Annotated in this window: 51 protein-coding genes, 1 tRNA gene, 1 riboswitch and 2 other annotated features (1 of these 55 running past the window's edge); of the genes, 49 read left to right on the top strand and 3 right to left on the bottom strand. The window is 37.9% G+C overall.

The genetic code is table 11. The features are described 5' to 3' along the window. The 10 genes from BUB87_RS00840 to BUB87_RS00795 form a co-directional block, all read left to right on the top strand. On the top strand, window positions 1-260 hold the final stretch of the coding sequence (locus BUB87_RS00840) for a biotin/lipoyl attachment domain-containing protein (RefSeq protein ID WP_073341186.1). 838 nt of this gene lie to the left of the window's left edge; the window shows 260 of its 1,098 coding nt (coding positions 839-1,098); its start codon lies beyond the left edge, outside the window; its stop codon occupies window positions 258-260. 22 nt (window positions 261-282) lie between these two features. Continuing rightward, window positions 283-948, top strand: a complete 666-nt coding sequence (locus BUB87_RS00835; RefSeq protein WP_234945919.1) for a YggS family pyridoxal phosphate-dependent enzyme — start codon at window positions 283-285, stop codon at window positions 946-948. Continuing rightward, the gene (locus BUB87_RS00830; RefSeq protein ID WP_073341290.1) at window positions 944-1,345 is read left to right on the top strand and encodes a cell division protein SepF; all 402 of its coding nucleotides are present in this window, start codon (window positions 944-946) and stop codon (window positions 1,343-1,345) included. The genes BUB87_RS00835 and BUB87_RS00830 overlap by 5 nt, the downstream gene beginning before the upstream one ends. Before the next feature lie 39 nt (window positions 1,346-1,384). After that, complete coding sequence (locus BUB87_RS00825; protein WP_073341184.1) at window positions 1,385-1,669, top strand: YggT family protein; 285 nt, start codon at window positions 1,385-1,387, stop codon at window positions 1,667-1,669. Window positions 1,670-1,696: 27 nt separating this feature from the next. Then, window positions 1,697-2,434 carry a YlmH family RNA-binding protein gene (locus tag BUB87_RS00820; RefSeq protein WP_084110737.1) on the top strand — a complete coding sequence of 246 codons (738 nt, stop codon included), beginning with the start codon at window positions 1,697-1,699 and terminating at the stop codon, window positions 2,432-2,434. Between the two features lie 17 nt (window positions 2,435-2,451). After that, entirely contained in the window at window positions 2,452-2,973 is a 522-nt protein-coding gene (locus BUB87_RS00815; protein WP_073341183.1) for a DivIVA domain-containing protein, read from the top strand. Between the two features lie 2 nt (window positions 2,974-2,975). After that, window positions 2,976-3,183 (top strand) — a binding site (T-box leader). Between the two features lie 55 nt (window positions 3,184-3,238). Continuing rightward, window positions 3,239-5,998 (top strand): isoleucine--tRNA ligase, encoded by a 2,760-nt coding sequence (ileS, locus tag BUB87_RS00810; protein ID WP_073341288.1) that lies wholly within the window; start codon window positions 3,239-3,241, stop codon window positions 5,996-5,998. Between the two features lie 15 nt (window positions 5,999-6,013). Then, window positions 6,014-6,709, top strand: coding sequence for a 5'-methylthioadenosine/adenosylhomocysteine nucleosidase (locus tag BUB87_RS00805; RefSeq protein ID WP_073341182.1), 696 nt, complete (start codon window positions 6,014-6,016; stop codon window positions 6,707-6,709). 18 nt (window positions 6,710-6,727) lie between these two features. Continuing rightward, window positions 6,728-7,015: a DUF5665 domain-containing protein gene (locus BUB87_RS00800; RefSeq protein ID WP_234945913.1), complete on the top strand. Its 288-nt coding sequence runs from the start codon at window positions 6,728-6,730 to the stop codon at window positions 7,013-7,015. 110 nt (window positions 7,016-7,125) lie between these two features. Beyond that, complete coding sequence (locus tag BUB87_RS00795) at window positions 7,126-7,812, top strand: TraR/DksA C4-type zinc finger protein (protein WP_073341181.1); 687 nt, start codon at window positions 7,126-7,128, stop codon at window positions 7,810-7,812. Window positions 7,813-7,815: 3 nt separating this feature from the next. On the opposite strand, the gene BUB87_RS00790 is transcribed toward BUB87_RS00795, so the two are convergent. Further along, window positions 7,816-9,069: an MFS transporter gene (locus BUB87_RS00790; RefSeq protein ID WP_073341180.1), complete on the bottom strand. Its 1,254-nt coding sequence runs from the start codon at window positions 9,067-9,069 to the stop codon at window positions 7,816-7,818. A gap of 315 nt (window positions 9,070-9,384) precedes the next feature. On the opposite strand from BUB87_RS00790, the gene BUB87_RS00785 reads away from it, so the two are divergent. The 27 genes from BUB87_RS00785 (at window position 9,385) to BUB87_RS00655 (ending at window position 42,331) form a co-directional block, all read left to right on the top strand. After that, window positions 9,385-10,314: a carbohydrate ABC transporter permease gene (locus BUB87_RS00785; RefSeq protein ID WP_234945912.1), complete on the top strand. Its 930-nt coding sequence runs from the start codon at window positions 9,385-9,387 to the stop codon at window positions 10,312-10,314. Window positions 10,315-10,347: 33 nt separating this feature from the next. Further along, window positions 10,348-11,739 (top strand): ABC transporter substrate-binding protein, encoded by a 1,392-nt coding sequence (locus BUB87_RS00780; protein ID WP_073341179.1) that lies wholly within the window; start codon window positions 10,348-10,350, stop codon window positions 11,737-11,739. Window positions 11,740-11,813: 74 nt separating this feature from the next. Further along, window positions 11,814-12,671, top strand: coding sequence for a carbohydrate ABC transporter permease (locus BUB87_RS00775; RefSeq protein ID WP_234945911.1), 858 nt, complete (start codon window positions 11,814-11,816; stop codon window positions 12,669-12,671). A gap of 83 nt (window positions 12,672-12,754) precedes the next feature. Continuing rightward, on the top strand, window positions 12,755-13,813 hold the full coding sequence (locus BUB87_RS00770; protein ID WP_073341178.1) for a uroporphyrinogen decarboxylase family protein: 1,059 nt from the start codon (window positions 12,755-12,757) through the stop codon (window positions 13,811-13,813). Between the two features lie 32 nt (window positions 13,814-13,845). After that, complete coding sequence (locus BUB87_RS00765; RefSeq protein ID WP_073341177.1) at window positions 13,846-15,924, top strand: Sip1-related alpha-galactosidase; 2,079 nt, start codon at window positions 13,846-13,848, stop codon at window positions 15,922-15,924. 122 nt (window positions 15,925-16,046) lie between these two features. Then, on the top strand, window positions 16,047-18,407 hold the full coding sequence (locus BUB87_RS00760) for an ATP-dependent DNA helicase (RefSeq protein WP_073341176.1): 2,361 nt from the start codon (window positions 16,047-16,049) through the stop codon (window positions 18,405-18,407). A 143-nt stretch (window positions 18,408-18,550) separates the two neighbouring features. Then, window positions 18,551-18,799, top strand: coding sequence for a nucleotidyltransferase domain-containing protein (locus BUB87_RS00755; protein ID WP_084110751.1), 249 nt, complete (start codon window positions 18,551-18,553; stop codon window positions 18,797-18,799). After that, entirely contained in the window at window positions 18,792-20,192 is a 1,401-nt protein-coding gene (locus tag BUB87_RS00750; RefSeq protein ID WP_073341174.1) for a polysaccharide deacetylase family protein, read from the top strand. The genes BUB87_RS00755 and BUB87_RS00750 overlap by 8 nt, the downstream gene beginning before the upstream one ends. Before the next feature lie 144 nt (window positions 20,193-20,336). Continuing rightward, window positions 20,337-21,227 carry a helix-turn-helix domain-containing protein gene (locus BUB87_RS00745; RefSeq protein WP_073341173.1) on the top strand — a complete coding sequence of 297 codons (891 nt, stop codon included), beginning with the start codon at window positions 20,337-20,339 and terminating at the stop codon, window positions 21,225-21,227. Window positions 21,228-21,326: 99 nt separating this feature from the next. Then, complete coding sequence (locus BUB87_RS00740) at window positions 21,327-24,464, top strand: alpha-mannosidase (protein ID WP_073341172.1); 3,138 nt, start codon at window positions 21,327-21,329, stop codon at window positions 24,462-24,464. 125 nt (window positions 24,465-24,589) lie between these two features. Further along, complete coding sequence (locus tag BUB87_RS00735) at window positions 24,590-25,381, top strand: sugar phosphate isomerase/epimerase family protein (protein ID WP_073341171.1); 792 nt, start codon at window positions 24,590-24,592, stop codon at window positions 25,379-25,381. 80 nt (window positions 25,382-25,461) lie between these two features. After that, the gene (locus BUB87_RS00730; RefSeq protein ID WP_073341170.1) at window positions 25,462-26,715 is read left to right on the top strand and encodes an MFS transporter; all 1,254 of its coding nucleotides are present in this window, start codon (window positions 25,462-25,464) and stop codon (window positions 26,713-26,715) included. 73 nt (window positions 26,716-26,788) lie between these two features. Beyond that, complete coding sequence (locus BUB87_RS00725) at window positions 26,789-27,643, top strand: hypothetical protein (protein ID WP_073341169.1); 855 nt, start codon at window positions 26,789-26,791, stop codon at window positions 27,641-27,643. 142 nt (window positions 27,644-27,785) lie between these two features. Beyond that, on the top strand, window positions 27,786-28,913 hold the full coding sequence (locus BUB87_RS00720; protein WP_073341168.1) for a Gfo/Idh/MocA family protein: 1,128 nt from the start codon (window positions 27,786-27,788) through the stop codon (window positions 28,911-28,913). Between the two features lie 38 nt (window positions 28,914-28,951). Further along, entirely contained in the window at window positions 28,952-29,509 is a 558-nt protein-coding gene (locus BUB87_RS00715; protein WP_073341167.1) for a GNAT family N-acetyltransferase, read from the top strand. A 74-nt stretch (window positions 29,510-29,583) separates the two neighbouring features. Then, window positions 29,584-31,065, top strand: coding sequence for an L-fucose/L-arabinose isomerase family protein (locus BUB87_RS00710; protein WP_073341166.1), 1,482 nt, complete (start codon window positions 29,584-29,586; stop codon window positions 31,063-31,065). A 106-nt stretch (window positions 31,066-31,171) separates the two neighbouring features. Beyond that, window positions 31,172-31,253: transfer RNA gene (locus BUB87_RS00705), tRNA-Leu, on the top strand. Window positions 31,254-31,505: 252 nt separating this feature from the next. Then, complete coding sequence (gene tig, locus BUB87_RS00700; protein ID WP_073341165.1) at window positions 31,506-32,825, top strand: trigger factor; 1,320 nt, start codon at window positions 31,506-31,508, stop codon at window positions 32,823-32,825. Next, entirely contained in the window at window positions 32,825-33,409 is a 585-nt protein-coding gene (clpP, locus tag BUB87_RS00695) for an ATP-dependent Clp endopeptidase proteolytic subunit ClpP (protein ID WP_073341164.1), read from the top strand. Before tig ends, clpP begins: the two co-directional genes overlap by 1 nt. 23 nt (window positions 33,410-33,432) lie before the next feature. After that, the gene (gene clpX / locus BUB87_RS00690; RefSeq protein ID WP_073341163.1) at window positions 33,433-34,707 is read left to right on the top strand and encodes an ATP-dependent protease ATP-binding subunit ClpX; all 1,275 of its coding nucleotides are present in this window, start codon (window positions 33,433-33,435) and stop codon (window positions 34,705-34,707) included. A 49-nt stretch (window positions 34,708-34,756) separates the two neighbouring features. Continuing rightward, window positions 34,757-36,436 carry an ATP-dependent protease LonB gene (gene lonB / locus BUB87_RS00685; protein ID WP_234945910.1) on the top strand — a complete coding sequence of 560 codons (1,680 nt, stop codon included), beginning with the start codon at window positions 34,757-34,759 and terminating at the stop codon, window positions 36,434-36,436. A 90-nt stretch (window positions 36,437-36,526) separates the two neighbouring features. Beyond that, a complete protein-coding gene (gene lon, locus BUB87_RS00680) occupies window positions 36,527-38,839 on the top strand; it encodes an endopeptidase La (protein ID WP_407641812.1) in 2,313 nt (770 codons plus the stop codon). 77 nt (window positions 38,840-38,916) lie between these two features. Then, entirely contained in the window at window positions 38,917-39,126 is a 210-nt protein-coding gene (locus BUB87_RS00675) for a helix-turn-helix domain-containing protein (RefSeq protein WP_073341160.1), read from the top strand. Window positions 39,127-39,241: 115 nt separating this feature from the next. After that, window positions 39,242-40,240, top strand: a complete 999-nt coding sequence (locus tag BUB87_RS00670) for an ABC transporter substrate-binding protein (RefSeq protein ID WP_073341159.1) — start codon at window positions 39,242-39,244, stop codon at window positions 40,238-40,240. Between the two features lie 68 nt (window positions 40,241-40,308). Next, on the top strand, window positions 40,309-41,055 hold the full coding sequence (locus BUB87_RS00665) for an ABC transporter ATP-binding protein (RefSeq protein WP_073341158.1): 747 nt from the start codon (window positions 40,309-40,311) through the stop codon (window positions 41,053-41,055). Next, a complete protein-coding gene (locus BUB87_RS00660; protein WP_407641809.1) occupies window positions 41,042-41,854 on the top strand; it encodes an ABC transporter permease in 813 nt (270 codons plus the stop codon). The genes BUB87_RS00665 and BUB87_RS00660 overlap by 14 nt, the downstream gene beginning before the upstream one ends. A gap of 117 nt (window positions 41,855-41,971) precedes the next feature. Beyond that, window positions 41,972-42,331 (top strand): NifB/NifX family molybdenum-iron cluster-binding protein, encoded by a 360-nt coding sequence (locus BUB87_RS00655; RefSeq protein ID WP_073341156.1) that lies wholly within the window; start codon window positions 41,972-41,974, stop codon window positions 42,329-42,331. Between the two features lie 46 nt (window positions 42,332-42,377). Here the strand turns inward: BUB87_RS00655 and BUB87_RS00650 are convergent, their stop codons facing one another. Next, window positions 42,378-42,710: a carbohydrate-binding protein gene (locus BUB87_RS00650; protein WP_073341155.1), complete on the bottom strand. Its 333-nt coding sequence runs from the start codon at window positions 42,708-42,710 to the stop codon at window positions 42,378-42,380. A 95-nt stretch (window positions 42,711-42,805) separates the two neighbouring features. Beyond that, a complete protein-coding gene (locus BUB87_RS00645; RefSeq protein ID WP_073341154.1) occupies window positions 42,806-43,663 on the bottom strand; it encodes a DMT family transporter in 858 nt (285 codons plus the stop codon). Window positions 43,664-43,856: 193 nt separating this feature from the next. Continuing rightward, window positions 43,857-43,917: riboswitch (Fluoride riboswitch) on the top strand. A gap of 54 nt (window positions 43,918-43,971) precedes the next feature. Here BUB87_RS00645 and BUB87_RS00640 point away from each other — a divergent pair. The 12 genes from BUB87_RS00640 (at window position 43,972) to BUB87_RS00585 (ending at window position 57,593) form a co-directional block, all read left to right on the top strand. Continuing rightward, window positions 43,972-44,595 carry a DUF6062 family protein gene (locus tag BUB87_RS00640; RefSeq protein WP_073341153.1) on the top strand — a complete coding sequence of 208 codons (624 nt, stop codon included), beginning with the start codon at window positions 43,972-43,974 and terminating at the stop codon, window positions 44,593-44,595. 42 nt (window positions 44,596-44,637) lie between these two features. Next, window positions 44,638-45,825, top strand: coding sequence for an MFS transporter (locus BUB87_RS00635; protein ID WP_073341152.1), 1,188 nt, complete (start codon window positions 44,638-44,640; stop codon window positions 45,823-45,825). Between the two features lie 173 nt (window positions 45,826-45,998). After that, complete coding sequence (locus BUB87_RS00630; protein WP_073341151.1) at window positions 45,999-46,478, top strand: ribonuclease H-like YkuK family protein; 480 nt, start codon at window positions 45,999-46,001, stop codon at window positions 46,476-46,478. Beyond that, on the top strand, window positions 46,478-46,996 hold the full coding sequence (locus BUB87_RS00625; RefSeq protein ID WP_073341284.1) for a CDP-alcohol phosphatidyltransferase family protein: 519 nt from the start codon (window positions 46,478-46,480) through the stop codon (window positions 46,994-46,996). Before BUB87_RS00630 ends, BUB87_RS00625 begins: the two co-directional genes overlap by 1 nt. A 60-nt stretch (window positions 46,997-47,056) precedes the next feature. Beyond that, window positions 47,057-47,953, top strand: a complete 897-nt coding sequence (gene gnd / locus BUB87_RS00620) for a phosphogluconate dehydrogenase (NAD(+)-dependent, decarboxylating) (protein WP_073341150.1) — start codon at window positions 47,057-47,059, stop codon at window positions 47,951-47,953. 37 nt (window positions 47,954-47,990) lie between these two features. Then, the gene (gene zwf / locus BUB87_RS00615; RefSeq protein WP_073341149.1) at window positions 47,991-49,475 is read left to right on the top strand and encodes a glucose-6-phosphate dehydrogenase; all 1,485 of its coding nucleotides are present in this window, start codon (window positions 47,991-47,993) and stop codon (window positions 49,473-49,475) included. A 167-nt stretch (window positions 49,476-49,642) separates the two neighbouring features. Then, window positions 49,643-51,286 carry a hydroxylamine reductase gene (gene hcp / locus BUB87_RS00610; protein ID WP_073341148.1) on the top strand — a complete coding sequence of 548 codons (1,644 nt, stop codon included), beginning with the start codon at window positions 49,643-49,645 and terminating at the stop codon, window positions 51,284-51,286. 137 nt (window positions 51,287-51,423) lie between these two features. Then, window positions 51,424-52,137 (top strand): class I SAM-dependent methyltransferase, encoded by a 714-nt coding sequence (locus tag BUB87_RS00605; RefSeq protein ID WP_073341147.1) that lies wholly within the window; start codon window positions 51,424-51,426, stop codon window positions 52,135-52,137. 59 nt (window positions 52,138-52,196) lie between these two features. Next, window positions 52,197-52,775 (top strand): Uma2 family endonuclease, encoded by a 579-nt coding sequence (locus BUB87_RS00600; protein ID WP_073341146.1) that lies wholly within the window; start codon window positions 52,197-52,199, stop codon window positions 52,773-52,775. 79 nt (window positions 52,776-52,854) lie between these two features. Next, window positions 52,855-53,037 (top strand) — a binding site (T-box leader). A gap of 92 nt (window positions 53,038-53,129) precedes the next feature. Next, window positions 53,130-55,754, top strand: coding sequence for a valine--tRNA ligase (locus tag BUB87_RS00595; protein ID WP_073341145.1), 2,625 nt, complete (start codon window positions 53,130-53,132; stop codon window positions 55,752-55,754). Then, window positions 55,751-56,302 (top strand): GNAT family N-acetyltransferase, encoded by a 552-nt coding sequence (locus tag BUB87_RS00590; RefSeq protein ID WP_073341144.1) that lies wholly within the window; start codon window positions 55,751-55,753, stop codon window positions 56,300-56,302. The genes BUB87_RS00595 and BUB87_RS00590 overlap by 4 nt, the downstream gene beginning before the upstream one ends. 4 nt (window positions 56,303-56,306) lie before the next feature. Further along, entirely contained in the window at window positions 56,307-57,593 is a 1,287-nt protein-coding gene (locus BUB87_RS00585) for a bifunctional folylpolyglutamate synthase/dihydrofolate synthase (protein ID WP_073341143.1), read from the top strand. The last annotated feature ends 78 nt before the right edge of the window (window positions 57,594-57,671 follow it).

Below are 57,671 nucleotides of genomic sequence, written 5' to 3'. Positions count from 1 at the left end.
ATAAAAAATCTACTGAGAGGGTAAAAATTATTTTAAATGATGCTGAGGGCCTGAAGATTCCCGAATCGGCCCTTACAGAAAAAGAAGGGAAAATTGGCGTTTATGTACTGAGGGAGAAACCGGTGTTTTGCCCTGTAAAAGTTATAGCATCATATGGAGGATATGCTATAATAGAAAATCAAGAAGGTAACAATGCTCTTAAGGCTTATGATAAGGTAATTATTTACCGGCGAGGTGAAAATAGTGAGCATAAAAGATAACATAGAGCTAATAAGGCACCGTATCGCTGATGCATGTAAAAGGGTTGGAAGAAATCCTTCTGATATTATTTTAATGGCTGTGACTAAAACTATTTCACCGGATAAGATAAAAGAAGCAATAGCAGAAGGTATTGAAGTGATTGGAGAAAATAGGGTTCAAGAAATAGTGCAAAAATACGATGCCATAGGCGATAAGGTGAAATGGCATATGATAGGTCATTTACAGGTAAATAAAGTTAAATACATAATCGACAAGGTAGAACTTATTCATTCGCTCGACTCTGTAAAGCTTGCCCAGGAGATAAACAAAAGAGCAAAATCTATAGGTAAAAAGCAAAACGTACTTATAGAAATTAATATAGCTGGTGAAGAGACCAAATTTGGGATAAGGCCTGGTGAGCTAAAAAAATTTATAAAGGAATTAGAAATATTTGATAATTTGTGTGTACAGGGTTTGATGACTGTTGCGCCTATTGTTTCAGAGCCAGAAGAAGCAAGGCCTTATTTTAAACATATGAGACAACTTTATGATGAGCTGAAAGAAATGAAGTCGCCTATTGTAGATGCACGATACCTTTCTATGGGAATGACGGCTGATTATGTCGTAGCTATAGAAGAGGGATCTAATATAGTGAGGATTGGTACAGGTATATTCGGGCCGAGAAATTATAACAAAGAGGAGGATTAATGTGAATGTGATTGAAAAAATAATGTCGTACCTTGGCCTGGAAGAAAGTGAAGATGATGAAGAGCGCAGTGAAGACTATGAAAACAAAAATTATGAGCCATTTGTAAAGCAAAAACCTAAGGTAGTAAATATACATTCCAATTCACATATTAAAGTGATTATATCCAGGCCGGTTAGTTACGATGAAGTAACTATGATATGCGATGAGCTGAAAGCGCGCAAGCCTGTGATTGTAAACCTGCAGGATATGAAGCCAGATGAAGCGGAAAGGGTTTTGGATTTCCTGGCGGGAGCTGTTTATGCTCTCGAAGGTGTGGTAAAGAAGATTTCAAGCGGTATATTTTTGGTGGTGCCTAGTAATGTTGATATAGAAAATATTTTAGCAGGCGATAATTAAGAGCATATTTTAAAATATAGCGAGAATGGAGGAGACAGCTTGTTTAATTGGGTATTATATCAGACGGTGTCCATTTTTTTTGAAGTGCTAAATTGGGCTATTATTATAAGGGTATTGCTGTCATGGGTAAGGGTTGATTATCGCAATCCTGTTGTAAGGTTTATATACAACTTTACAGAACCGATATTAGCACCATTTAGAAATATGTTTATGCGCTCATCGATAGGTCATGGCATGATGGTGGACTTTTCACCGGTTATAGCGCTTTTAGTTATACAGTATATAGTAAGACCTATTGTAATGCATTTATTGTTATTAATTTAAACTAATAAAGTAAGGAGTTATGTTGATGTGGATGAGACTAGGTTTTTAGATATGATCAACTGGGTAAAGAAAAGGAAGCAGGAGAAGTCTACGGATTTTCTTGAGCCGCCTGTTCTGGCAAAGTTGATTAAAATGGTGGAAAAAGAAAGGGATGTACAGTTTTTATCCTCAGGAGGATATGAAGGAGCTGAAAGACAATTAGTGGTGCTATACCCGGATTTTTTGTCAGAAGATGAGATAGATGTTCCAATCGGTGCAATAGAAATTACGGCAGATTTCAAAAAAGAAAATATAACTCATAGGGATGTATTGGGTTCAATTATGGCTCTTGGTATAAAACGAGAGAAAGTTGGTGATATTTTAATTAATGATAATAGATGTCAAGCAATAATCAGAAAGGATATAATAAGTTATGTTACACATAATTTAACAAGGGTAGGAAAGGTAAACGTACATACAACAGAGATTGATATTAACGAGATTATGCCTGTTGAGAAAAAGATGAAGGAAATTGAAGCGGTGGTAGCTTCATTAAGATTGGATAGCATAGCAAGTGTAGCTTTTTCTACCTCCAGGACTAAGATGCAGGATTTTATAAAATCGGGTTTTGTCAGAGTAAATTGGGTGGAAGTATCGGATCCTGCTTATATAGTAAAAGAAGGAGATACCCTCTCGTTTAGAGGTCATGGAAGGGCTATTTTTGATAGCATAAAAGGAACCACGAAAAAGGATAGGATAGCTGTATCAATAAAAAAATACATATAGCCAGGGGGGATATGAGCATGTTAACACCTATGGATATTCACAACAAAGAATTTCGAAGGGCTTTTAGAGGTTACAATGAATTAGAGGTCAATGAATTTTTAGATGAAGTGATAGAAGACTATGAAAAGCTGTATAAAGAAAATTTGGAGTTAAAAGACCGTATAGGTCTTTTAAATGATAAACTTCAAAATTACATTGGGCTGGAGCAGACTTTGAATAATACACTGGTGATGGCTCAAAAAACTGCTGATGAAATGACTGCTAATGCAAAAGAAAAGGCAGAAAATATCATAAGAGAAGCTGAAGAGACAGCCAGAAGGATCATCGAAAAAGCCAATCAGGAAGTTATCGAGATCAAAAAGGAGTATGAAAATATAAAGAAACAGATGTTAGAGTTTAAATTAAAGTTTAAAACATTGTTAGAAGCGGAACTCAGGGTATTGACAGACGAGATGATTTTTGATAAAAGTAATAATAAAGAGAAATTCGATGATATAGAGGTTTCTAGGAGCAGTGATAGGACCGATACAATAGAATAGAGTCAAAGGCTATGAAAGAGAGAGTACACAATATTCGTGTCTTAAGAGAAATGGCGGCAGGTGCGAGCCATGACAGAATATTGTGGAAAATCACTCTGGAGCTGAGGGCTGAAATAGTAGTAAGCCTTTCCGGTTTTTGTACCGTTAAAGTTTATGAGTGATCATTCTTATGATAAAATGGGTGGTACCGCGGAGACTTTCGCCCCAGATGGCGAAAGTTTTTTTATATCCTATATATAATAATAAACGAGAAAGGAGAAGGTGGATGGACTATAACAAGACGTTAAATCTTCCAATGACAGATTTTCCGATGAAAGCTAATTTATCAAAAAAAGAACCGGAAATATTAAAGTATTGGGAAGAAATACATATCTATGAAAAGACGTTAAATAGGAGAGAGGGCGCTGACAAATTTATACTTCATGATGGCCCACCATATGCCAACGGCGATATACACCTGGGCCATACTTTAAACAAGGTGCTAAAAGATATTGTAGTTAAGTATATGACTATGAAGGGGTATGCTGCACCCTATGTACCAGGATGGGATACCCATGGTTTGCCAATTGAGCAGCAAGCAATAAAGAAATTGGGAATAAAAAGGCATGAGACATCTCCTGTTGAATTCAGGAAACTCTGTAGGGATTATGCTCTGAGTCAGGTAGAAAAGCAAAAAGAACAGTTTAAGAGATTGGGTATAAGGGGAGATTGGGAGCATCCTTATCTAACTTTGGATCCGCATTTTGAGGCAGAACAGATAAGAATATTTGGCGAGATGGCTAAAAAAGGGTATATATATAAGGGTTTAAAGCCTGTATACTGGTGTCCAACCTGTGAGACCGCATTGGCTGAAGCTGAAATAGAATACGCTGACCATAAATCTGATGCGATTTACGTAAAGTTTAGAGTTACCGATGATAAGGGACTATTTAAACCCTATGTCGAGAATTTAGACGATGTGTATTTTGTCATATGGACTACAACTACCTGGACCTTACCTGCAAATCTGGCCATATGTTTAAATCCTGAATTCGAATATTCATTAGTTAAATTTGGCGAAGAAGTTTATGTTCTGGCCCACGATATGATAGATATGGTAGTAAAAGATGCAGAGCTGCCACAGGAATATGAGATACTGGCCAATTTTAAAGGTAGAGATCTGGAAGGTATACAGACAAGACATCCCTTGATAGAGAGAAATTCAGTTATAATCTTAGGCGATCATGTTACTAACGATGCAGGTACAGGTTGTGTTCATACAGCTCCGGGACATGGCGAAGAAGACTTTATAGTGGGGATGAAATACGGCCTTGAAGTATTGAACCCTGTTGATGATAGAGGATACTTTACAGAAAAAGCTGGTAAATACGAAGGACTATACTATGAAAAAGCAAACAGTGTTATTCAAGAAGACCTGAAAAAAGTAAATGCCCTCCTGTTTAAAAATACCCTTAAACATTCATATCCTCATTGCTGGAGATGTAAAAACCCCATAATATTCAGGGCGACAGAACAGTGGTTTGCCTCTATAGATGGCTTTAGAGATGAGGCTTTGAAAGCTATAGACAGCGTAAGGTGGATACCTCAATGGGGTCAGGAGCGTATATCCAATATGATAAAAGATAGGCACGATTGGTGTATATCCAGGCAGAGGATCTGGGGTATTCCTATACCTATATTTTACTGTAAACAATGTGGAAAAGCCATCATAAATGATCGTACAATAGAAGCAGTAGCAAAATTGTTTGAAAAAAGAGGATCTGATGCCTGGTTTGAGATGGAGGCCAGTGAAATTCTGCCTGGAGATGTAAAATGCGAATGTGGCTCCAGAGATTTCAGAAAAGAGACAGATATCATGGATGTATGGTTTGATTCAGGGTCTAGCCACAGAGCTGTGCTTGAACATACTCCAGGACTCAGATGGCCTGCAGATCTATATTTGGAGGGAAGTGATCAGCACAGAGGATGGTTCCAGTCATCCCTTTTGACATCTGTAGCTACCAGGGGTATAGCACCATATAGGAGCGTATTGACTCATGGATTTGTGGTGGACGGGCAAGGGCGAAAAATGTCTAAATCTCTTGGCAATGGTATAGACCCCATGGAGGTTATAGAAAAATACGGCGCTGATGTGTTGAGGCTGTGGACGGTATCTGCTGATTATACCTCAGATATGAGAATATCTGAAAATATACTAAAACAGATGACAGAGGTTTATAGAAAAATAAGAAATACTGCCAGATTCATTTTGGGAAATTTATTTGATTTTAGATATGAGGAAAACAAGGTAGATTATGAAAATATGTATGAAATAGATAGATGGGCTCTTTTAAGGGTAAACAAGCTGGTAGAAAAAGTGACGGGGTTTTACGATAATTATGAGTTTTACTCTATATTCCATGCTATCCACAATTTTTGTGTTGTTGACATGAGTAATTTTTACCTTGATATAATTAAAGATCGATTGTATACCTATAAGCCAGATTCCACAGGTAGGCGTTCCGCTCAAACAGCGATATATATCATCCTGGATAAGCTCGTTAAAATGATCGCACCTATATTGACATTTACAGCAGAAGAGATATGGAAGTTTATGAGAGAAATAGGCCCGGATAAATATGAGAGTGTTCAGATGTGTGATTGGCCTGTCTATGAAGACAGATATAATGATGAAGAGCTGGAGAAAAGGTGGAACTTTTTGATATCGTTCAGGGACGAGGTTACGAAAGCATTGGAAGAGGCCAGAGTCAATAAAGTTATAGGTCATTCTTTAAACGCCCAGGTGGATATATATCCCGACGAAAGTGAATACGAATTGCTAAAGCGGTATGAAGATCAGTTATCAACAATATTTATCGTGTCAAAAGTGGTATTGCATCAGCCAATGGAAGGCACTGATAGAAAAGTGGTGGTTTCTACTGCCCCTGGAGAGAAATGTGAACGGTGTTGGATGTACAGCGAGACGGTAGGACAGAATCCAGAACATCCGACCATATGTGCACGCTGTGTAGAAAACATAAGTTGAAAGGGGTGACCGAAAATGATAGGAATTATTGGTGCTATGAGCATTGAAGTGCAGTTATTAATAGACCGCATGACAGATGTAAAAGAGATTAAAAAGGCCAGAATGGTTTTTTATAGCGGGAAACTGGAAGGAAAGGATGTAGCTGTGGTGAAATGCGGCGTTGGCAAGGTCAACGCCGCGGTATGTACCCAGGTTTTAATAGATGAATTTGATACGAAAGCAGTTATTAATACAGGAGTTGCAGGTGGGCTTTTACCTGAGTTAGAGGCGGGAGATGTGGTGGTATCCAGCGAGCTTATTGAACACGATATGGATGTGACAGCATTGGGTTATCGTCTGGGCCAGATTCCTGATATGGATGAAAGCGTCTTTAAAGCTGACAAGGGCTTGATAGACCTGGCAGTAAAATCCAGTAAAGAAGTTTTGAAAGACAAAAAAGTACTTGTTGGCCCTATAGTGTCAGGGGATCAGTTTATAAACAGTTCGGAGAAGGTAAATTTTTTAAAACGCGCATTTAATGGCTATGCCGTTGAAATGGAAGGCGCAGCGATTGCCCATTGTGCTTATTTAAATGCAGTACCTTTTGTGATTATAAGGGGTATTTCGGATAAGGCTGATGAAGAATCAAATATATCTTTTGAGGAATTTACGGATATGGCAGCCCATAATTCCAGTGAAATTGTGTGTAGGATGTTAAGATACTGGGAATAATATGTATAGGTGGGATATGTGAATAACGAAGAGCTTGCTAAATTTATAGAAAAAAAGCTTGATGACATGGGTATCGTGATGGAAAAATTAAAGCTTGTGGATTACATGGAATTGCTTCAGAGTCCGTGGCGACTTTTCTGGCTTAATTTCATAGGCGGAGTTTATAGGGGTCTTGGCATGGCAGTGGGTTTTACAATCCTGGGGGCTATCGTGATATATTTTTTACAAAAGTTAGTAACACTCAACATACCTGTAATAGGAAATGTGATAGCTCAGATTGTAAAAATAGTACAACAGAACTTATAAGTTCTTGCATGCTGCGCAGGGATTTTGTGTCCCTGCTTTTTTGTTTTTCGTATCCTGTTAAAGTATAAATATGAAGATTATAAGGCAATATAAAGCTGAGGTGATATAAGTTGGATATAGAATATTTTAAACACAAGCTTCTGGAATTAAAAGAGGACACTGAAAATAGATTAAAACACATGGATATTTATGACATAAACAAAGGACAGAGGGATGCTATTGAAGAACTTTCGCTATATGATAATCACCCTGGTGATATAGGTACGGAGACCTATGAGCAAGAAAAAAATTACGCGCTGGTAGCTCATGAAAAGCACATATTGAAAGAAATAAACGATGCTCTTGAAAGAATAGATAAAGGAAGTTATGGTATATGCAGACATTGTGGAAAACCTATTGAAGAGGAAAGACTTGATGCTCTACCTTATGCATCCTTATGTATAGAGTGCGAAAAACAAAATGAGGTTCATCTTCATGAGTTAGATTTATCAGGAAGACCCGTTGAAGAGGATGCCATTTCCCCTGGTTATGGATTTAACGATCGCTCTGTAAAAAGAGATACAGAGTTTGATGCAGAAGATTCATGGCAGGCTGTTGCCAGGTATTCTATACCTGACAGCGATCCTAGCTTTGGCACCGGGGACTATATTGGGGTACTGGATGATGAAGAAACGGGCATTGTGGAATCAGTGGAGCAAATAAGCAATGAAGAATACAGGGCTACTTTTTCTCCTGGCGAGAAGAAAGACAATGAGATGCGGAACCCTGCTGATATTATAGATGATGGGGGTGAATAAAGATTATTTTTTATCCCTGCTAATTTTTTCTCTTTTATAACGGAGGTAGAATATATATGTTCCTATAAATCTAAAAATACCTATAAAATTCATAGCGAAATAAATATTTGTAATTTTGTACAGCCATTCACCGATAATAGGTGAAGCAAACCCCGAGATACCCATCAACGTATTGTAATAGGCGATATACATGGTTTTGGATTTATCAGGCACTACTTCCAATAGGTTGTTAAATAGAGTTAAAGTCAAAGCAGCACCAAATATGCCTATAAATGCGTTAATTATCGTCAAAGTAATGAGTGAGTGAGCAGTTACAAAAAGTATAGGGTTTATAGCTATACCGGCAGCTGCTATTATAAGCACAAAGCTATTTCCATATTTTGATATAATCCTATTCCACATGGTAAATGAAAGTACGGATGTAATAGCTCCTGCAACATTTATTATAGCTAACCACAATTCATTGGCGTGAAGAAAGTCCACCTGATAGAAGAAAAACAGCGGCCAGCCCATTTGCCATGAGACATAATATATAAATGACGTAATGGTATATATTAAAAAACGCTTATTGGATTTTATATCTGCCCATTTAGGTAAGGTTGGTTTTTCAGCATTATCAGGTTTTGATGGAGGAGAATCGATTTTTGATAAAAAATGTATCTCCATCATCAAAAATAAAAAAGCCAGTATGCTGAAAGCCTGGTAGACGTAAATCCTCTGAGTATCCGTTTTTGGTAGGTTTGTGAGGATTTGGCCTGCCAGCAATGTCGTTATAAGACCTATTAATGTGGCGTATTTATTCCTTATGGCGAAGGCATAATTTCGCACTTTTCCTTTAAATACGTCTGAGAAAAATGACTGCCATGATGTATTAAATATGGAGCTGGGAACGCTCATAAGGCCTATCAATATGACGTAAATCCATGACTTTACGTTACTATCTATAAATGGGACCAGCGATATAAGTACGTAAAACAAACTGGTCATAAAGACCAACTTTATGGTAATCGATTTTTTTGATCTTGCTGACTCAATAAAGTAAGCACCCGGTATCAATACGAATATGCTGGCTAAAGCCGGCAGTGAATTTATAAGGGCTATCTGAAAATCGCTGGCTCCCAAATGTTTGCCAAACATCTGAACAAAAGGCTGAAAGATGTTAAAGGCAGCAATGGCAGCGACGCCATCTAATGCTATATAAAATACATTTTTGTGTTTGAACTGCATTTTTAATGGTTTAAAATTTCTTTTAAGCATAAGTACACCCCTTTATTAATATTATATTATTGATTTTATTATTTAGCAATTTAAATCTTTTTTGCGAAAAGTGGAGCAATTTCGAGAATAGGCGAGTAATTTTAAGAGAGAACGAGATATTTCCAAAAAAAAAAAAATATGGTTTATTTCGGCAATATTTGAGCTAAAATGGCATTTGAGAAAGTTGGCAAATGGTTATATATTAAAAGAGTAAATAAACTTAGACTAGAGAAAGGAAGTGATGCAAAATAAAAAGCGATTTCATAGGAAATGGGACATGAAGATTATTAATTGAATTAATAAGGGGGGTGATGTGTGGTGGTGAACGTTCAAAGATTACCGTACAGGAGGTTGAGATTTTCGAAGGAAACCAGGAGAAATTTAAAGGCGGGTCTATTATTTATTTCTCCGTGGTTGCTGGGCTTTATTATGTTTACGCTGTATCCGGTTATAGCTTCTTTTTACTACAGTTTTACAAGCTATGACGTTTTAACGCCTCCAAAATGGGTGGGTTTTTCTAATTACGCGCAGCTGTTTACAAAGGACAACCTTTTCTGGAAGTCACTTTATAATACGTTTTATTATACAATCTTTTCAGTACCTCTGAGCATGGTATTTGGGATAGCACTTGCAGCTCTGCTTAATATGAAAGTAAAAGGAATGGCGGTATATAGGACCATATACTATCTACCCACGATTGTCCCGGTTGTAGCTTCATCTGTGCTGTGGATGTGGATGTTAGATCCACAGATAGGGATAATTAATGGTATTCTTCAATCCCTAGGTATTCCGGGCCCAGGATGGTTGATAGACCCTAAGTGGTCCAAACCTGCCTTGATAATGATGAGCTTGTGGGGTGTGGGAGGCTCAATGCTCATATACCTTGCAGGCATGCAAGATGTACCGCAGGAGCTTTATGAATCCGTAGAAATCGATGGGGGTGTATGGTGGCACAAATTCAGATACATAACGTTACCAATGATAAGCCCTGTGATTTTCTTTAACCTTATAATGGGCATGATTGGAGCATTTCAGTATTTTACCCAGGCGTATGTTATGACACAGGGTGGACCTATGGATTCCACATTGTTTTACTCGTTGTATCTGTTCAACAACGCTTTCAGATATATGCACATGGGATATGCTTCAGCTCTTGCATGGATTTTGTTCGTTATAATATTGATTGCCACGTTAATTGTATTCAATAGTTCAGCTAGATGGGTTTATTACGGCGGTGCTAGATGATTTTATTATGATATTAAAGGGGGTAAAAAATTTATGTTTAAGAAACTTATAGCGGTTATATTGATAGCTGGTATGATTTTGAGCCTCACGGCGTGTGGGGGAGGAAGCTCGTCTAAGACTACCAGTGCTTCTAAGGCAGGCGAAAAAACTACCTCAGCAAATCAGGCTGCTAAAAAAGGTCAACCTGTAGAAATAACTTACTGGCATATGTGGACAAGTGACTGGCAAAAAGTCATAGAGAACATTGTTGACCAGTTCAACAAAACACATCCAGATATACACGTCAAACCGGTATCTATTCCAAGCAATGCCGATCAAAAATTCTTGACAGCTGTGGCTTCAGGGACACCACCAGATGTATTTACTGAATGGAATATGATAATAGCTACGTTTGCAGACAAGGGTGCAATATTATCATATGATGAATTGATGCCACAGATAGGGGAAAAAGTAGACGATTTGAAAAGCTGGCTCTATCCAATATGTAAAGAGATAGGGACATATAAGGGCAAATTATATGGTCTGCCATTTTCTATGAACGATTTTATGATGTTCTACAATAAAAAGATATTTGAAGAAGTTGGTTTAGATCCTAATAAGCCACCGCAAACCATTGAAGAATTGGATTCAATGCAGGCCAAGATGTGGAAGTATGATAGCCGCGGTATGATACAGAGGATAGGATTTTTCCCAGGTTGGTGGGCATTGTGGGATACGGCTTTTGGAGGAAATGAGGGCTATAATCCTAACACAGATAAGTTTACGTTTACAGATCCGCAAAACGTAAAGGTCATGGAGTGGTTCCAGTCGTATTCAAAGAAATACGACATTAGCAAAGTTGACGCATTTAATAAGTCCAATTCCAATACGTTAAATAATTTATGGCCATTCTTGAGCGGCAGAGTAGCCTTTGCTGTTGATGGAATGTGGAGGCTTATAGATATACAAAAATATGCGCCTGATCTACAGTATGGCGTCATACCTCTTCCATACCCAAAAGATGGTGGAAAGCCCAATGCCAGCTGGATAAATGGTAACTTCAATATAATACCTAAAGGTACGAAACATCCAAAAGAGGCAGTGCAGTTCGTATTATGGTTGACAGGATATAAAAATGAGCAGGTAGCTGCAAAGGATATCTTACCTCCTGGAGGCTGGTTGCCGGCGTCACCTAAGATTGCAGAGGAACCGGATTACCAGAAGTGGGTGGCACAGATACCTGAAAGGAAAAAGTTTGTTGATCTGATGTCCAGTCCGAATTTACAGATAACGCCTGTTATACCGGTACAGCAGTATATGTCTGATAGGATAGGTAATGCTGAAGACCTTGTAAAACATTTAAAGAAACAACCTTTACAAGCCATGATAGATTTACAAAAAGAGGTTGAAGCCGAATATCAGAAGGTTAAATCATCAGGGGAGTAATTTAAGCTTAGAAAATATTTTTTCAAAAAGGGGGATTTAATCCCCCTGAATAATGTATTTTTGGAGGTATTAATATGGCCAAGGAAATGTGGAGGGTAAGAAAAAAGAGAAGAGATTTTATCAAGCAATTGATTGCACATATAGTGTTGATCATGGTAGGGATTCTTTTCTTTTTTCCATTTGCATGGATGGTGAGTACATCATTAAAACCGGATGCTCAGATATTTAAATGGCCGCCTCAATGGATTCCCCATCCGTTTATGTGGAGCAATTATCCTAAGGCGTTGACATTTGTTCCGTTCTTTTTGTACTTAAAAAATACGTTAACAATTTGCATTTTTACCGTTTTAGGTGTTGTGCTATCCTGCACATTGGTGGCATATGGCTTTTCCAGGATACAATGGCCAGGGAGAGATATACTATTTATAATAATGATAAGTACCATGATGTTGCCATATCAGGTCACCATGATACCCATGTTTATAGTATTTAAAAAGCTTGATTGGGTTAATACATTTTTGCCACTAACCGTTCCGGCTTTTTTTGGAAATGCATTTTACATATTTTTGCTCAGGCAATTTTTTATGACAATACCTTTTGAGTTATCCGATGCAGCCAAAATCGATGGGTGCTCTGAGTGGAGAATATTCTGGCAGATAATTTTGCCATTGGCAAAACCTGCATTAGCTACTGTGACATTATTTCAATTTCTAGGGGCATGGAATGATTTTATGGGCCCACTGATATATCTTAATGATCAGGCAAAGTTTACTGTATCATTGGGATTACAGTCTTTTGTAAGCAGTTACGGAACCCAATGGGGACTTTTAAATGCTGCAGCGACGGTATTTACACTTCCGATTATTATCCTGTTTTTCTTCACGCAGAAGACATTTATACAAGGTATTACCATGACGGGCTTAAAAGGGTAAAAACTTTTCAGGGTGTTCCATTTATATGTAGATGTGGTAAAATAGAATGGAACATCCTGATATTTTAAAGGGGGATAATAGCCTTGCCGAAAGAAACTATGACTCCAAAGGAGAGATGGGAAGCGGTATTGAAAAGACAAAAACCTGATAGACTGCCCATGGATTATTGGGCTACTGCTGAAGCCAATGAAAAACTGATGAAATATTTAAATTGCAGCAGTCAGGAAGAACTTTATAAGAAATTGCATATTGACAAGCCTATTGGAGTAGGCCCGGCGTATATTGGTCCGAAATTGGAAAAGGATACGGATATGTACGGTTGCCGTTACAGGAACATTGAATACAATGGGGGAGTTTATGCTGAGTGCGTTTATCATCCCCTGGCTCAGTATGAGACGGTAGAGGAGATAGAGCGAAATTATGTATGGCCAACGGTAGATTGGTTTGATTATAGTGTTATTCCATCTCAAATAAAAGGAAAAGAGGAATATCCGGTCCAGGGCGGTGGTTCTGAGCCATTTCTCATATATAAGAACCTTCGAGGCCAGGAACAAGCGTTTATAGATTTAATATTGCATCCGGACATTGTAGAGTACTGCCTTGATAAGTTGTTCGATTTTTGCTATGAAAATACTTTAAGGATATATGAGCAAATACCTGGCAAGGTTACGTTTTCATACGTCGCTGAGGATATGGGAGCAGAAACCGATCTCATGTATTCTCCAGACCAGATCAGGCGATTTTTATTGCCGCGCATGAAGCGAATGATTGATTTGGCCCATGAGGCGGGCGTATACGTGTTCCACCATAACGATGGAGCCATACGAAAGATTATACCGGATTTAATAGGCATAGGTATAGACATATTGAACCCTGTGCAGTGGAGATGCAATGGTATGGATCGAGAGGGCTTAAAGCGTGATTTTGGAGACAAATTGATATTCCACGGTGGCGTGGATAATCAGTACACACTGGCATTTGGTTCCGTTGAAGAAGTGAAAAATGAAGTTATAGAGAACATACGCATACTGGGAGCTGATGGAGGGTATATAATTGCACCGTGCCATAATATCCAATCTATAAGTCCGCCAGAGAACATTGTGGCAATGTACGAAACCGGCTATGAATACGGGTGGATGTAAAACGGATAATAAATTCATGGGAGGTGATAAGGTTGTTTTTGATTAAAAATATCAATGGGAAAGTCGATATATACCTTAATGAGAGTTTGGTTATAAAGGATATAGTACCTGTTGTCAATTTGAATCATATTCAGATTGTACCTGAGTTAAAGGCTTTTGATGGAAATAGCTATATCTATACTGATGAAGATATGGGATTGACGTTGAAACTCACTTTTGATGTCATTGACCAATTGATATTGGTATCTATTAATTCTGCAGTAGAGAAAGATGTTTTTGCGCCGGTTGGGGGCGTCATACTGGAAATCGGCGAGGTAAAAAATGTGCGCGAAGCCATGGCATTATATCTATTTAAAGACTGGTGGACAAGGCCGTATTTTACAAATAACCTGACAGAGTTACCCGAGAGAACACAAGCTTTGACATGGACCGACGGTTCCATCCATTATGGCATTTTATCTGTTTGCTCGGGAAACTGTAAAACAGATTTTGCCGGCAAAAGTGGCAAACTTAACGCCATTGTATCTACATACGATTGTGGACACAACAATTATGATACGCTTTCATTTGTCATTGGCGCTGACGAAAACCCATATCATCTGGTTCATAATATGGTAGAAATAGTATTTTCAAGATTAAAAGTATCAGGGAAACCAAGAGAAGAAAGAAGACTTCCGGATGTATTTAAATATTTCGGATGGTGTAGCTGGGATGCTTTTTACCATGATGTAAATGAAAAAGGTATTATTAATAAAGCAGAAGAGTTTAAAAAGTCAAATTTCCCTGTAAAATGGTTTATCATCGATGACGGATGGTCTGAGGTAAAGGATGGGAAACTATTATCATTTGAAGAGGACAAGAATAAGTTTCCCAGCGGCTTGCAATCATTGAGCAGCAGGTTGAAAAAGGAATACGGCCTGAATTGGTTGGGAGTATGGCATGCCTTTGAAGGATACTGGTCAGGTATTCATCCTGATAGCTTGATAGCAAAGGAATACAAAGATAATATATACATGACCAAAAGAGGCAGTTTGCTACCGTATCCTGATGCAAATAAAGGATTTGGTTTCTGGAATGCATGGCATTCATCGCTGAAGGAGAAGGGTATAGATTTTGTAAAGGTGGATAACCAGAGTTCGCTTATATCTTTTGTTAAAAATAATATGGATATTGCCAGGGCGGCAAAGGGTCTGCACAATGCGTTAGAGGCATCGGTGGGACTGAATTTCGAAGGCGCAATAATAAACTGCATGGGTATGGCAACGGAGGAAGTGTGGAACAGACCTTATTCGGCGGTTTCCAGAAACAGCGATGATTTCTTCCCCAAAATAGAAAATAGCTTTAGGGAGCATGCCCTTCAGAATGTTTATAATTCATTTATAATGGGCCACATTCTGTGGGGAGATTGGGATATGTTCTGGACCAGGCACCCACAGGGAATAAACAATGCTGTACTAAGAGCTGTAAGCGGAGGACCTGTTTATATAAGCGATGAGGTGGGGAAGACAGATTTTAGCGTTTTGTGGCCTCTGGTATATTCTGACGGAGAAGTGCTAAGGTGCGACATGCCTGGTATGCCCACAAGGGATTGCATTTATCATAACCCGCAAGCCGAAGCTGTGCCTTTGAAAATATGGAATAAGGCAGGACAATACGGGGTTATAGCAGCTTTCAATATAAATACCGCAGGTATAGAAGTAAAAGGAACTATAAAGCCATCGGATGTGGAAGGGATAGATGGCGAAAAGTTTGTATTATATGAGTATTTTTCAAAGAAGATATATATCCTCGATAGGAATCAATCGCTTGATATTACGCTACAGGAGAATGGAGTGCAATTGTATATAGTTTCACCATTAAATGATGGTTTTGCGGCGATTGGAAATGAAAATAAGTATATTTCACCGGCTGTGATTAAGAGCGTGTCTGTTTCGAAAGAGGAAGTAAATATCGTATGTCGTGAGGCTGGTAGTTTTGGGTTTGTTTCGCTAAAAGAACCATCGCAGGTATTAGTAAATGGAAAAAAAGCAAGTGTAGTAAGAAGAGGTGAAGTTTTATACAGTATCGATTGTGGTGAGGAAAAATATTCACAAATAAATATCTATTATTAATATACAAAACTGGACATATTGTCCAGTTTATTTTTTATAATTTTTTCATTTTACTACTAGTACAAGTTAATGTTCTTTTATGTTAAACTATAAGTAAATTTGCAAAGTTGGAGTACAGGGTGATGAAGAAAGGAATAATCAATATATCGGTAAGGGAATTGGTAGAATTTGTGCTTATGTCAGGCGATATTACATCTGGCTTTTCAACTGGATCTGGTGCTATCGAAGGTATCAAAGGCCATAAGCTATTGCAAAAGGCTCAGGGATACAAGTCTGAGGTTACTGTAAGACATTCTATAGAAGTAGACGATATAAAAATAGAGATAACCGGTAGGATAGACGGGGTGATAGAAGAGGAAAGTAGTGTCGTCATTGATGAGATAAAAACCGTTGAAAAGGATTTAGAAGAAATAGATGATGGTAATGATTTGCACTGGGGTCAGGCCAAGTGTTATGCGTATATCTATGCCGTCCAGAATAATCTTGCATATATTGATGTACAGCTTACGTATTACAGTATAGGTACAAGAGAAATTAAAAGATTCAGAAGGCGATGTAGCTTTGATGAATTAAAGCTATTCTTTTACGAAGTTATAAGCAAATACGTCGAATGGGCAAAACTTTTAAGAGACTGGGCATATATAAGGGACAAATCAATTAAGGAATTATCGTTTCCTTATGCTTCATACAGGAAAGGACAGAGGAAGTTAGCGGTAGCCACATATAATGCCATCAAAAATGGCAAAAAATTGTTTGTACAAGCACCTACAGGAATAGGAAAAACTATTGCTACTATATTTCCTGCTGTTAAAGCTATAGGGGAGGGGCTAACATCGAAGGTATTCTATCTCACTGCAAAAAATACTAATATTACAGTGGCCGAAGAGACCTTAGATAAGCTAAGCCAGGGTGGGCTCAGGATAAAAAGGCTTACTATAACCGCAAAGGAGAAGATATGTTTTAATGGTGAAATAACCTGTGATCCTGAGAAATGTGACTACGCCAAAGGTCATTTTGATCGTGTAAAGGATGCTATAAGAGATATATTTAAAGAAGATGCATTTACCCGTGAAAAAATAGAGATATATGCCCGAAAGCATAAAGTTTGCCCATTTGAATTTTCGCTGGATCTGTCGCTTTGGTCTGACTTTATAATGTGCGATTATAACTATGTTTTTGATCCTAAGGCATATCTTAGGAGGCATTTTGATAATAAAACCGATTACGTATTCTTAATAGATGAAGCACATAATCTGGTAGATAGGGCTAGAGAGATGTTTTCTGCTGAACTGTATAAAAAAAAGATATTACATCTCAAAAAAACAATAAAAAATGAGCTTCCAGACATAGCAAAGTCTCTTTTTAAAATGAATAAGTATATGCTTAAGTTAAGAAAGGCGTGCGGCGAGGGAAATTTCTTCATACAAAAGGAAGTACCCGATGAGATTTATGGCATTTTGAGGAATTTTATAGAGAAGGCCGAGTTATGGCTTAAAAAAGAAATAAATGCGCCGTTTCGTCAGGAATTATTGAAGTTATATTTTGATATTTATACCTTTATCAGGATATACGAGTTGTATGATGAAAAGTATGTTACTTATGCTGAAAAAATCGAAGATGAGATCAAGCTAAAGATATTCTGCGTTGATCCTTCAAAGCTTATTAATAAAGCATTAAATAGAGGTAAAGCTGCGATTTTCTTTTCTGCTACATTAACACCCATTGACTATTTTCAGCAAATGTTTGGGTGCGCAGATGATGAAGTTTGTAGCAGATTAAAGCTTGCTTCGCCATTTCCACGGGAGAACATGTGTCTTTTGATTGATAATTCTGTTTCTACTAAATATGATGAAAGAAAGCTGTCTTATAGTGTAATTCCGGATATTATATTTGCATCAATATCTGGGAAAAGAGGCAATTACCTGGTATTTTTTCCTTCTTATGAGTATATGTATAATGTATACGAGAGATTTGTAGAGAAGTATCCTAATATAAAAACCCTTAGGCAGGATCCAAATATGACGGAAGGAGAAAGGAGAGAGTTTTTAAATTATTTTTGTGAAAATAATGAATGTTATACCATAGGCTTTGCTGTAATGGGCGGAATCTTTGGCGAGGGAATAGATCTTACAGGTGACAGACTTTTGGGTGTTATAATAATTGGGGTAGGGCTTCCACAGATTTGCTTTGAGAGAGATATCATAAAGGATTATTATCAGAAGCTTAATGGTAAAGGCTTTGAGTATGCATATATTTATCCTGGTATGAATAGAGTTTTGCAGGCGGCGGGGAGGGTTATACGCACCGAACGGGACAGGGGTATTATCCTTCTCATAGATGAGCGCTTTACCCATTGGATATATAAAAGATTATTTCCACCAGAGTGGAGTCCTAAAATAGTAAAGGATGAAAACGAAATAAAAGCACAGGTTGTTAAGTTCTGGAATGAGGCTGGACTTGTTCACAAGTCTGGCACGACGTAAACTAAGCGTTTATAGCTTTATTGCGGTTGTTGCGTTCACGGTAATGATTAAATATAATCATAGTATAAGTTATAAAACAGGAGTCCTCCCTCTATAAACGAGAGGTGTTTGATAAATTAAGAATGTTTGAGAAGGTGTATATAATGGCTCAGTACAGTTGGTTTAATTGCCCTGAAAACGTTCATAATCAGATAAACGGATTATTGAAAGATGTAAAATGCTGTCTTAAAGACAATATGGTGGGCATATACTTACACGGTTCTCTTGCGATGGGGTGTTTTAATCCTGAAATAAGCGATATAGATATACTTGTAATAATCGAACAAAACCTTGATGATATTTTAGAAGTTCAGAAAAAAACGTGTAAGAAGGGGGAAGATATAAATGTCTAAGGTGTTGGTTGTGTTTTGGTTTGATACTGAAGATTACATAACTCCTGAGAGCGATGATTCTGCTCTCAGATTAGCTAATATTTTTACTGTAAATGGGTTTAAAGCTACATTTAAAGTGGTAGGAGAAAAAGCCAGGGTTTTGCAAAGGAGAGGAAGATATGATGTCATAAAAGCTCTCAAGGATAATGAAATAGGGTATCATAGCAATTACCACAGTAAACATCCGGTGGTCACGGAGTATTTAAGGGGGCTTGACCTTGAGAGAGGGGCTGAAGAATTTGAGAAAATGGAAGGAGATGGACTTAAGGATTTGATGGGTATATTTAAGGTGCAACCTTCTTGCTACGGTCAACCGGGTGCAGCATGGGCCCCGCAATGCTACAAGACACTGCGAAAGTGGAACGTGCCAGTATACTTGGATGAGGGTATACATATAGGATTGGGTAATCAACCTTTCTGGTATGGTGGGCTCCTCCACGTATTTAACATGGGTGAAAACTGTATAAGGATGCAGCTGGGAGGTAAGGACGAATATCTCGAAAAGGCTAAAGAGAAATTTATGGAAGTTTACAACAGATTGAGAAGCAGAGGCGGTGGCACTATAAGCATATACTACCATCCATGTGAATTTAATACTTCGGAGTTCTGGGATGGAATCAATTATGCAAGAGGTGTAAACGCTCCTGATGATAAATTAAAGTTACCGAACCCCAGGCCTGCGGATGTAATGGAAAAAGATTTTTATAATTTCAGCCAATACGTCAGCTTTATAGCATCTCAATGCGATGTAGTGGCCGTTACTGCCAGTGAACTAACATCTCATTATAAAGACCGATCAAGGGATATATATTTCGGACCTGAAGAAATAATGCACATTGCAGAGGCTTTAGAAGGTAGGATAGATTGGGTAGCACAGGACAAGTGGGCATTGTCTCCTGCGGAAGTGTTTTATCTTTTGGCAGGGTACATAGCCAGTGATGGCAAAGCTCGTTTAAAGGCTAAATTTATCGATTGCCCGATAATAGATAATCGAGAGTCTAACGCTGGAAAGATAGTAAGCTTGGAAAGTATGAAAAAAGCATGTCAGTGGGCATGGAATTATATGGAGGCTCACAATAGGGTTCCTGATATGATACCAGTAGGGGACCTTAATGTTAATTCAGGAGAGTTTTTGATGACGATGGCATACATTGCTCAAAGGCCTTTAAAAGAAATATCTAGCATTGGGGTACAGAGAGTAAAGGAATACAGCATAGACAGATGTGTAGCAGATGACAGTAGATGCTGGAACTGGATTATATTTCCTGAAAAATTTTCAGCACCAGATTTAATCAACCTGGGAAAACTTCAGGCCTGGACTATAAAACCTGCGATTTTGACAGAGAAGGATTGATTGCTAAAACTTTAGATTACTAAAACTTTAAGGATATTATAACAAATGTTATATAAAAAACAATAGCGTCTCTTTTATATGGTATTATATTATTATAAAGTTAAATAGTAAAAACACATTTGTAATTTTTGGTGAGGGATAATAATGGATATTGTCAAAGCATCAAAAAAGTTGTCGGAATTGGATATCCAGATAACCATAGATAACATAGTCGTTGACATTTTGTGGTTTAGAGTAATGGACTTAAATGGGGTTTGGAGTATCAACAGACATACTCATTCTAGCTTTGAATTTCACTTTGTCTCGTCGGGTGCTTGTATTGTGGTACTGGATGATGGACAATTTGTGGCTAGAGAAGGGGAATTTTATGTAACGGCTCCTGGTATATACCATGAACAAAAATCTATTGGAAATGGACATTATGTTGAGTACAGTATAAATTGTGATTTTAAGAAAATGAAAATGGATAACGGTTTTTCTGAAGCGGATAATATTCTTAAAGTGTTATCATCTGCAAGTTGTATACCTATCAAGGATTGTTATAACGCTATAGAATATTTTAATCTAGCATTGGAAGAAGCAGACAACCAAAAAATTGGTTTTTACAACAATATAAAATGTTTGGCTTCTATAATAATAACTATGGCTACAAGGGCTATAAGCAAAAATAGTGTGGTGACGTATAACGTTCCGTTAAAGGCGAAGGAGGATGATTATAGGTTTACTATGATTGAAAAATTTATCGAAGATAATATTTCAAGCAATATTACAACAGTGGATATAGCGAACTACATGCATTTAAGCGATAAACAGGTGTGCAGGATAGTGAGAAAAAAGACAGGTGGTTCTACTAAAAGTTTGATCAATTCTATAAAGCTTAAAAAGGCCAAAGATTTATTAAAAAATACAGGATTGAGCATTAAAGAAATCGCCAATGTACTGGGTTTTTCTAGCGAGTATTATTTTAATCAATTTTTCAAAAGAGAAGAAGGATATCCGCCAGGGGTGTATAGGAACAATGTTAAAAATGTCTAAAAATCTTAAAAACAAGTCCAATATTTGAATTTTTATGATTCTACATTATTGTATAATAAAAAAATGAATATATTTATATTTTAGGTGAGGAGTGATTAGATGTATTTTACCATTGAAAGAATAGATAGAATTTTGAGAGAATTAAAACACTACATTTATTCAGAGAGACTCCCTATAGAGTCATATAAGGTAAAGCCTTGTGGGTACGGAGATTATGAATTATTAAACAGCGATGGATCAGATTGGGAAACATTCCGGACAGGTGACAGATGGGGTGGCAGAGATAAACACTTTTGGTTTAAAACCCAGGTTGTGATACCAGAGAAATTTGAGGGCAAAACAGTTGTTTTTAATCTCTCTACGGGAAGAGAAGGCGAGTGGGATGCTCTAAATCCTCAATTTTTGATCTATGTAAATGGAAAGATGGTCCAGGGATTGGATGTCAACCACAGAGAAGTATTGCTGTGTGAACGTGCTAAAGCTGGTGAGGTATATAACATAGACTTATATGCCTATGCTGGTATGAGTGAAGGTTTAGTTGAATTGAATTGCAACATAGCAGTTCTGGAAAAGGAAATAGAAAAATTGTATTATAACATTAAAGTACCTCTGGATATTGCTAAGCTGCTTGATAAAGAGGATTTGAGGAGTATCAACATCCTCAAATATATGACCGATGCGGTAAATAAAATCGACTTAAGAAAACCTTTTAGTGAGAGTTTTTATGCTTCTATAAAAGATGCGAACGATTATCTTGAAGAAGAATTTTATAAAAAATACTGTGGCAATGACGAAGTTATAGAGATATGCGTGGGACATACCCATATAGATGTGGCGTGGTTGTGGACACTGGCTCAGACCAGGGAAAAAGCGGCGAGGAGTTTTGCTACGGTGATAAATCTCATGAAGCAGTATCCTGAATATATCTTCATGTCCAGCCAACCGCAGTTATATAAATTTATTAAAGAAGATCACCCAGAACTGTATGAAGAAATAAAAAAGATGGTTAAAGAAGGCAGATGGGAACCTGAGGGTGCAATGTGGCTGGAAGCTGATTGTAACCTTACTTCAGGAGAATCACTGGTAAGGCAGATTTTGTTTGGTACCCGTTTCTTCAAAAATGAATTTGGGGTTGAAAGTAAGATATTATGGCTTCCAGATGTATTTGGGTACAGCGCAGCCCTTCCGCAGATACTCAAGAAAAGCGGTATAGATTACTTTATGACGACTAAGATAAGCTGGAATGAATACAATAAATTACCGTATGATACATTTATGTGGAGAGGAATAGATGGCACTGAAGTCTTGACCCATTTTATATCTACGAGAGACTATACAAAGGGTGAAGAAAAAAGCTGGTTTACTACATATAATGGGTTTATAAATCCATCTCAGGTGATGGGTTGCTGGCAGAGGTATCAGCAAAAAGATATAAATAATCAGGTCTTGAACTGTTTTGGTTACGGAGATGGTGGCGGTGGCCCCACAAAAGAGATGCTGGAGAATGCCAGAAGATTGGCAAAAGGCATACCGGGATGTCCAAAAGTTAAGATGGGTAAAGCTTTGGACTTCTTCAAGGAGTTGGACAAAAGGACCAGGGGAAATAAAAAACTCCCCAAATGGGTAGGAGAACTGTATCTTGAGTATCACAGAGGAACTTATACATCCATTGCGCGAAACAAAAAGTATAACAGAAAGACTGAGTTTTTAAATCTCGAAGCAGAATTGTTCTCCACCATGAATAAGGTTTTAGTTGGAGGTAAATATCCGCAGGATAAGATTAATGAATGTTGGGAGATTACTCTGCTCAATCAATTCCACGATATAATTCCTGGATCTTCCATCAAAGAAGTCTATGAAGACTCCAGAAAGCAGTATGAAAAGATCAATGCCATAGGTAGGGATATAGTAAATACAGCTCTGGAAAATATATCTTCAAACATCAACATAAGTGAAACTTCTTTAGTAGTGTTTAATCAGTTGAGCTTTGAGAGATCGGATATAGTAAAGTTTGAACTACCACAAGGTTGGACAGGGGCTATGGTTTATGACGGGGACAAGCTTCTGCCATCTCAAGTAGTAGAAGGCAATAAAGTGATATTCTTCGCAGAAAATGTTCCTTCCAAGGGTTATAAGACATATGTGGTGAAAAGAAGCGATATCGTCAATGAAGGCCATAGCGAGCTTAATGTAGGGAAGGCGGGATTTGAGAACAGATTCTTTAATATTCGATTAGACGAAAACGGTAATATAACATCAATATACGATAAAATAAACGAAAGACAGGTACTCAAAGAAAACCAGAAAGCAAATGTGCTTCAAGCCTTTGAAGATAAACCTCATAATTATGATGCATGGGATATAAATATATACTATCAAGAAAAAATGTGGGAGATCAATGACGTAGAGAGTATTGAAGTAGTGGAAAACGGGCCGGTTAGAGCAGCACTCAAGATAAAAAGAAAATTCCTGGATTCTACTATAGAACAAATCATGTATATTTATAACGACATACCCAGAATAGATTTTGCAACCAGGATAGATTGGAAAGAAAAGCAGATTTTGCTTAAAGCGGCGTTCCCGGTAGATATACATGCTGACAAGGCCACGTACGAAATACAGTACGGCAATGTAGAAAGGCCAACGCACTGGAATACCAGTTGGGATTATGCACGTTTTGAGGTTCCTGCTCACAAGTGGGTAGATTTATCAGAGGGTGGCTATGGAGTCAGTTTGTTAAATGACTGCAAATACGGTCACGACATTAAGGATTCAGTGATGAGGCTTACGCTTCTAAAGTCTGCAACTCAACCCAATGTTGACGCGGATAGAGAAGTACATGAATTTACTTATTCACTGTATCCTCACAGTGGAGATTGGAAGGCTGCTGACGTGGTATCCATGGCTTATAACCTGAATTGTCCTATGTACGCAAAGGTAGAAGCACCTCATGAGGGCACACTGCCTGCACAACTTTCTCTGCTCAATGTAGATAAGAGCAATGTAGTGGTAGAGGTAGTAAAGAAAGCAGAAGACAGCGACGATATTATTGTTAGAATGTATGAGTGCTATAATACGAGAACAAAAGTTAAGTTTACATTCTTTAAACAGCTGGAAAGGGTAGCTGAGTGCGATCTTATGGAGAATGAGGTAAAAGAGCTGGATTTTGACGGCAATACCTTCAGCTTCGAAATTAAACCGTACGAAATTAAGACATTTAAACTAAGCGTTAAATAGGGAAATAGGCGGAATTTTATTGCGCCATCGGTAGAAGAAATAAGTGTTTACAGAACCTCTTAATTTATCATAATTTTGAGGTTCTGTAAACATCTAAAAAATCAAATGGAGGAGAAAGAAACTTTATGAAATTAAGTATGGTGAGTTCCTGCTTTTACAAGCCATTTAGAGAAAACGGTATGACCATGATTGATGTGATTAAAGTGGCAAAAGAGATTTTTGATATCGATATGGTAGAAATGGTGCATTGGATGACCTATGCTAACACTAATCCAGAAAATGTGAATACAAGAGAAAACATGGATAATATAAAAGAAGCATTAAATAAATATGGTGTAGCCGTTTTAAACATGTGTATCGATGTAGGGAATATCTCGCAGCTGGATAAGGGAAAGCGAAGAGAGGATATAGAAAAGATAAAAGAGTGGATAGATTGGGCGGCATATCTGGGAAGTAGGGCAGCACGTCCTCATGCAGGTTTCCAACCTGAGGGTATGTTAGATTTAAATATAACAGTAGATTCGTTCAAAGAGCTATGTGATTATGCCGGAGAAAAAGGATTAAATGTTTTAATGGAAAACTTCGATGGTGTTGCTTCTGATCCAGATAATATGATAGAAATTTTCGAGAGGGTAAACAGGCCTAATTTCAAGATAATCGCTGATTTTGATAATTTTCCGGCAGAAATAAGGTATCAGGGATTAGATAAAATATTTGATCTTGATATTCACTCGGTGCATGTGAAAACTTTTGAGTTTGATGAACAGGGTGAACAGATTAAATATGATTTTTCTAAGTGTATTGAGATAGTAAAAAAACATAATTACAGGGGTTATATGTCGGTAGAATACGAAGGTCAAGGAAATTCTATTGAAGGAATAAAAAAGACCATAGCTTTGCTCAAAAAATATATGTAATAAATAGAAACCCTATCTCTAAGGATGCTCTATTAATTTTCACCAGTTATATATCAAACGTATCTGATGAGGTGAGCTAATTGAGAAATATTTACAGAAGCTTTATGTCGATTAACCGCAACGCAAGAATCAGTATAGCTGTAGATCCGCTTTTTACCATACCCATAACAATGTTTATGACGTATCAGTCAATCTACATGAATCGACTAGGATTAAGCGCCGAGGAGATAGGATATATAACTTCAATAGGGCTTTTAGCTCAGCTTTTAAATTCTTTTTATGCAGGGGTTATTACCAATAAATTTGGCAGAAAACTTACTATTTTTGTTTTTGATATCATATCATGGTGTGTGGCCTTTATTGTTTGGGCTCTGTCCAAGAGCTTTATAACGTTTTTAATTGCGACGATATTAAATTCTTTTGTCAGGGTAGCTGAGGTAGCCTGGAGGTGTATATTAGTAGATGATTCAGCGCCTGACGAGCGGATAAGGATATTTACATTTCAGAATGTAGTTTTTGTTATAGGAGGAATGGTTGTACCTGTAGGCGGATTGCTGGTTTCCAAATACGGAGTTATAACCGCCACCCGAATTATACTGGTAATAGGTTTTATTGCTATACTTATAGCTATAATAATAAGGCATTTTTACCTTACTGAAACATCTGTAGGTTTAGAAATGATGAAAAGGGTAAGTAGCAAAGATCACGACCCCGTAAAAGATATAGTAGACGCCATAAAATACATTGTAAGCCACAAGGAAAATTTCATATTATTAATTATCATGGTACTCAACAATTTTCAATACATACTAAAGTCTACCTATTACAATTTATATTTGACGTCGTATCTAAAAATAAGTGATAAAATGGTTTCACTATTTCCTGGTTTAAGTGCTATAGTGACCTTAGTAGCATTGTATACCGTATTGCCTAAATTAGCAAGTGAAGATGACAGAAAAGCACTTTTATACGGCCTTATGTTGATTTCCGGGTCAAATTTGGTGTTTATATTTACGCCGCCCAGAGGTTTTGCAGTCTTAATTGCTAGTGTCTTGCTGGGAGCAATAGGTGCTGCTATAATGGGACCTTACATAGATACATGTTGGGCCAATTCTATAGAAGACGATAAAAGGGCCAATGTCATTTCCTATTCCACTATATTTATTACTGTTACTAGTATACCGGCTGGGACGGTAGGGGGATTTATATACACATTGAATCCTGTAATGTTATTTGTCTTGATATTTGTACTGACTTTATTTATGTCATGGTTGGCGTTTTTACTAATATTACGTGTTAAAGCAAAGGAGTTCGATGTATTTTCTCGTAAATGACCTTTTCCAAAAGAGAGTATTTATGTTAAAATTATATTGATATATATCGAATTATTTTGGGGGGATATTTAATATGGAGAAAATGTTTCCGCGCACTAATGTAGGCGGTGTATCGGTGTCCAGGATGATAATAGGGACTAATTGGATTCTTGGTTATAGCCATACCAGTCCTGCTGCCGATACCCTTATAAAACGTCGAAATGGAACAGCAGAGGCTATTACCAGCATACTTGAGGTATTTTTGAACTCAGGTGTTGACACAATTATGGGACCCTTTGTAGGCAATGATCAATTAATTGATGCTGTTAAAGCTGCGGAAGACCGAACGGGTAAAAAAATGATAATCGTCGATACGCCTATAATCAATGTGGATGACAACGCCAGAGCACGCAAAGAAGCTGAAGAAGTTATTGCTCTCAGTAAGAAGATAGGTGCTACTTTTTGCCTTCCTCATCATTCCTCTGTGGAACAACTTGTTAACAAAAACAAAAAGACAATAGAAAGGTTGCCAGATTACTTAAAAATGATACGTGACCACGGGATGGTGCCTGGATTATCCTGCCATATGCCTGAACTTATTGTCTATTCTGATCTTAATGAATATGACGTGGAAACGTATATACAGATTTATAATTGTATAGGATTTTTAATGCAGGTTGAAGTTGAGTATATACACAAAATAATATGGAATGCAAAAAAGCCTGTAATGACCATTAAGCCCATGGCTGCAGGCCGTGTAAGTCCATTTGTAGGCCTGACGTTCTCATGGCATACAATACGGCCATGTGATATGGTAACAGTCGGTTGTTTGACGCCTGAAGAAGCAGAGGAGGATATAGAAATATCGTTGGCTGCTTTAGAGGGGCGTCCGCCTATACTGGAAGGACGTAACAGTCCTAATAAAACGGAAATAATGAAAGATGCGTAAAACTGTTGAATGTATTATTAAGTTTGTATAAAACATAAGCCAAACGGTTTATGTTTTTTTTCTTATGCCTTTTAAAAAATTGGATTTGCTTGCTTTTGTAGTAAGCGACTATTATAATGAGATTAAGAGGAGGTGTTAAAAAATGACATTAAAAATAGGTATTGCTGGTGCAAGAGGATTAAGCACTATTATAGGCTTTAAATCGATTCCGGATGTAGAGATTGTGGCATTATGCGATATAAATGAAGATGTGCTGGTGCGAGCATCAAAGGAATTTCATATACCTAAGACGTACAGGGTGTTTGAAGATATGCTGGAGACAGATATTGACGCTGTTGTAATAGCAACGCCGATGCAGTGCCATGTGCCACAAGCTATTGCGGCCCTTGAGGCTGGCAAACATGTATTGAGTGAAGTAACCGCAGGGGTAACAATAGATGAGTTGTGGTGGCTCATAGAGTGGGTCGAAAAATATAAGAAGGTTTACATGATGGCTGAAAATTATTGTTATATTCCTGAAAATCAACTTATTAAGAATATGGTGGATAAAGGCTTATTTGGTGAGGTGTATTTTGGAGAAGGTGAATACCTCCACAATATAAAGAACCTTGCAGTGTATCCTAATGGCAAAACTTCATGGAGAAAATTTTGGCAACTGGGAAAAAGAGGCAATTTTTATCCTACGCACAGCCTTGGACCTGTCATGAAATGGTTTGAGGGAGATCATGTAAAGTATGTTATGTGTTTGGGTACCGGCTGGCATACGTCGAAAGAGTTTCGCCAAGAGGATACAAGTATTACATTATGTCAGCTTGAAAGTGGCAAGCTTATAAAGCTGCGCTTAGATTGTATATCTGAACGTCCGCACAATATGGCATATTATTCACTACAGGGTACGAATGGCTGTTATGAGGCGCCGAGAGGGATGGGAGATGACCATAAGATCTGGTTAAAAGGAATGGATAAAAATACAGATGAAGCAAAATGGCGACCGTTAAAGGATTTTTATGATTATTTACCAGAGAGATATAAGAATGTCACAGAAGAGCAGAAAAAAGCAGGACATTGGGAAGGAGATTTCTTTATTGTCCAGGATTTTGTTGATGCTGTATTGAAAGGTGTAAAGCCGGCTATTGATGTTTACGAGGCATGCGAATGGACAGCGGTAGGCCTTCTGTCAGAGTTGTCAGCTATGAATAACGGGAAGGTTATTGAGATGCCTCGCTTTACAAAGAACCTATCTAACAGAGATAAAGTTATAAAGCTATGATGTAACCGATTACATATTGTATATGGAGGGGCACATCAATGGAGAACATGGACTTATATGGCAAATCGCCACAATTGGTAATGGAAAGGAAAACTCTTGCTGATCTACCACAAATTAAACTTCCTACAGGTTATAGTTTGAGGCATTTTCGTGCTGGTGACGAAGCAGCTTGGGAAAATATAATAAACGATTCGTTTAAGATGGAAAGTAACTTCAAAAAAATGATGGCAGATGATGAAAGCTTTAAACCAGAAAGAGTATTGTTTATTTGTTTTGATGATATCCCCGTAGCTACTGCATCTGCGTGGCATCGGCCTAAATTTGGAAATGATGTTGGCTATCTTCACATGGTAGGTGTGTTATCGACTCATACCGGTAAGGGGTTAGGTTTACAGGTTAGTCTTGCGGCTTTGCATCGAATGGCGAGTGAAGGCAAAATCTCAGCTGTACTGGAGACAGATGACTTTCGTATACCCGCCATTAAGACGTATTTAAAACTTGGATTTAAACCTGTAATTGTTCACGAAAATCAAGTACAGAGATGGGAAAACATATTTAAAATTATTGATAAAAAGTGGATGGCATGGTTAATTTAGATGAGGTATAATATAAGTAATATAATGATAGTAAGCATAGTGTGAACGATGTTATTATAAGGGGGTTTTTATAAATGGTAAATATTCCGCAGGTCAAACTTGGCATAGTAGCGGTTAGCAGGGATTGCTTTCCTATAGAATTAAGTTCGAAGAGAAGGGAAGCTGTTGTGGCTGCTTGTAGAAAAAAAGGTATTGAGATCTGTGAAATTAGGACGACAGTAGAGAATGAAAAAGACGTATTAAAAGCTTTGGAAGAACTTAAAGAAGCTGGTGTGAACGCATTAGTTGTATACCTTGGAAATTTTGGACCGGAAGGGCCAGAAACCATGCTGGCACAAAAGTTCAACGGTCCGAGTATGTATGTTGCAGCAGCAGAGGAAACCGAAAATAACCTTATAGAAGGCCGTGGAGATGCATATTGTGGCATGCTCAACGCCTCATATAATATGGGGTTGAGGAATCTAAGGCCGTATATTCCAGAGTTTCCAGTGGGGACAGCAGATGAAATTGCCGATATGATCTCTGATTTTAAGGATATTGCAAGGGTGATACTTGGTCTTTCAAAGTTGAAGATTTTTAGCTTTGGTCCCAGGCCTCAAGATTTTTTGGCGTGTAATGCTCCAATAAAGCCATTGTATGATCTTGGCATAGAAATTATGGAGAACTCGGAACTTGATTTGTTTGAATCTTTCAATAAACATGAGAGAGATCCAAGAATTCATGATGTGGTCAAAGAGATGGAGGAAGAACTTGGTGATGGCAATAACTATCCTGGCATTCTTCCAAAATTGGCGCAATATGAAATTACTTTACTGGACTGGATAGAAAATAATATAGGCGCGTCAGAGTATGTAATTTTTGCTAATAAGTGCTGGCCTGCTTTTCAGACACAGTTTGGCTTTGTGCCGTGTTATGTTAATTCGCGGCTTGCTGCAAGAGGGATTCCAGTGTCATGTGAAACCGATATATATGGTAGCTTAAGCGAGTACATAATAACATGCGCTACAAATATGCCGGCAACACTGCTTGACATCAATAACACCGTTCCAGCAGATATGTATTATAATAACAAGGATAAGTTTGAAGGGTATAAGCTCACTGACCTTTTTATGGGGTTTCACTGCGGTAATACGCCAAAATGCCATGTGAAAAACGCAGCTATGAAGTATCAGCTTATTATGCACAGGCTTTTAGAACCAGATAAAGAGCCAGATATTACAAGAGGGACGTTAGAAGGTACCATAAGACCGGGTGATATTACACTATTCAGGCTTCAAGGTACAGCTGATTGTATGTTAAGAAGCTATGTAGCAGAAGGTGAAGTAATCGATGTAGATCCGAGGTCATTTGGTAGTATAGGCGTATTTGCAGTTAAGGAAATGGCGAGATTTTATAGGCACGTGCTCATTGCAAAGAGGTATCCTCATCATACAGGTGTGGCATTTAAACATGCTGGTAAGGTGCTCTTTGCAGCCATGAAGATGCTTGGCATCGAAGATGTGTCGTTTAATCAGCCGGCATCAATGTTATACAAAGATGAGAATCCATTTGCATGATATAAAAAATAGATGCAATAACTGTACTATTGCAAAATAATAGTGCAAAAATAATTTTATGCTCTTGTTTTTTACTTTGTATTGTGGTAATATATATGTAGTGTTTGCGGGAGTGGCGGAACTGGCAGACGCGCCAGACTTAGGATCTGGTGCCGCAAGGCATGGGGGTTCAAGTCCCTTCTCCCGCACCGTGAAAGAGATATTGCGACGGCAATATCTCTTATTTAATATTTTATGCTTTTTATTATAAATATTCTATGCACTTGTATTTAATGTTTTTTATATGTTATAATTTGACGTAGGGTAGGAGCTATCCGAAGTTACGCCTGTGGAGATAGTAGGTTACGAGGTCAATGAAACAGGAATCCTACGACTTTAGTTGTGGGAGTTCAATGTAAAATAATAGAGCAAAATAAAAATAATGCGTGGGAGGATATTTGATGAGTGTACGTTTGGAAAAAATAGAAAACAATGTAGCTACAATAAAGTTAGAAGTACCTTATGAGGAATTCGACAAAGCGGTTCAGGCTTCTTATGTAAAGAATGTGGGGAAATTTAATATTCCGGGATTTAGAAAGGGCAAAGCGCCAAGGAGTATAATTGAGAGATTTTATGGAGAAAGTGTATTTTACGAAGATGCTATTGATGAAATTTTTCGGAATAAATATGAAAGCGCAATAAAAGAAAACCAATTGGTACCTGTAGATCTTCCTAAAATAGATATAGAGCAAATTGGAAAAGGCAAAGACCTTATAATTAAGGCAGAAGTTACTTTAAAGCCTGAAGTGCAATTAGGTCAGTACAAGGGAATAGAAGTAGAAAAAATAGAGTATAATGTTACAGACGAGGATGTTCAAAAAGAACTCGAAAATATGCGCAATAAAAATGCAAGGCTGGTAACAGTGGAAGATAGGCCTGTTCAAAAAGGCGATATAGTAAATATCAATTTTAATGGTTATATTGAAGACAAATCTTTTGAAGGCGGTTCTGCAGAGAACTACATCCTTGAAGTAGGTTCAAATACCTTTATACCGGGATTTGAAGATCAGCTATTAGGGGCTAATATAGGAGATGAGCTGGAGGTTAAAGTCAAGTTTCCCGATGATTATCGCGTTGAAAATTTGGCAGGAAAAGATGCTTTGTTTAAAGTAAAGATTAATGAAATAAAAGTAAAGGAACTGCCAGAGCTCGACGATGAGTTTGCCAAAGAAGTCAGTGAGTTTGAGACATTAGAAGAGTTGAAAAATGATATAAAAGCAAAGTTAGAGAAACAAGCTGAGTACAGGGCTAAAAATGAACTTACCAATGCTGTAATAAAAAAGGTAGTCGACAATGCCACTGTAGATATTCCCGATGTTATGGTAGAGCATCAGATTGACGACATGTTGGCAGATTATGATCTTAGCTTGAGATATCAGGGTACCAATTTAGAAAATTATTTGCAATACCTGGGAATATCTATGGATCAGTTTAGAAATAGCCTTAAAGAAGAAGCTACTAATAGGGTTAAAACATCTCTGGTGATTGAAAAAGTGGCAAAGATGGAGAATATTGAGGTTACCCAGGAAGATGTGGATAAAGAGTTGGAAGAGATGGCTAAAATAAACAATATAGAGGTAGAAAAGATAAAAGAAAGTTATGATGATGAATATATAGAGCACTTAAAAGGGCATATTTTGGTTGAAAAGACAATTGATTTTTTAGTTAATAATAGTAAAATAGTAGATAAAGGCGAAAACAATAGCGAGGAGGAAAAATGATGAATCTGGTTCCTATAGTTATCGAACAAACTAATAGGGGAGAAAGGTCTTACGATATATATTCAAGGCTACTTAAGGAGCGAATTGTCTTTTTAGGCGATGAAATTAATGACGTATCTGCGAGCCTTGTAGTCGCGCAGCTTTTGTTTCTAGAGTCTGAAGATCCTGATAAAGATATTATGCTTTATATAAACAGTCCTGGCGGATCCATATCTGCGGGAATGGCTATATACGATACCATGCAGTATATAAAGCCTGATGTATCCACTATATGTGTAGGTATGGCTGCATCTATGGGAGCGTTTTTGCTAGCAGCTGGTGCAAAAGGAAAAAGGTTAGCGTTACCTAACAGCGAGATCATGATACATCAGCCGATGGGTGGCGCACAGGGCCAGGCTACAGACATCAAGATTCAAGCAGAGCATATATTGAAATTAAAAGACAAGATAAACAAAATATTAGCAGAGAGAACAGGGCAACCTCTCGAGAAAATCCAGAGAGATACAGAACGGGATTTCTGGATGAGCGCAGAGGAAGCAAAGAGTTATGGTGTGATAGATGACGTCATATATAAAAGGAAATAGTCCTTTTAAAAAGAGGTGAAAAAATGGCGAAATACGACAATTCAAAACAATTGAAGTGCTCATTTTGCGGAAAAACTCAGGATCAGGTAAGGCGTTTGGTGGCGGGGCCAGGTGTATATATCTGCGATGAATGTATTGAGCTGTGTCAGGAAATAATTGACGAAGAGTTCGAGGATGAAAATAATTTTGAATTTAATGATCTTCCAAAGCCTAAGGAAATAAAGGCTGTTCTCGATGAATATGTGGTGGGTCAGGAGAAAGCCAAAATTGCGCTTTCAGTAGCTGTATACAATCATTATAAGAGGATCAATTCGAAAGTTAAGGCCGATGACGTGGAATTACAAAAGAGTAATATACTTATGCTAGGACCTACTGGCTCAGGAAAGACTTTGCTGGCTCAGACGCTGGCTAAAATACTTAATGTACCTTTTGCCATAGCTGATGCCACGTCGTTGACCGAAGCGGGCTATGTGGGTGAAGATGTGGAGAATATCCTCTTAAAGCTTATACAGGCTGCAGATTACGATGTAGAAAAAGCTGAAAAGGGTATCGTATATATAGATGAGATCGACAAAATTGCCCGCAAATCCGAGAATCCATCTATAACCAGGGATGTATCTGGAGAAGGAGTTCAACAGGCATTACTTAAAATACTGGAGGGCACTATAGCTAATGTACCGCCGCAGGGGGGCAGAAAACATCCTCATCAAGAATTTATACAGATAGATACTACCAATATATTGTTTATATGCGGTGGGGCATTTGATGGCCTTGAAAAGATTATTGAAAATAGGACAGCAAGAAAATCTATGGGCTTTGAAGCAGAAATAATCAGCAAAGAAAATAAAAAAATCGGAGAGATCCTTTCAAAGGTTATGCCTGAAGACCTGTTGAAGTTCGGCCTTATACCTGAGTTTATCGGGAGATTGCCAATAGTCGTAACGCTGGATTCCCTCGATCGCGATGCACTTATAAGAATTTTGGTGGAACCTAGAAACGCTCTCGTAAAGCAATATCAAAAGATGTTTGAGATGGATAATGTCAAATTGGAGTTTGAAAGGGAGGCCCTTGAGGCTATCGCGGATAAAGCTATCAGTTTAAAAACTGGCGCCAGGGGATTAAGGGCTATTATGGAAGATATTATGCTTGATGTAATGTATGAGATTCCTGGTAGAGATGACGTTGAAAAATGCATTGTAACTAAAGAAACCGTGGAGAAGCATCTCAGCCCAACTCTGGTGATAAATGAGCAAAAAACCACTAAAAAAAGTCGCAAAAAAACAGAGAGCGTATCGTAAATTTGTTTGAGTATTAACACCTCTTAATGCACATAATATGCATGAGGAGGTGATTTTTATTAACAATGCCGTTTTAGTGATTGAACTGGTTTTTGCTATTATATTGGCAATATACCTGTATAACCTCACGAAGAACTCTCAATACAACAGAATAATAATTGACCGCGAATCAAAAAAAGAAATGGAAAAGTTGAACAAACTCAGACATATACATTTAACAGAACCCTTATCAGAAAAGACCAGGCCCCAATCGCTGGAAGAGATAATTGGTCAGGAAGAAGGTATAAAAGCTCTAAAAGCCGCTCTATGCGGTCCAAATCCACAGCATGTTTTGATATACGGTCCACCTGGTGTAGGTAAAACCGCTGCGGCTAGATTGGTGCTAGAAGAGGCTAAAGCCAATCCTTTTTCACCCTTTAAGTCGGATGCTAAGTTTGTAGAAATGGATGCAACTACATTGAGATTTGATGAGAGGGGGATTGCAGATCCATTGATGGGATCGGTACACGATCCAATATACCAGGGAGCAGGACCGCTAGGGATTGCAGGTATACCCCAACCAAAGCCTGGTGCTGTGACCAAAGCCCATGGTGGTATACTGTTTATTGATGAAATAGGCGAACTTCATCCTGTACAAATGAATAAACTTTTAAAAGTATTAGAGGACAGGAAAGTTTTTTTAGAGAGTGCTTATTATAATTCAGAAGATAAGAACATACCTAGGCATATACATGATATATTTCAGAATGGCTTACCTGCAGATTTTAGATTGGTTGGTGCTACAACAAGGTCCAGCGAAGAATTGCCACCAGCACTGAGATCGCGTTGTGTGGAGATATATTTTAGAGAGCTTACCAGGGATGAAGTGGCACTTATTGCTCAAAATGCTGCGCGAAAAGGTAATTTTGAACTACAAAAGGGTTGTGCTGAGCTAATATCCCGTTATGCTGCCAACGGGCGCGATGCCGTAAATATGATACAGCTGGCTGGTGGGCTTGCTATAATAGAAGGAAGGTCAGTTATTACGCTGGAGGATATAGAATGGGTTATAAATAATGGGCACTACAGCCCAAGGCCTGATTTTGCTGTCAAAGATAAGCCAGAGGTGGGCTGTGTGAATGGTCTGGCAGTTTACGGCCCTGGATTAGGAACTCTTGTGGAAATTGAGGTTGCAGCAAAGGCTGTTGCAAAAGGCAGTGGCGGGATAAGGGTAACGGGTATTGCAGAGGAAGAGGAGATGGGTAATGAAAACAGAAAAATTAGGCGAAGAAGTATGGCTTCTAATTCTATTGACAATGTTATGACAGTATTAAAAAATATATTTTTGATAGACCTGGCAGATTACGATGTCCATATAAATTTTCCTGGAGGCATACCCATTGATGGTCCTTCAGCTGGAATTGCTATTACGACGGCCGTATATTCAGCTGTAACCGGTAAGCCAGTGGATAATTATGTTGCCATGACAGGAGAAATATCCATAAGAGGTGAAGTAAAACCGGTAGGAGGTGTTACCACAAAGATTAGTGCTGCAAGAGCGGCAGGAATTAGAAAGGTTATAATACCCCATGAAAATTTTCAGGGAATTTTCAAACATATAGCAGGCGTTGAAGTAATTCCTGTAAAGGATATAAAAGAGGTTATTAAAATTGCTGTAAGAGATGAGGTATCAGAAGAAAAAGATAAGGTGATACAATTTAACGCCCAGTTAAAAACAATAAAAAATTAATCCAATGGTTTTGCCATTGGCTTTTTTATGTGCTATTATATAATGTGTTATATTTAAATATAACTGGTTAGAGGTGACCAAATGGAAGAAATCGATGTAAAGATAAAGACGATGCCCCTTATTCCATTGAGGGGGTTGACAGTATATCCGTACATGATCGTACATTTTGATGTGGGTAGGAAAAAATCTATATTTGCTATTGAAGAGGCCATGGCCAACGACCAGATGGTTTTTTTGGTGACTCAAAAGAACTTAGATGATGAAGATCCATCTATTGATGGATTGTATAGAGTTGGGACAATAGCTAAAATAAAACAGATTCTAAAACTGCCAGGGGAAGTAGTGAGAGTTTTAGTTGAGGGTATTAGCAGAGGCGAGATTCTTTCAGTGTTGCAGGATGAACCGTTTGTTGAAGTAAACATAAAAGAGCATTTGGATGAACCTTTAGAGAAGAGCAAAGAAATTACGGCGCTCATGAGGGGCGTAGCCAATGCCTTCGAAGAGTATATTGGCTATATAAACAATATTTCACCTGAGATACTTATATCTGTTATTTCCATTGAAGAACCTGGTAGACTGGCAGACGTAATAGCATCACATGTTTCATTAAACACAAGTCAAAAACAGGAAATATTAGAAATATTTGATGTTAGAGAACGATTAGAACGACTCTATGGGATGCTCTTAAACGAGCTTGATATAATGGAAATTGAAAGAGAAATAACGGCGAAAGTAAGAAAGAAGATAGACAAGGTTCAGAAAGATTATTATTTAAGGGAACAATTAAATGCTATAAGAGAAGAATTGGGTGAGGCAGATGATGTTCAGCAAGAAATAAACGAGTACAAAGAAAAAATAGAGAAGGCCAATTTGCCTGACGAAGCCAGAGAAAAAGCATTAAAAGAGCTGGACAGGTTATCAAAAATGGCTCCGGGAGCTCCAGAGAGTTCTGTCATCAGGACGTATCTTGACTGGATATTGGACCTGCCATGGAATACTTTTACAGAGGATAAGCTGGATATAGAAGAAGCGAGAAGGATTTTAGATGAAGATCACTATGGGTTAGAAAAAGTAAAGGAGAGAATATTAGAATACCTGGCAGTGAGAAAATTGAAAAACGATGTAAAAGGTTCTATCCTGTGCCTGGTTGGACCACCTGGTGTTGGCAAGACTTCTTTAGGCAGGTCTATTGCTAGAGCTATGGGAAGAAAATTTGTTAGGATATCCCTGGGTGGCTTGAGAGATGAAGCAGAAATAAGGGGGCATAGGAGGACGTATATAGGCGCTATGCCCGGTAAAATAATATCTTCCCTTAAATATGTGAAAACTTCAAACCCTGTTTTCCTCTTTGATGAAATAGATAAAATGAGTAGTGATTTCAGAGGAGATCCGGCGTCGGCTATGCTGGAAGTGCTGGATCCTGAGCAAAATGTTTCTTTTAGAGATAATTATCTTGATATTCCTTTTGATCTTTCAAAAGTGTTCTTTATAACTACAGCCAATGCCACAGATACCATACCACAGCCGCTTTTAGACAGAATGGAGGTAATATATATAAGTGGTTATACCGACGAGGAGAAATTGAATATAGCTAAAAAGTACTTGTGGCCTAAGCAATTAAAAGAACACGGTATACAAAAGCCTATAGCTATATCGGATAAAGCCATTAAAAAAGTTATAGAAGAATACACAAGGGAAGCGGGAGTTAGAAACCTGGAGCGAAATCTGGCGGCATTGGTGAGAAAGATTGCGAAAAATATGGTCGAAAGAGAGAATTTTAGAGTAACGGTGAGCACGAGAATTGTTGAGAGCTATCTTGGGAAACCTCTCTATAGGCATGAAAAGCCCGAGGAAAAGAATGAGGTAGGTGTGGTGACAGGATTAGCGTGGACTCCTATGGGAGGTGAGATACTTTCTGTAGAAGCTATTAAAGTACCAGGATCCGGCAAACTGGTATTAACAGGCCAGCTGGGAGATGTCATGAAAGAATCTGCTCAGGCAGGGTTTACGTATATCAGATCTAAAGCTAAAGAGTTAGGTATAGATGATCAATTTTACAAAGATTACGATATACACATACACGTTCCGGAAGGAGCTATTCCTAAAGATGGACCTTCTGCAGGAATAACCATGGCTACAGCTATGGTATCGGCTCTTACGGGAAGACCAGCTGACAGAAATATAGCTATGACAGGAGAGATCACTCTGGTAGGGAAAGTATTGCCGATTGGAGGTGTAAAAGAAAAAGTTTTAGCTGCCTATAGAGCAGGCATTAAAAAAGTAATATTGCCTGCAGACAATAGGAGGGACATAGACGATATACCTCAGAGCATCAGGCGAAAGATAGAATTTATATTTGTGAATACCCTGGATCAGGTACTGGACAATGCGCTAAATAAGTGATAGAATATTTATGGTTGCATATAATGACTCCATATGGCATGTACCCCTTGAAAAATTTATTAGGAGGGTGACATGCTATGTTTTGTAAGACGTTAAAAAAATTGAGAAAATCTCATAATATGACGCAAGATGAACTGGCAGAGATGTTGAATTTATCAAGAAGTGCTATTTCTCTTTATGAAACGGGTAGAAGAGAGCCTGATTATACGGTTTTGACTAAACTGGCAGATATCTTTGATGTGAGTGTTGACTTTCTTTTAGGTCGCAATGTAAAATACGGCGTATAGAGATAGAAAAAAAGCAAGAATAAAAGGGTCTATTATGACCCTTTTATTCTTGCTTTTTTTAATTAATCACCAATTGCAACTGGGAGAATATTATGTAAAAAGAGGAGGTGTTATTATGAAAAAAGTATTATTGCTTATATTATCTCTTTTAATTATTGTATCATTTACATCAGGGTGCAGCGCCGAACATAGGATAACTAAAGTGAACTTTACAGAGGTGGTTCGTTCTATCTTTTATGCTCCATATTACGTAGCTATCAATGAAGGGTTTTTTAAAGATGAGGGACTTGAACTCAACATAACGACTGCGCAAGGTACTGACAAAGCTGCTACAGCTGTACTTTCAGGTAGTGCGGATATAGGCCTCATGGGACCTGAAGCGACGGTATATATCCTGCAAGAGGGCAGAAAGGATCCTTTAATCAATTTTGCACAGTGTACTAAGAGAGATGGTTCTTTTCTGGTTGGCAAGAAACCAGAACCGGATTTTAAATGGGAAAATTTGAAGGGTAAAAAAGTAATAGGTGGAAGACCTGGAGGTATGCCAGAGATGACGTTAGAATATATCTTAAAAGAACATGGTATAGACCCTAAAAAAGATCTGGAGTTGATAACAAATTTACAGTTTACGGCAACAGCGGGAGCATTTATGAGATCTGATGCTGATTATGTGGCTCTTTTTGAACCTACTGCATCCTTAGTAGAAAAAGAAAAAGGTGGTTATATTGTAGCATCTATAGGTGCTGCCAGCCACCAAGTACCATATACCACTTTTAATGCGAAGCAGAGCTATATAAAACAGCACCCTGACATCATACAGCGATTCACTAATGCGCTCTACCGAGGCCAGCGTTGGGTACAATCTCATTCGCCAAAAGAGATCGCTCAAACTATAAAATCTTTTTTCCCTGATGCTGATATAGACCTTATGACAACAGTGATAGAAAGATATAAGAAGCAGGATACGTGGAGCACAACTCCGCAGATGAAAATAGAGGATTTTAATATACTGCAGGATATATTGTATCAAGCAGGAGAAATAAAGGAAAAAGTAGATAGTTCTAAACTTATAGACAATACATTTGCTGATAAAGCGGTAAAGTCGATAAAGTAAAAAAATTAAAGCGGCATAGTTGCATAGGCTGTGCCGCTTTGACTTCAACAGAAATGTGGGGGGATATAATGGTAAAAAAGATAATAATTCTCGATGAAATCGGCCTGACGTACCATACTATGGAGGGCGAAACAAAAGCTATTGAAAATGTATCGTTTGATGTCAAGGCAGGAGAATTTGTGGGAATTATCGGCCCTTCTGGCTGTGGAAAGTCTACACTTCTCTCTATAATAGCGGGATTATTGAAGCCTTCGAGAGGTGCGATCAATGTATATGGCAAAGTAGGATACATGTTGCAAAAAGATCATTTATTTGAGTGGAGAAATATAATGCAAAATGTGCTACTAGGCCTTGAAATAAAAGGGATGATAAATGAGGAATCCAAAAAATATGTAAGTGACCTTTTAGATAGATACGGTTTGGGAGAATTTAAATATCATTATCCTAATCAGCTTTCAGGTGGGATGAGACAGAGAGCTGCCCTTATAAGGACATTGGCATTAAAGCCGGATATCGTACTTTTGGATGAAGCTTTTTCGGCTTTAGATTATCAAACCAGGCTGGTAATATCGGATGAAGTATGGAAAATATTAAAGGAAGAGAAAAAAACCGCCGTGATAGTAACCCATGACCTTTCTGAGGCTATTGCTATGTGCGACAGAATTGTGGTTTTATCCCGAAGGCCTGCTACAGTAAAAAACATATATGATGTGAAATTAAGTTGCGTTGACAGGACGCCTATAGGCTGTAGAAGAGCTCCCGAATTTAAAGAATACTTCAATGCTATATGGAAGGAGTTAGATGTCCATGTATAATGACCCAGTGTCAAAAGAGCATAGAGAGTTTTTACGGAAGGTGAAGTTTAAAAATATAGAGGTGAAGATTGCTCAAATCTTGATTTTAATTGCCTTTTTTGGGCTTTGGGAATTGGCAGGAGTAAGAGGATTTATAGATCCGTTTTTGATAAGTATGCCATCAAGGATGTTAAAGACTATAATATCATTGGCTCAAAATGGTTCGCTTTTTTTGCATGTATGGGTGACCCTAAGTGAGACATTAATAGGTTTTGCGGCAGGGACTGTGCTGGGTGTCTTGATAGCTATAGTGTTATGGTGGTCTGATTTTGTTTCAAAGGTGGTTGAACCATATCTCATTGTCCTCAATAGCTTACCTAAAACTGCTTTAGGTCCTGTTTTTATTGTTTGGATGGGAAATAACCAGATTCCTGTCATTACAATGGCTCTGGCTATATCCCTTATTGTTACTATAATAAGCGTGGTCACAGGTTTTATGCAGGTAGATGAAGACAAGATAAAACTTATCAAAACTTTTGGAGGTACTAAGATGCAGATTCTTACTAAAGTAATCCTTCCTGCCAGTGTCCCTACCATTATGTCAGCGATAAAGATCAACATGGGACTTTCATGGGTTGGTGTTATAACGGGAGAATTTCTGGTTTCTAAAGCTGGCTTGGGATATTTGATCGTCTACGGGGGACAAATTTTTAAACTGGATATTGTGATGTCCAGCGTACTTATACTTAGTGTTATGGCTGCCCTTATGTATGTGTTAATTGACTATATAGAAAAAACCATACTTAGAGGAAAATATTAGTTAATGTTTTTTATTAAAAGAATATTGTCATTTTATAAATGCAGTTGTATACTAAATTTGATTTTTGTTGCATGTCAGCTGTGCAGTGCATATATTTTAAAGTGGGAGTGATAAAAGATGAGAATTGCTGCTGTGGTAGACAACGGAGGGTTTGTTGTGCCGCTGCCCGATGGTGCGGACATATTAATTTATGACACTGAAGAGGGTAAAACGTATCAGTATCACAATCCGGGATTTGATGTAGAGACTAATAGGAGAGCCACAACTGTTGAGTTTATGCTTCAGAAACAGGTGAATGTAGTTTGCACGGTGCCAGGTGCTTTTTGTCCTGTTTCAAAAAACAAAGCTGTGGAGAATTCCATAAAGTTTATAAGGTTGGACAATAATATTAGTTTTCAAGAGGTATTATCTGATCTCGATGAGTATCTCAAAGGTATTTCAGCAGATATACCTGATTCTGAGCTGTTTAAAAGATAAAAGGATATTGATAGATTGTAAATGAACAAGGGGTGTAAAACCCCTTTTAAAAAACTTTTGTTCCATTGTGAATTTCATAGTTCCAGTTTTGACCATAGTTGTTGTCCCAGCAATTTTCGTTATCTTTAAAACAAAAATTCAATCTACTGCTATCAGTTACTTTTAACGTTGCTTCCCATCCATGGGGTGTCTTATGCATTTTGATGTCCTTTACATCTTTCCAATTGTCATTGGAACCATATCCGTAGTGAAGGTATATTTCGCTGGGATTGTTTTTAGCTAAAAAGCCGTTATAGGTTATTGTAATCTGATCACCTACGGTTATTGGTACCGGAGTTACGCTAAGAGAGGAAGTTTTGCTTAAACTGCTTAAAACCATATTTTATCCTCCTTTTTATTTACCTTATTTCAAAAATTATTTTTTGATTAAATTTATATAATATGAATGGAACTATTTTCATAAAATACGTGTTTTTACAGTTCAGATAAAAGCATTCCTGCCAGGATCAATACAGCACCAATACTATTTTGTGTTGTCATAGTTTCACCTGCTAAAATATAAGCAAAAATAGCAGAGAATATAGGTTCAGCTGTAAATATCAATGCAGTGTGGGCTGCCGTTGTATATTTTTGCACAGCTGTCTGCACAGTAAATGCTATGGCTGTGGCTAGAAGGCCTGTTATTAACAAGGCTTCCCAGGTAAATATGTTTTTAGGTATTACAGGTTTTTCCCATATAAACGTTGCTATTGTGCTTAAAACAGCTACAGTGCCGATTTGATATATTGCAAAAGGTATAGCTTTAATATACTTGTTAAATATAGAAATAAGTATTATCTGCATGGAGAAAAAAAAGGCACATATCATCGTATATATATCTCCGATGTTAAATGACATATTTTTAAGGCTGTTTAAATCAATACTCAGAAATCCAAGACCTAAAAAAGCTATTATAGTGCCATATATAGTGAACTTGTTGCTTTTTTTATTTAGTATAAAAAATTCAAAGAGAGGTACTAATATGACGCTAAACCCCGTTATAAACCCTGATTTTGAAGCGGTGGTGTACATAAGCCCTAAGGTTTGAAAAGCATAAGCTAAAAAAAGTGATGCACCAACTATAAACGAGTAAAATAGTGTCTTATAGTCTACTTTAAAAGTGTATTTGTAAAAGATTATAGCGAGAGCAATGAATGCTATAAAAAATCTTATAGCTAGAAAATTAAAAACGGGGATATCTTCTATAGCTTTTTTTACAGCAATAAATGTAGCGCCCCATATCAACGTGATAACCAGTAGTGCTATGTCGCTTCTTAATTGTTCTTTTTTCAAATTATATTCCTCCCTCAATTCACTAGCTGGATTTTTTGAAGTGTAAACACGTAAATTATAGCATAAAATGAGCTTTTATTGCAGGATTTTCATTTTTATTTCTATTGTATAGCGTGTTGACAGTATGGTATAATATACTAAAAGTTATGTAAAAGCCTCATAAAGTTTGCCAATCAGTTGACAATATAGAAAAAAATTAATAGGTGATGGGACTCACCATTATGTGCCTTAAGGCTGATGGTTCCTACTAAGTTGTTTGAGAAGGAGTAGTAGGAACTTTTTTATTTTAATGGGGAGGTTGGATAAACGTGAAAAGGCATATCGATTATTTTGAGATGGTTGATGCATTAAAAGCGGATGTTGTTTGTCCTGTTTGCTATTTAATAGATAAATCTGTTGAAAATTATATAGATTCATTTTTATATGAGGGCGTAAATGATGTCGGAATGCGCAAAAGCATAAAATATGCCAATGGATTTTGTAACTATCATGCATGGAAGTTAAGAGAACACGGAGATCCGTTAGCCCATGCCATACTTTATTCTGATTTAATAGAAAATGTTTTAAGGGGTAATATAAGTGAAAAAATACAACCAAAAGAAAAATGCCCATTGTGTAGTAATGAACTGGAAGCAGAAGAGAGATATCTTTCTACATTAAAAGATGCTTTATCTGATGATGAATTTAAGGATTTATACGTGAACTATGGTGGATTGTGTATGAATCACTTTTATTCATTAATAAAGTTATTACCAGTAAAGGATGAGAGGAGGGATATTGTAACAAGCATACAGAGAAAAAGATTGGAAACGATACTAATGTATCTTAAAGAAATAATAAGGAAGTCTGATTATAGGTTCTCTAGTGAACCTTGGGGAGATGAGAAAGATGCCTGGATAAGAGCTGTATACATGTGGGCGGGTAGAAGATGACGAAGTGCTGTTTGAATTAAAATTTAATGAGGGGTGAGTATTGTGGAAGTACGACAGGACGAAGAAAAGTCATTGCGCAAAAATATAACAGCTCTGGGTTGGGTTGCATTTTTCGGTGGGTTAAGCCAAGATATGATTGCACCTATTTTGCCTACATTCTATTCTCAAATTCTTGGATTAAACAAAGAAATGATAGGAATTATCGAAGGCAGTGTGACAACCGCCGTCAGCATAATGCGAATATTATCTGGCATTATATCTGATAAAATAGGGAAAAGAAAAACGCTTGTATTTATAGGTTATTTGCTTTCAGCTTTAGGCAGAATATTATTATCAATAACCAATATCGGATGGGTAGCTTTTGGTTTGCGATTAACAGATGGTGTAGGGAAAGGAATGAAAGATGCACCTCGGGATGCGCTTGTCGCGAGATCTTCAAAAATGAAAAACATGGGATTTGCTTTCGGTTATCAGAGGATGCTGGATACATTAGGGTCATTTATTGGTCCATTGATAACAGCAGGACTTTTGGCTATTCTGATTAATTATATGAATGTCCAAAGATATAAGTTTATATTTTTAATTGCGGGTATTGTCGCTTTTATTACAATATTGCTTGTAGGGTTGTTTGTAAAAGAAAGAAAAACAGAAATTAATACAAACAATAAATTCAGCTTTGATATTACAGTTTTTAAAGGAAAATTTTTATTGTTTTTTATTGTCATGCTCATTTTTACTTTTGGAAATAGCAGTGATGCTTTTTTGATCCTACGGGCTCAAAATGTAGGGGTAAAAGCAGCAATAATTCCTGTAATTATTGCGGTTTTTAACCTTATTTATGCAATATTATCAGTTCCTTTCGGGGTATTGTCGGATAAAATTGGCAGAGTTCAGGTGATAAAGCTAGGATGGCTTATCTATGCTTTGGTATATTTAGGATTTGCACTGGTAAAATCACCGTGGCAGATATGGATTTTGTATATCGTTTATGGCGCATATTACGCTATGACAGAAGGTGTTGCTAAATCGCTTGTTGCACATCTTGTAGATGATTTACATAGGGGTACAGCTTTTGGACTATATAATGCCTCGTTAGGATTGCTAGCGCTTCCTGCCAGTGCGGTTGCAGGCTATTTATGGGATAAAGTGACACCAGCAGCTCCGTTTTATTTCGGTTTCGGATGTGCTGTTATAGCGGTAATTTTATTGAGTATCTTCAGGCTTGAATGATAGAAGAATTTGTTTGGTAAAAATGGCAAGGGAAGCGTTGACTAAAATGGGTTATTGATGCGCAACGTAAAGTTGTGAAAAATTTTTGTGTTTGCGATAAAATTACCGATTTACAAGTTTTAAAAATTGTATTAATATTATCAATAGATGATTAATAAAGGAGATGGGTTTAATTGCAATTCATAAATCCTACCAAAGGTCGTATGAATTTAGAGCAGCTTTGTGATGATATAATTGAATTTGTAAATGAAGATGAAAATAGCGAATATAAATTGATTATAGGTACGGACTCACAATCAAGTAGTAAGGTATGTTTTGTCACTGCAATTATTATTTACAGAAAAGGTAAGGGAGCACGGTATTATTACAGAAGATTTTTCAGCAAAAAGATGAATTCACTTCGCCAGAGAATTGTGATGGAGGCAACATATAGCTTGGATGTAGCTAATCAGATATATGAAATTATCTCAAAGAAAGGCTATGATTATATGGATATAGAAATCCATCTCGATGTAGGGGAAAATGGGAAAACTAGAGATATCCTTAAAGAGGTCGTTAATATGGTTGCAGGTTGTGGATTCTTACCACATGTAAAGCCAGATGCGTATGGGGCTAGCAAGGTAGCGGATAAGTATTCAAAATACGCTATATGATGTTAAAATATATTCCTAACATATTGACGACTTTTCGCATAATACTTGTTCCGGTCTACCTTGCGGTCTTTTTTTTCTCTGCACACAATAACATGTTTTATGCACTTTTAATCTTTCTATTAGCTGGTTTTACGGATGTCGCTGATGGCATAATTGCACGAAAATATGGGTTTATAACGAAATTTGGAACGTTAGTTGATCCACTAGCTGATAAGCTTATGTTGATTGCAGTGCTATTCTCTTTGACGATAAAGAAATTGATTCCGCTTCCTGTTCTTTCAATAGTAATAATAAAGGAAACTATTATGATAATTGGAGCAGCATTTTTGTACAATAAAAACAAGATTGCTATAAGCGCAGATAAATTCGGAAAGATTGCTACAGTAGTGTTTTATATAGCTGTAATAGCTGTTGTTATCAAGTTGCCTTATGCTGCGTATATAATGGCATTGGCTATATTTATGACGATTTTAGCGTTGATAAATTATGCTATAAAGTTTAAAATGATTATAAAATAATTTTAAGTGTTTTTTGAGATATAATAATAAAGAATAAAAAAGAGCAAAGGAGATGTTAGTATGAAGATTGGTTTGGTTGGATTAGGAAAAATGGGTTATAATTTGGCATTAAACATGTTATCTCACGGGCACACCGTTGTGGCTTACAATAGAACTCCTGATAAGACCAAAAACATTGAAAAAGAAGGAGCTATAGGTGCATACAGTCTGGAAGAGATGGTAGAAAAATTGGAGAAAAGAAGGGTTATATGGCTTATGGTGCCAGCGGGGCAGGTGGTCGATGATATAATAGACAAACTTTTAACGCTTTTAGATAAAAATGACATCATAATTGACGGAGGCAATTCCAATTATAAAGATACATTGAGGCGATATGAGAAGATTAAAAGTAATGGCATAGATTTTGTAGACATTGGTACCAGTGGTGGAATCGAAGGGGCAAGATATGGAGTGTGTGCTATGGTTGGCGCTGAAGACGAGGTTTTTAAGTACATAGAACCACTTCTAAAAGATATATCCGTAGAAAACGGATATTTACACACAGGTAGAAATGGGAGTGGACACTTTGTAAAAATGGTGCACAATGGCATAGAATACGGTATGATGCAAGCCATGGGCGAAGGATTTGAGATACTTCAAAAAAGTGGATTTGACCTGGACTTAAAAGAAATCGCCAGGGTATGGAATCATGGCTCTGTAATAAGAGGTTGGTTGATGGAGCTCATGGAAAATGCGTTTAAAAAAGATCCTAAATTGGAAACAATAAAAGGTGTCATGCATTCATCTGGGGAGGGATTGTGGACGGCTCAGACAGCTTTGGAACTAGGTGTTCCGGCTCCAATCATCACTAATTCTGTGTTTATGAGATATCGTTCTGAACAGGAAGACACATTTGCAGGTAAAGTGGTTGCTGCATTGAGAAATGAGTTTGGGGGACATGCGGTAGAGAAAAAATAATCCTGTAGTTGCAGTATGTGCGAAAAGAGGTGACTTTATGGACAATACATCTTGTCTTATGGTTATATTTGGCGGTACAGGAGATTTGACCAAGCGAAAACTGCTACCTGCCATTTATAACCTCTATGTTGAAGGCCTTCTGCCGGATAATTTTGCCACTGTGGCAGTGGGGAGAAAGGCCTATACTCATGAAGAATACAGGATGATAGCTAGAGAATCAGTTATGAACTTTTCCCGTAATGGTATGAATGAAGATAAGTGGAGCGCGCTTTCTGAAAGGATTTATTATGAGAAAGTGGAGTTTCACGATCCAGCGGCATATGTATCGCTCAAAAATTTCCTAAATGAACTGGATAAAAGATACCAGACGAAAGGTAATAGGGTATATTATCTAGCCGTGGCACCGGAATATTTTGAGGTGATTGCGGAGCAATTGCATGATCACAAGATGGCTGAGAATAATGGAGCATGGCAGAGGGTTGTCATAGAGAAGCCCTTTGGTAGGGATTTAAGGTCAGCAGAATATTTGAACCAAAAATTATCGCAGGTTTTTGATGAAAGCCATATTTACAGGATTGATCATTATCTGGGGAAGGAAATGTTGCAAAACATAATGGTGATACGATTTGCTAATGGTCTTTTTGAACCTATATGGAACAACCGATATATCGATAATGTACAGATAAGCATTGATGAGACAGTGGGCGTAGAGAATAGAGGTAATTACTATGAAAAAGCGGGAGCTTTAAGGGATATGGTGCAAAGCCATATGCTTCAGCTTCTGTCACTGGTAGCTATGGAGCCTCCAATAGATTTGAGCACGGATGCCATAAGGGATGAAAAAGTGAAGGTTTTGAGGTCATTGAGGCCGATTACAAGAGAAACGGTATCGAGTTCTGTGGTAAGAGGGCAATATGGGCGAGGGACTATTGATGGCAAGCCTGTTGTAGCGTATAGAGAAGAAGAAAGGGTATCGCCCGATTCTGATACGGAGACATTTGTGGCTTTAAAGACATATGTAGATAACTTTAGATGGGCAGGAGTACCTTTTTATTTAAGGACTGGTAAACGGTTAGCGGATAGGTCTGCTAAGATTGTCATACAATTTAAACAGCTTCCAGGTATCCTGTATTTTAAAGAATATGGTCCTTTGGAGCCAAATCTTTTGGTTATATGGATACAGCCAAGGGAAGGGGTTTATCTTCAGTTTAATGCTAAAAAGCCAGGTCAAAAATATAACATCGTACCTGTACAGATGGATTTTTGCCAGAATTGTAGCCTTTATAATAACTCCCCTGAAGCTTATGAAAGGTTATTATACGATGTAATGCGTGGAGATTCTACTCTTTTTACGCGGTGGGATGAGGTAGAATATTCATGGCGTTTTGTGGACAGCATTGTGAATGCATGGAAGGACGGAAAAGACACTATAGAGGTGTATGAGGCAGGTACATGGGGACCTACAGGTGCAAATGAGCTCCTGAAAAAAGACGGTTTTGAGTGGTGGAATATTACGGCTTGAGCTGCGCAAGCATCAAGCCGTTAAATTTTTTTTTGACTATTTTTTTCTCAATGTGATTTTTATCACAGAAGACAACCCTTTTTTGGAGTATATTATATTACGTAATTCGTTTTATATAACTTGTTTTTGAGGGTCGAGATAATTTTGATTGTGGGAGGTAAGATTTTATGAGCATGTTTTGCTATCAGTGTCAGGAGACGGCAAGGGGAACTGGCTGCACCTTGAGAGGTGTATGTGGAAAAACTGAAGACGTGGCGAATCTGCAAGATTTATTGATTTATGCGCTAAAAGGTATAGCAATTTGCAATGCCAAAGCAAGGGAAAAAGGGATAGCGGAGGAAAAAACCAATAAATTTTTGATCGATGGGCTTTTTGCTACAATAACCAATGTAAACTTTGATAAAAATTACTTTATAAAAAAGATTAAAGAAGCATTATCTCTGCGAGATGAAATCAAAGCAAAATTAGCGAAGGCTGGCGTAAACGTGGAAAACTTGCACGATTCGGTATCGTGGAACCCTTCATCAGAGAAAGAGTTTTTTGCTAAGGCTGGACAGGTAGGGGTGCTGTCCACAGAAGACGAGGATATAAGATCATTGAGACAACTCATAACTTACGGCGTAAAAGGTATGGCAGCCTATGGGTATCATGCATATGTCCTGGGCTACAAGGATGAAAAAATATTTGAGTTTATGGAGAAGGCATTGGCCGCAACGGTAGATGACAGCTTGACAGCTGATGATCTGGTGGCACTGGCCATGGAAACAGGTAAATACGGTGTAGATGTAATGGCTCTGCTGGATAAGGCGAATACATCAACCTATGGTAATCCTGAAATTACTAAAGTAGACATAGGGGTAAGAAACAATCCGGGTATACTTATAAGCGGGCATGATTTAAAGGATCTTGAAGAATTGCTGGAGCAGACCCAGGGAACTGGTGTCGATGTCTATACCCATGGTGAGATGTTACCTGCCCACTATTATCCAGCATTTAAGAAATACCCTCATTTTGCTGGCAATTACGGCAATGCCTGGTGGCAACAGGATAAGGAGTTTGAGAGCTTTAATGGTCCAATATTGATGACTACTAACTGCCTCATACCACCTAAAGATTCTTACAAGGATAGGCTTTATACTACTGGCGTTGTGGGATTTGAAGGGGTAAAGCATATTCCTGTAGGGCCCGATGGAAAGAAGGATTTCTCGGAGATAATAGAACACGCCAAGAGATGTCAGCCTCCTGTGGAGATAGAAAAAGGTGAAATTGTAGGTGGATTTGCTCACAATCAGGTATTGAGCCTGGCAGATAAAGTCGTGGATGCGGTTAAATCAGGCGCAATAAAGAGATTCTTCGTGATGGCTGGTTGTGACGGCAGGATGAAGAGCAGACAGTATTACACCGATTTTGCCAAGGCATTGCCAAAGGACACGGTAATCCTTACAGCCGGCTGTGCCAAGTACAGGTACAATAAACTGAACCTCGGAGATATCAATGGAATACCCAGGGTACTGGATGCAGGACAGTGTAATGATTCATATTCATTGGCTGTAATTGCATTAAAATTAAAAGAGGTATTCGGTCTTGACGATGTAAACAAATTGCCCATATCCTACAATATCGCATGGTACGAGCAAAAGGCTGTAATCGTGCTCCTTGCGCTTTTGTACCTGGGCGTAAAGAACATTCATCTAGGGCCAACACTGCCGGCGTTCCTATCGCCCAATGTAGCCAAGGTATTGGTGGAGAAGTTTGGCATAGGCGGAATAAGCAATGTAGACGATGACATAAAGATGTTTATGGGCGTATAAGGATTAGAATATTGCGAAGGCACGCGTATTGATCTTCCTTAGCGGAGATCAGCCGCGTGTCTTTTTATTGCATTTGCACTTTTTTTAAATGTATAATGATGTTATAAAAATAAGAGCAATAATTGAGGGGAATTACTATGAACGGAATTACAGATGAACATAAATATCTTTTACAGTCGGTTAAACAATGGTTTAAAAGACCTGAACAAATAAGGCATTACAAGGATGAGATTTATCAAGGGCCGACTCCTGCAGAGAGATGGTTATTGAATAAACTTCCTGTTAAAGGTTCGGTATTGGATGTTGGTTGTGGGGCTGGGCGAATTTCTATATATTTAGCGGAAATGGGTTATCATGTTACGGCTGTCGATATAAGTGAAGAGCTTTTAAATATTGCATCTAAAGAGACAGAAAAAAAGGGGTTGAATATAAATTACAGGTTGGTAGATGGCCTCACATTGCCTTTTCGAGATAATGAGTTTGATGCTCTCATTGCATTTAAGGTGCTTTGTTATATTCCAACAAGGGATTTACGGCATCAGTATTTACAAGAATTGTACCGTATACTGAAATCCGGAGGGACTTGCCTGATAACACAATATATCGTACCCGATGATTTTATTGAAGAGTCAAAGGATGAATATTTTTATATGAGTCCTGCTGCTAATTTTAAGATTCTTGAACAAGGTGATAATTTTCCATTAGGAGAAGGTTATGTTCGATGGTTTACTGAGGGAGAATTAAAAAGTGAATTGGAGGATACATCTTTTGAATTGATTAGTTTTGAAAATGATGAGAATTATCAGGGAACAGGCTATATAAGGTTAATAGAATTGAAAAAACCCGTTTAAAATAAGAAATAAAAATATTATAAAATAGAGGAGAGCAGTAAAAAAGGAAGTGATGCCGAATGGCAGAGCCATTAAAAATAATAAACGGGAATTACACGTATGCCGACTATGTGAAATGGCCGGAAGATGAAAGATGGGAGTTAATTGACGGAACAGCATATATGAGTGTGGCTCCATCCAGGAGACATCAGGAAGTTCAGGTAGAACTGTTGAGACAGATATCAAATTATTTGCTTGATAAACCGTGCAAGGTTTATGGATCACCATTTGATGTGCGACTGGCTGAAGAAGGTGAGGACGATGAAAAAGTAAAAGACGTGGTTCAACCGGATATAACTGTAATATGTGATAAATCAAAACTGGATGATAGAGGATGCAAGGGGAGCCCGGATTTGATTATGGAAATTGTTTCACCTTCTACAGCTTTTATGGACTATATCAAAAAGTTGTCTTTGTATGAAAAGAAACAGGTTAAAGAGTATTGGATTGTCCATCCAATAGATGAAATTGTTATGGTGTATAAATTAAATGAAAATAAAAAATATGGCAGGCCTGAAATATACTCTAAAGAAGATAATGTTAAGGTGGGAATATTTGAGGATTTAATTATATGTTTAAAAAAAGTTTTTGAGGAATAATTAAGAATTAATCGTATAATTAAGAATTAATCGTATTGACATTTGTTCGGTATCTGGTATATTATATAAAATAAAAAGGTTAACGGCGATGAATGAGAGGAGTAGGCGGTATCGGCTTAAAAGAGAGGAAAGCTCGCAGGCTGAAAGGCTTTCTTAAGAACGGCCGCTGAAGGTAGCTCAGGAGCTTTTCGGGTATGCCCGTTATTGCTAAAGAGTGCCTGAACGGAAATAAGGTGGTACCGCGGAGCCTTTCGCCCTTAATGCGAAGGCTTTTTTTAATAATTTACATTAAATCAGGTTTGTACTAAACCTTACACAAAAAGCATTGAACATATAATTACGGAGGTATTGCATATGAAAGAATTGCCAAAAACCTATGATCCTTCAGATTTTGAAGCCAGATTGTATAAAAATTGGCTGGATAAAGGTTATTTTGTTGCCCATATAGATGAAAAGAAAGAGCCTTTTACCATCGTCATGCCACCACCAAATATTACCGGATATTTGCACATGGGCCATGCTATTGATAACACCTTACAGGATATCATTGTAAGGTGGAAACGAATGCAGGGCTATAATGTATTGTGGTTGCCAGGAACAGATCATGCCAGCATAGCTACAGAAGTTAAAATTGTAGAACAATTAAGAGAGGAAGGGCTTAGCAAGTATGATCTGGGCAGAGAGAAGTTTTTAGAGAGGGCATGGAAGTGGAAAGAAAAATACGGTGGCAGAATTCTGGAGCAGTTAAAGAGGCTGGGCAGCTCCTGTGATTGGACACGGGTCAGATTTACTATGGATGAGCGCTGTTCCCGTGCAGTAAGAGAGGTATTCTATCGATTATATAAGAAAGGGCTGATATACAGGGGTGACAGGATAATAAACTGGTGCCCTGATTGTAATACGGCTCTTTCCGATGCAGAGGTAGAATATGAGGAAGAAAAAGGGCATCTTTGGCATATCAGGTATCCTTTTAAGGATGGATCGGGATATGTTACGGTGGCCACTACCAGGCCTGAAACCATGCTGGGAGACACAGCGGTGGCGGTACATCCTGACGATGAAAGGTATAAAGGCCTTATAGGTAAAGTACTGATATTGCCTATAGTGGGTAGGGAGATACCGCTGATTTCTGATGAATACGTGGAAAAAGAGTTTGGTACAGGAGCAGTTAAGATAACTCCTGCTCACGATCCTAATGACTTTGAAGTAGGCTTGCGGCACGGCCTGGAAGCTATAAAAGTCATTGATGATAACGGCCGCATGACAGAGATCACAGGCCAGTTTGCTGGTATGGATAGATATGAGGCAAGGAAGAAAATCATAGAGATACTGGAGCATGAAGGTTATCTGGTGAAGGTAGAAGATCATGTACACAATGTGGGACATTGTTATAGATGCCATACAGTTGTAGAACCATTGGTATCTAAACAATGGTTTGTGTCTATGAAGCCATTGGCAGAACCTGCACTTGAAGTAGTTAAAAACGGTCAGGTAAAGTTTGTGCCTGAGAGATTTTCTAAGATATACATAAACTGGCTTGAAAACATTAAAGATTGGTGCATATCGAGGCAGCTATGGTGGGGCCATAGGATACCTGCATGGTATTGTGATGTCTGTGGTCATACTACTGTGTCCATAGACGATCCAAAAGCCTGTGAAAACTGTGGCAGTCAGGATATACATCAAGATGAAGATGTGCTGGACACATGGTTCAGTTCTGCTCTGTGGCCTTTTTCTACTCTTGGATGGCCTGAAAATACTGATGATCTCAGGTATTTCTATCCAACCAATGTGCTGGTAACAGGTTATGATATTATATTCTTCTGGGTGGCCAGGATGATATTCATGGGTTTGGAGTTTATGGGGAAACCGCCCTTTGAGTACGTTTTTATTCACGGATTAGTAAGAGATGAACAAGGAAGAAAGATGAGCAAATCTCTGGGTAATGGCATAGATCCAATTGATGTGATAGATAAGTATGGGGCAGATACACTAAGGTTTACCCTGGCTACTAATAATTCTCCGGGCAATGATATGCGCTTCAGCTATGAGAGGGTGGAAGCCAGCCGCAATTTTGCTAACAAGCTCTGGAATGCATCGCGATTCGTGTTACTGAATATCGGGGAAAGATCGGTGAACATACCTGATTTAAATAAGGTAAGCATCATTGATCGGTGGATACTCCACAGGTACAATCAGCTGGTGTTGGAGGTCACGGAAAACCTGGAGAAATTTGAATTGGGCATCGCGGCACAAAAACTATATTCATTTATATGGGATGAATATTGTGACTGGTATATAGAATTGTCTAAGGTAAACATAGGGTATAATGACGAGAGGGCTGAAGTGACAAAAGATGTGTTGCGCTATGTCCTTGATAATACGCTCAGGTTGCTTCATCCGTTTATGCCTTTTATCACCGAAGAGATATGGCTTACTATCCCGCATGAGGGAGAAACCATTATGAAATCCAGCTGGCCTGTGTACGATGACAAGCTGGTATTTGAAAAAGATGCTGATGCTGTAGGTATATTGATGAATGTTATAAGGGAAATAAGGAATATAAAGGCCCAGGTAAATGTATCTCCAGCTAAAAAAGTTAATGTAGTAATTGATGCCGATGAAGAAGTAAGCATATTGTTGAACAAATGCAAAGATTATATCGTGAAATTAGCCAATGTAAGTGATATAATATTTAGTAATAAGGCGCCAGAAAAAGCTATGACAGCTGTGTTTGAAGGCGGTAATATATATATACCTCTTGAAGATTTGGTTGATGTAGCTCAAGAATTGGAGAGATTAAATAAAGAATTGGCTGGCGTTGAAAAGGAGATAGCTCGCTCCGAAAAGCTTCTATCCAATCAGGGCTTTTTGAGCAAAGCTCCGAAGAATGTTATAGAAGCTGAAAAAGAAAAATACGAAAAGTATAAAGAAATGTGGAGGAATTTAAAGGAGAGGATAAGTGAATTGGGGATATGAGGTCTATTTTTGCCTTCTTAAAGAAAAGCCCCGGTACTGATGAGATCATTATAAGAGAGGCAAAGCCTGATGATGCCCAAGGTATAATTAATGTTATGAGGAGCGTCGGCAGTGAAAAAATATTTACTGTTTCTGAGTACTTTCCTATGACTGAAGAAGAAGAGCGTGATTTTATCAAACGCATGGACCGAAAAAAAGATATGATTTTTGTAGCTGCAAAGGGTAAAGACATCGTGGGGTGTCTTACCCTTTTCAGGTATTATGGTGGTAGGTCGCCAAAAGTACAACATGTAGGCGAGATAGGTATTAGCATTATAAGTAGCTATAGAAACCAGAAGATTGGTAGCAGGCTGCTGGAGTTTGCTATTGATTGGGCAGCTAAGCATGACTATGAGAAGTTGTGTCTTAGCGTATTTAGTACCAATGAAATAGCTATTCATGTTTATAAAAAGTTCGGTTTTGAAGAAGAGGGCGTAAGAAAGAAGCAGTTTATAGTGAACGGTATGTATGTGGATGAAATAATAATGGGAAAGTTTTTGACGAGGTGAGAAAATGACATATGAAGATGCGGTAGCCTATATTCACAGTGTATCTAAATTTGGCGTGAAATTGGGCCTTGAGAATATGAAGAGGTTATTACAGTTGATGGGTCACCCTGATAGGTATTATAAAATTGTGCATGTAGCAGGTACCAATGGCAAGGGTTCTACTTGTGCCATGATTGACAGCGTTTTAAGGACAGCAGGTTATAAGACGGGACTGTATACATCTCCATATCTTGAGGTATTTAATGAAAGGATAAGGATTAATGGAGAGAACATCCCTGATGATGATCTTGTAAAGATGGTAGAATACATAATACCTTTGGCGCAGCAGATGGTAAAAGAAGGGCATAACCATCCCACCGAGTTTGAAATTATAACAGCAATAGCCCTTAAATATTATCAGATCAAAAAAGTAGATATAGTGGTGTTGGAGGTTGGGCTTGGTGGTAGATTTGATGCAACCAATTCCGTAGAACATACCGATGTATCTGTGATAACCACGATAGACATGGATCACATGAAGACGCTGGGCGACACCATAGAAAAGATCAGCTTTGAAAAAGCAGGTATAATCAGACAGAACGGTTTGGTCGTTACGTATCCTCAGCGTGATGAGGCTATGGCTGTTATTGAGGATCGTTGTCGAGAGCTTCAGGCCAGGCTTATAAAGGTAGATACATCGCGCTTGACGATAAAAAAAGCATCTTATATAGGTGAGGTGTTTGATTATAAAGATTTAAAAGATGTAGAAATAGGCCTTGTAGGGATGCATCAGGTTTTAAATGCCGCTACAGCTATTGAGGCTATTTGGGCCTTAGAAGAAACTGGGGTGCCTGTAGGGGAGAAAGCCCTAAAAAATGGTCTGAAGTATGCTAGGTGGGCTGGAAGAATGGAGATATTGAAAGAAAATCCGTTTGTAGTAATAGATGGTGCACATAACCCGCAGGGCGCCAGGACTCTAGCGAAAAATGTAAAGGAATTATTTAGATACAAGCGTTTAGTATTGGTGATAGGGGTACTTAAAGATAAAGATGTTGACGGTATCCTTGATAGCATAACGCCCATCGCGGATATGATTATAACCACCCAACCAGACAGTTACAGGGCATTGGATGCCTATGAATTGGAACAAAAGGTAAAAATGCGAGTGAAATGTGATGTGATGGCTGTAAAAGATATAAAGGAGGCAGTATATAAAGCAATAAATAGCGCTGAAGAAGAAGATATGGTGCTCTTTTGTGGCTCGCTGTATTTAATAGGCCACGTGAGAGAGATAGTGAGACATTTGACATGATGCGAGGTTTATGATAAAATTATACCGTTGCCGCTCGGAGAAGGTCTGTCATCACCTTCTACGGCGAGAAGAGTTTTT

The sequence above is a fragment of the Caldanaerobius fijiensis DSM 17918 genome (genome assembly GCF_900129075.1).
Taxonomy (GTDB): domain Bacteria; phylum Bacillota; class Thermoanaerobacteria; order Thermoanaerobacterales; family Caldanaerobiaceae; genus Caldanaerobius; species Caldanaerobius fijiensis.
Note: the sequence above shows the minus strand (reverse complement) of the source record. Positions and strands in the feature narration are given on the sequence as shown.

What these genes read in the sequence shown, in the direction of transcription:
- BUB87_RS00735 (WP_073341171.1), top strand. Translation starts at nt 24,590, where the DNA reads ATGAAATTAAGTATGGTGAGTTCCTGCTTTTACAAGCCATTTAGAGAA.
- BUB87_RS00605 (WP_073341147.1), top strand. Translation starts at nt 51,424, where the DNA reads ATGAACGGAATTACAGATGAACATAAATATCTTTTACAGTCGGTTAAA.
- BUB87_RS00585 (WP_073341143.1), top strand. Translation starts at nt 56,307, where the DNA reads ATGACATATGAAGATGCGGTAGCCTATATTCACAGTGTATCTAAATTT.
- BUB87_RS00590 (WP_073341144.1), top strand. Translation starts at nt 55,751, where the DNA reads ATGAGGTCTATTTTTGCCTTCTTAAAGAAAAGCCCCGGTACTGATGAG.
- BUB87_RS00710 (WP_073341166.1), top strand. Translation starts at nt 29,584, where the DNA reads ATGGTAAATATTCCGCAGGTCAAACTTGGCATAGTAGCGGTTAGCAGG.
- BUB87_RS00740 (WP_073341172.1), top strand. Translation starts at nt 21,327, where the DNA reads ATGTATTTTACCATTGAAAGAATAGATAGAATTTTGAGAGAATTAAAA.
- BUB87_RS00760 (WP_073341176.1), top strand. Translation starts at nt 16,047, where the DNA reads ATGAAGAAAGGAATAATCAATATATCGGTAAGGGAATTGGTAGAATTT.
- gnd (WP_073341150.1), top strand. Translation starts at nt 47,057, where the DNA reads ATGAAGATTGGTTTGGTTGGATTAGGAAAAATGGGTTATAATTTGGCA.
- BUB87_RS00625 (WP_073341284.1), top strand. Translation starts at nt 46,478, where the DNA reads ATGTTAAAATATATTCCTAACATATTGACGACTTTTCGCATAATACTT.
- BUB87_RS00675 (WP_073341160.1), top strand. Translation starts at nt 38,917, where the DNA reads ATGTTTTGTAAGACGTTAAAAAAATTGAGAAAATCTCATAATATGACG.
- BUB87_RS00815 (WP_073341183.1), top strand. Translation starts at nt 2,452, where the DNA reads ATGTTAACACCTATGGATATTCACAACAAAGAATTTCGAAGGGCTTTT.
- ileS (WP_073341288.1), top strand. Translation starts at nt 3,239, where the DNA reads ATGGACTATAACAAGACGTTAAATCTTCCAATGACAGATTTTCCGATG.
- BUB87_RS00755 (WP_084110751.1), top strand. Translation starts at nt 18,551, where the DNA reads ATGGCTCAGTACAGTTGGTTTAATTGCCCTGAAAACGTTCATAATCAG.
- BUB87_RS00780 (WP_073341179.1), top strand. Translation starts at nt 10,348, where the DNA reads ATGTTTAAGAAACTTATAGCGGTTATATTGATAGCTGGTATGATTTTG.
- zwf (WP_073341149.1), top strand. Translation starts at nt 47,991, where the DNA reads ATGGACAATACATCTTGTCTTATGGTTATATTTGGCGGTACAGGAGAT.
- hcp (WP_073341148.1), top strand. Translation starts at nt 49,643, where the DNA reads ATGAGCATGTTTTGCTATCAGTGTCAGGAGACGGCAAGGGGAACTGGC.
- BUB87_RS00660 (WP_407641809.1), top strand. Translation starts at nt 41,042, where the DNA reads ATGTCCATGTATAATGACCCAGTGTCAAAAGAGCATAGAGAGTTTTTA.
- BUB87_RS00600 (WP_073341146.1), top strand. Translation starts at nt 52,197, where the DNA reads ATGGCAGAGCCATTAAAAATAATAAACGGGAATTACACGTATGCCGAC.
- BUB87_RS00715 (WP_073341167.1), top strand. Translation starts at nt 28,952, where the DNA reads ATGGAGAACATGGACTTATATGGCAAATCGCCACAATTGGTAATGGAA.
- clpP (WP_073341164.1), top strand. Translation starts at nt 32,825, where the DNA reads ATGAATCTGGTTCCTATAGTTATCGAACAAACTAATAGGGGAGAAAGG.
- BUB87_RS00745 (WP_073341173.1), top strand. Translation starts at nt 20,337, where the DNA reads ATGGATATTGTCAAAGCATCAAAAAAGTTGTCGGAATTGGATATCCAG.
- BUB87_RS00720 (WP_073341168.1), top strand. Translation starts at nt 27,786, where the DNA reads ATGACATTAAAAATAGGTATTGCTGGTGCAAGAGGATTAAGCACTATT.
- BUB87_RS00790 (WP_073341180.1), bottom strand. Translation starts at nt 9,069, where the DNA reads ATGCTTAAAAGAAATTTTAAACCATTAAAAATGCAGTTCAAACACAAA.
- tig (WP_073341165.1), top strand. Translation starts at nt 31,506, where the DNA reads ATGAGTGTACGTTTGGAAAAAATAGAAAACAATGTAGCTACAATAAAG.
- BUB87_RS00775 (WP_234945911.1), top strand. Translation starts at nt 11,814, where the DNA reads ATGGCCAAGGAAATGTGGAGGGTAAGAAAAAAGAGAAGAGATTTTATC.
- BUB87_RS00650 (WP_073341155.1), bottom strand. Translation starts at nt 42,710, where the DNA reads ATGGTTTTAAGCAGTTTAAGCAAAACTTCCTCTCTTAGCGTAACTCCG.
- BUB87_RS00805 (WP_073341182.1), top strand. Translation starts at nt 6,014, where the DNA reads ATGATAGGAATTATTGGTGCTATGAGCATTGAAGTGCAGTTATTAATA.
- BUB87_RS00655 (WP_073341156.1), top strand. Translation starts at nt 41,972, where the DNA reads ATGAGAATTGCTGCTGTGGTAGACAACGGAGGGTTTGTTGTGCCGCTG.
- BUB87_RS00670 (WP_073341159.1), top strand. Translation starts at nt 39,242, where the DNA reads ATGAAAAAAGTATTATTGCTTATATTATCTCTTTTAATTATTGTATCA.
- BUB87_RS00750 (WP_073341174.1), top strand. Translation starts at nt 18,792, where the DNA reads ATGTCTAAGGTGTTGGTTGTGTTTTGGTTTGATACTGAAGATTACATA.
- BUB87_RS00595 (WP_073341145.1), top strand. Translation starts at nt 53,130, where the DNA reads ATGAAAGAATTGCCAAAAACCTATGATCCTTCAGATTTTGAAGCCAGA.
- clpX (WP_073341163.1), top strand. Translation starts at nt 33,433, where the DNA reads ATGGCGAAATACGACAATTCAAAACAATTGAAGTGCTCATTTTGCGGA.
- BUB87_RS00665 (WP_073341158.1), top strand. Translation starts at nt 40,309, where the DNA reads ATGGTAAAAAAGATAATAATTCTCGATGAAATCGGCCTGACGTACCAT.
- BUB87_RS00725 (WP_073341169.1), top strand. Translation starts at nt 26,789, where the DNA reads ATGGAGAAAATGTTTCCGCGCACTAATGTAGGCGGTGTATCGGTGTCC.